Here is a 57492-nt window from a genome sequence, read left to right as displayed (position 1 = left end):
AGGACGCACCAGCGGCGATTGCCTTGGCGAAATCGCCGGAAAACTTGATGCCCCCATCCGCGATAATCGGAATATCGCCAGCGGCGGCAGCGCAATCCATGATCGCGGTCAACTGCGGCACGCCGACGCCGGCCACCATCCGCGTGGTGCAAATACTGCCCGGCCCAATGCCCACCTTGACCGCATCGGCGCCCGCATCAATAAGCGCACGCACCGCATCGCCCGTCGCCACATTGCCGGCAACGATCTGCGCATCACCCGCAATCTTGCGGGCGCGCTGCACGGCCTCCGCAACGCCGGCCGAATGGCCGTGCGCGGTGTCGATCACCACCATGTCACAGCCCGCGTCGATCAGCGCCTCTGTCCGCTCGAAGCCGGCATCGCCGGTGGTCGATGCCGCCGCGACGCGCAAGCGTCCCATCTGATCCTTGCAGGCCGACGGGTTCAGCACGGCCTGTTCGGTGTCTTTCAGCGTCAGCAAACCGGTCAGCTTGCCCTGCCCGTCCGTTATCAGCAGTTTTTCGATCCGGCGCGCCTTCATCAGCGACTTGGCCTCTTCCAGATCGGCAGGCTCGTGCAAGATCGCCAGATCGTCGGACGTCATCATCACGCTGACCGGCGTATTTGCATCCTGGGCAAAGCGCATGTCGCGGTTGGTGACGATTCCGACAACCTTGCCAGTGGTGTCGACCACGGGAAATCCGGTGACGTTATATTGCTCCTGCAACGCCTTGGCGTCTGCCAGCGTCTGATCGGGCGTCAGGGTGATCGCATTATAGACAATGCCCGAGACGAACCGCTTGACCTGCCGCACCTCGGCTGCCTGCTGGTCGATATCGAAATTACGGTGAATCACGCCCATTCCACCCGATTGCGCCATGCAGATCGCCATGCGCGCCTCGGTCACCGTATCCATGGCCGAACTCAGCAGCGGAATTGTCAGCGATATGGATTTCGTGACCCGTGTGCGCACGTCCGCGGTGCTGGGCAGCACGGTTGACGCAGCAGGAACCAAAAGCACATCATCGAAGGTCAAAGCCTCACGAATCTTCATCACGTTTCTCCATGAACAGATCGTTTGGCCACTCCCTAAAGCGTTTCAGGATAGAGTTGAACCACAACTTGACACAGTGCGCCCCCAAATGCGCGCCGAAGGCCGCACGCCCGCTTCGCCGTTTCGTCACAGACAGGTGATATTCGCGCGGCGTCAACTTTCATCCTCTCAAAATTACGCGTTTCCGGGTCAGCCACCATAGAAAAACATCAAACTTGACGCATGTGGCGCAACAATCGCAAAGATTTTCACAACCCTGCGACACTTTATCCGGCGGATCGGCTTGACCCTGCGCACGGGCCCTCATAATGTCTGCCTCGCACGCAATAAGGAATGGCCCCTTGGGACATGTGGTAGTAGTACACCGGAAAATGCGCATGGGCCGCTAGGCGGACACCCTAAAGGTACCCCATGCGCCCCCGCCCAGACGGGGGTTTTTTTATGCGCGCAAGCGGAATGATGTCATGAACGGAGCAAAGCAATGACACGTCAGATGACCGGAGCGAAAATGGTGGTTCAGGCCCTCAAGGATCAGGGCGTGGACGTCGTCTTTGGGTATCCCGGCGGCGCTGTCCTGCCGATCTATGACGAGGTTTTCCAGCAAAACGACATCCAGCACATTCTGGTGCGCCATGAACAGGGCGCCGTCCACGCTGCCGAAGGCTACGCCCGCTCGACCGGCAAACCGGGCGTGGTGCTGGTGACGTCCGGCCCCGGCGCGACCAACGCGGTCACCGGCCTGACCGATGCGCTGCTGGACAGCATTCCCATCGTCGTTCTGACCGGCCAGGTGCCGACCTTCATGATCGGGTCCGATGCCTTTCAGGAGGCGGATACGGTCGGCATCACCCGCCCCTGCACCAAACATAACTGGCTGGTCAAGGACACGGCCAAACTGTCTGCGGTCATCCACGAGGCCTTTCACGTTGCCACGGCCGGACGCCCCGGCCCGGTGCTGATCGATATCCCAAAGGACGTGCAATTCGCCAGCGCCGCCTACACGCCGCCGCAAAAGGTGCGCACCAGCCACTACCAGCCGCAGATCAAAGGCGACCCCGACGCCATCACCGAACTGGTCGCCGCGATGGAGACAGCCAAGCGTCCGGTTTTCTACACCGGCGGCGGCGTGATCAACTCCGGCCCCGAGGCCAGCCGCCTGCTGCGCGAGCTGGTCGATGCGACCGGCATCCCGATCACCTCCACCCTCATGGGCCTTGGCGCCTATCCGGCCAGCGGAAAGGGCTGGCTGGGGATGCTGGGCATGCACGGCCTTTACGAGGCGAACATGGCGATGCACGATTGCGATCTGATGATCAATATCGGCGCGCGCTTTGACGACCGGATCACCGGGCGGCTGGACGCGTTCAGCCCCGGCTCGAAAAAGGCGCATATCGACATCGATCCCTCTTCGATCAACAAGGTGATCAAGGCCGACATTCCCATCGTCGGGGACATTGCCAACGTGCTGGAGGATCTGCTGAAGATCTGGACGTCGCGCGGCCGCAAGGTCAACAGCGAAGCCATCGCCAAATGGACTGCCCGCATCGATGAGTGGCGCAAGGTCGATTGCCTCAGTTTCAAACAGGATGGTCCGACGATCAAGCCGCAGCATGCACTTGCACGGCTGGAGGCGCTGACCAAGGGCCATGATCGCTACATCACCACCGAAGTCGGCCAGCATCAGATGTGGGCGGCGCAATATCTGGGTTTCGAGGATCCGAACCGCTGGATGACCTCGGGCGGCCTTGGCACCATGGGCTACGGCTTTCCGGCATCCATCGGCGTGCAGATGGCCCACCGCGATGCGCTGGTCATCAACGTCGCGGGCGAGGCAAGCTGGCTGATGAACATGCAGGAAATGGGCACCGCGATCCAGTTCCGCCTGCCGGTCAAGCAGTTCATCCTGAACAACGAACGCCTCGGCATGGTGCGCCAGTGGCAGGAGCTTCTGCACGGCGAGCGCTACTCGCACTCATGGTCCGAGGCCCTGCCCGATTTTGTCAAACTGGCCGAAGCCTTCGGCGCCAAGGGCATCCGCTGCTCGGACCCCGCCGATCTGGACGATGCGATCATGGAAATGATCAATTATGACGGCCCGGTGATCTTTGATTGTCTGGTGGAAAAGCATGAAAACTGCTTCCCCATGATCCCGTCGGGCGAGCCGCATAACAAAATGCTGCTGGGCGAGGCATCGACCAAGGGCGCCATCGGCTCCAAAGGCGCGGTGATGGTTTAAGAACGGCGCGCAACATCCGCCAAACCCAAGATTTTTCGCAGAAAAATCGCGCCCCCGCGGCGCTGCTGCAAAGGAGACAGGCCATGTCTGCACTGAACATCAAAAAAGGCTCGAACAAACATTCGGCCTATAACCTGCGCACCACCTTTTCGGATATCGAGGAGTGTCACACGCTCGCCGTCATCGTCGATAACGAGGCCGGCGTGCTGGCCCGCGTCATCGGCCTGTTTTCCGGTCGCGGATACAATATCGACAGCCTGACCGTGGCCGAAATCGACCACGAAGGACATACCAGCCGCATCACAATCGTGACCACCGGCACCCCGCAGGTCATTGAACAGATCAAGGCGCAACTGGGCCGCATTGTGCCGGTTCACCGGGTCAACGACCTGACGGTCGAAGGCCCGACCGTCGAACGCGAGCTTGCACTGCTCAAAGTGGTCGGCGAAGGCGACAAACGCGTCGAGGCGCTGCGCCTTGCCGATATCTTCCGGGCCAATGTCGTCGACAGCACGCTGGACAGCTTCACCTTCGAAATCACCGGCACGTCCGAAAAAATCGGCGCTTTCGCTGATCTGATGCGCCCGCTTGGCCTGTCCGATCTGGCGCGCACCGGCATCGCCGCCTTGCCGCGCGGCGTTTGATCGCCGCGCGTGCGGGCGCGCTGAAACCTCAATTAACACAAAAAAAGCGGGCCGTTTAAACGGCCCGCTTTTCTAAAACTTGCAAAGCTTCGCCGCCCTGAAATCAGGCGTATGCGGCCTGCGGCGCCCGGCTGAACGGAATGACGTTCGCGGCCCGGTCGCCTTGCGACTGGGTATATTTGGCGTCGGAGCTGTGATTGAATTTTGGCATTTCGCCGCCAAAGGCATCGCTGATGCGGCCGGTCCGCGCCCCCGCCCGCTTCAGCTCGGCGGCCAGTGCGGGATGACTGCGGCGCGTCACCAGTCGCGGCAGATCCGCAAGGCGCATGTCGCCTTTGTCGCTCACTTCGAACTCGATCAGATCACCCGCCGCCATTGCAGAATCGCCGCCTGCCGCACCATGATAGAATGCCAGATCTCCATGATCCTCGCACCATATCACGGCCTTGTTTTCGCGTTGATCAGTCCAAAGAACGACTCCGTACATGCATAATCCCCCAAAATTTCAAAATTCCATAGCGCCCTGAAATGCAGCGCCAGCCGATTGTCCTGATCCGCGCGGTGCGTCATCACCGTCTCACTCAGGGTCATCCCGTTAATCAAAATGTCGTGTTATCAGGCAGTCGACCATGTTTGTATTCGCGTCTGCTGCTTGGTATTTGTGTCATATTGTGCAAAAACTGACGCCAACCAGCGTCACATCTCGTGACACCCTGTCCAATCCACGACGGACTGGATATGACAGAGACAAAGCAAGAGTTTAACGGGAGTTCGCCATGACACGGTCGACCGCAAACCGAACCTGCGTGACGCCTCTGCGCGCCGCCGCAGCATGCCCGATCCGTACAGGTCTGTGCAGGGCGCTGCCCCAGTGGCCGGGTCCATGACAGTTTCATCCGATCGCCAGATGGACCCCGCCCGACTGCGGGCGATCTTTGGCGAAAACCTTCAGGCGCTCAGCGCCGATTATCCGTCAGTTGCCGGGCTGTGCCGCGATCTGGGCATTAACCGCACCCAGTTCAATCGCTACCTCAGTGGCGAAAGCTTCCCGCGTCCGGACGTGCTGCACCGGATCTGCCAGTTCTTTGATACCGATGCCCGCATCCTGCTGGAGCCGGTCGATGATCTGCGCAGTTCGTCATTCGATTTGCTGGGCCACCCCGTTGTTGCCGGATTCTTCGGCGCCGAGCCGATCGCGGTGCCCGAGGATCTGTTTCCCAATGGTATCTACCGATTCGTGCGGCGCAGCTTCATTGACGAGGCGCAGTTTGTGATGGGACTGGTGCTGATCCACCGCGAGGATGGCTATACGTTTTTGCGCGGCTACGAGCCGCGTGAGGCGATGCGCGCGCAAGGTCTGTCCACATCGCCGCGCGACCGCGAATATCGCGGCATCGTCATGCGGCAGGAAGAGGGGATCATGATCATCGTGACCCACCGCAATTCGATGGCCTGCTCGTTCAACTTTCTGGCGCCGGAAACGTCGTTCCAGCGCAACCTGTGGGAGGGCTACGTGACCCGGACCGTCCGCGAAAAGATCAGCGGCATCCGCGCCGCGCGCATGGTGTACGAACATCTGGGCAGCAATACCGGCGCCATATTGTCGGCCGCGCGCACCGCGGGCCTGATCGGGCTGCACGATGTGCCGCCGTTTCATGCCCGCCTGTTGCGGCTGGACCAGCCATTTCGCTGATCAAAGCCGGGGGCAGATTAGGCCGCCTCACAAAGCAGACGGTACAGATGCCATGTCGCATGCCCCAGAAGCGGCAGCACCAGAAACAGCCCCAGGAAACCGGGTAGCAGCGCCAGAAACGTCGCCCCGGCGATAAACAGCGCCCATGCCAGCATCGGCACCGGATCGGCCGTGACCACACCAAAACTGGTGATCATGGCGGTGACAAAATCCACCTCCCGGTCCAGAAGCAGCGGCAGCGCGATCACGGTGATCATGTAAATCAAAAGCGCGAACAATCCGCCCACGATGGTGCCCACGGTCAGCATCCCGATCCCCTCGGATGTCAGGTATATCGCAAAGGATGTCGACACATTTGTCATCGTGGAAAAACCCAGGAACAGCGCGAAAATCATATGTGCCAGGAAGAACCAGAACAGGAAGATCATCACGATGATCACGCAGATCGACGGTAATTGACGCTGTCCTTGGCTGCGGATCACACCAAACACAGCGCCCGGTTGCAGGGGAAATCCCTGCTCCAGACGGTTGCTGACCTCGTACAGACCAACCGCCGCAAATGGCCCGATCAGCGGAAAACTGACCGCCGCAAATGTCAGCCAATAGGTGTGTCCCGTGGCGGCAGTCACCCAGACCATCAGCCAGCCAATCGCGACATAGACCCCCGCGAAAATCAGCGCATAGCCCGGCGCGCGGCGCATGTCGCGCCACCCACGGCGCAGGGCCTCTGCCAGCATGGCAAATGTCGGCGTGCCCATTTCCGGCACGCCCAGCTCTGGCCCCGCCTGCGATATCCCGGCGCCCGCCAGCTTTGTGTCTTGCATCCCTGCCCTCCCCGTGAGGCGCCTGCGCAACCAATCCTGCGCGGCGCGGTTATCAAGCCGTAAGCATAGCGAAAGGACCCTACCCATGTCATCGTCCAAATCCCGTGACGACATCTGGCGCGAATGGCGCGATCTGGTCAATATGGCCCCGCAAGAGCTGGAGGAGTGGCTGCAAACAGACGACTCCAAATCAGTCGGCGACAGCGATTCCGGCGAATCCACCGGCCACGCCTCCGGGCGCCGTATCATCGACATCAAGCGCACGAACAAGGATCAGCTGACGGACAGCCAGTGGGATCACATGGCCAAGGTCGTGGGCTACATCAACCGTCACACCGCCCAGGGCGGCCCGGACGAGGACAAGCAGCACTCTGACTGGCGATACTCCCTGATGAATTGGGGGCATGACCCGTTAAAGTGACGCAGGCCGCAGGCGTACTTTCATCCTGCTGAAAATACGCATTCTGCGGCGCAGGTCATCACGTGTCCGCAGATGGTTCAGTCGCCCTGCGCTTCTGCCCGGCTCTTGCCGCTGACATTCATCGCCAATGTGGCCGCCATGAACGGGTCCAGATCGCCGTCCAGCACGCCCTTGGTATCGGACGTCTCGTGCAGGGTACGCAGGTCTTTGACCATCTGGTAGGGCTGCAAGACGTAGCTGCGGATCTGGTTGCCCCAGCCCGCATCGCCCTTGGCGTCATGCGCCTGGTTGATGGCTGCATTCCGGCGGTCCAGCTCCAGTTGGTAGAGCCGTGATTTCAGGGCCTTCATGGCGATATCGCGGTTCTGGTGCTGCGATTTTTCCGAACTCGTCACGACGATTCCGGTGGGATGGTGCGTGATGCGAACGGCGGAATCGGTCGTGTTCACGTGCTGCCCGCCCGCGCCGGAACTGCGATAGGTGTCGATACGGATGTCCGACGGGTTCACCTCGATATCAATATTATCGTCAACCACCGGGTAAACCCAGACCGAGCAGAAGGACGTGTGCCGCTTGGCCGCCGAATCGAACGGGCTGATCCGTACAAGGCGATGCACCCCGGATTCCGACTTCAGCCAGCCATAGGCGTTGTGCCCGCTGATCTTGTACGCCGCCGATTTGATGCCCGCCTCGTCGCCCGACTGTTCGGATTGCAATTCGACAGAATAGCCGCGCTTTTCAGCCCATCGCACATACATGCGCGCCAGAATGCTGGCCCAATCGCAGGATTCGGTCCCGCCCGCGCCTGCGTTGATTTCCAGGAACGTGTCGTTTGCGTCGGCCTCGCCGTCCAGAAGCGCCTCCAGCTCCTTGGCGGCGGCGCGTTTTTTCAGCGCCTTCAGGGCGGCTTCAGCCTCGGCCACGACGTCGGTGTCGCCTTCGGCCTCGCCCATGTCGATCAGCTCCAGATTGTCCGACAGATCGGCTTGAATGCTGTCATGCGTCTCCAGCGCGTCGACCAGCGCCTGCCGGTCGCGCATCACCTTTTGCGCATTGGCCGGGTCATCCCACAGCGTCGGATCCTCAACGCGCGCGTTGAATTCCTCCAGCCGGTGCTGGGCCGTCTCCCAGCCCAGCCGCTGGCGCAGCAGCTCCAGCGATGTCTGAATCTCGTTGGTGATGGTCTGAATTTCAGCGCGCATGTATGCTTTCCCGGTGGTTCGTTCGCGTGATAGCGCAGCATGGCTTGCCCGGCAAGCGCGCAGCGCGCGCCGAGGACGTCAGTACAATCCGCCCGACGACATCGAGCCGAACGTCGCCTTCTTGCCCACCTGGCCGGTCTGGCCGCTGGAGGTGGTGACGTTGCGCACCTGCTCGTCCTCGCCCTCGCGGAACAGCTCCAGATCGTTGCCCATGGCAAAACCGCCATCATACATCAGGCCAAACATCGGATCCTCGCCGTCGCGGAAATACTCGGCCACGACCGTCGCGCCCGAGGCGTCATCGGGCAGGCGGGCACCGGTGCGGCGGTCGATCTTGATAAAATGGCCACCGGGCGGCACGGCAAATTCGCCGCCGCCATATTTGGCCGTCGCCTTGCGCATGAACTGGGTGAAAACCGGCCCGCACATGCCCGCGCCATAGGCGCTGCGCCCCAGACTGCGCGGCTGGTCATAGCCGATATAGCATCCCGCGACGATATTGCTGGTAAAGCCGATAAACCAGACATCGCGCGCGTCGTTGGTCGTCCCCGTCTTGCCCGCGACGGGGACCGGCAGGTTGACGTTGCCCGCAGCCGTGCCGCGCTCGACCACGCCGCGCATCATCGAGGTCAGCTGATAGGCGGTGATCGCGTCGATCACCCGCTCGCGGTTTGACACGATGCGCGGACTGCGCCCCGGCGCGATGGTCGGATCGTCGCAATCGGTGCAGATGCGCTCATCATGGCGGTACACGGTGCGCCCGTAGCGGTCCTGCACCCGGTCCACCAGCGTCGGCTCTACCCGCTCGCCGCCATTGGCGAACATCGCGTAGGCGGCCACCATCTTGTAAACGGTCGATTCCTCGGACCCCAACGCGTTCGCCAGATAGGGCCCCATGTTGTCATAAACGCCAAAGCGTTCGGCGTAGGCGGCGACGGTATCCATGCCCACCTCCTGCGCAAGGCGAACGGTCATCAGGTTGCGCGACTGCTCGATCCCGGTGCGCAGCGGCGTCGGGCCATAATAGCGGTTGGAAGAGTTGCGCGGACGCCACAGGCCCTGCGGCGTGTTCACCTCGATCGGGGCGTCAACCACGATGGTGGCGGGGCTATAGCCGCTGTCCAGCGCGGCCGCATAAACGAACGGCTTGAAACTGGAGCCGGGCTGACGCTTGGCCTGCGTGGCGCGGTTGAACACCGAATTCTGGTAGGAAAAACCGCCCTGCATGGCCAGAACGCGGCCCGTGTTGACGTCCATCGCCATGAACCCGCCCTGCACTTGCGGCACCTGTCGCAGGGTCCAGCGGACAAAGGCGCCGTCCTTGGTCATGCGGCGCACATGCACCACCTGCCCCACCTTGAACGTGTCCTGAAAATTCTTCGGCAGCCAGCTGATATCCTCGCGCGGGATCACCTGCGGCTCTGCCTCGGATTCCTTGATACCCTCAACGCCGATGCGCATCCGCTGATCGCCGATTTCAAGGATCACCGCAGGAAACCAATGGCTGTCCAGATTGATGTCGCGCGCGACGCTGACCTCGGACAGGGCGGCGCGCCAGGCTTCTTCGCTCTCCAGCGCCTCGGGTGGCAGCGATTTGCCGGTGCCGCGCCAGCGGCCCAGATTGCGGTCATACTGCTCCAGCTTGCCTTGCAATGCCACGGCTGCCTCGGCCTGCATTTCAGGATCAATCGTCGCGCGTACCGTGAACCCGCCCGAGAAAAACTCCCCTTCGCCGAAATCACGGCTGAGCTGGCGGCGGATTTCATCAGTGAAATAGTCGCGGGGCGGCAGCGCGGCGGAAAACGGCTCAAAATCGCCGTTCTGGACACTTTGCAGCGGTTGGGCGACCTCCTGCTCGAAAACGGCCTGAGTGAGATAGCCGTTCTGTTTCATTTCCCGCAGCACGAAATTACGCCGGGCCAGCAGCGCATCCTTGGCGCGCACCGGATGGAAATCGCTGGGCGCCTTGGGCATGGAGGCCAGAAACGCCGCCTCGTGCGGGGCCAGATCGCGCAAGGATTTGTTGAAATAGGTCTGCGCAGCCGCAGCCACGCCATAGCTGTTCTGACCCAGAAAGATTTCATTCAGGTATAGCTCAAGGATCTTTTCCTTGGTCAGCGCCTCTTCGATGCGGGTGGCAAGGATGATTTCCTTGATCTTGCGCTCGATCTTGCGGTCGCCGGACAGAAGGAAGTTTTTCACAACCTGCTGCGGAATGGTCGAGGCGCCGCGCACGGTGCGCCCGCGTGTCTGCACCGCCTCGATCACCGCCGCCGCGATACCGCGCGCATCATAGCCGCCGTGAGAATAGAAATTCTTGTCCTCGGCGGAAATGAACGCTTCTTTCACCAGCTGGGGGATATCCTCGGCGGGAGTGAACAGGCGCCGCTCGCGGCTGAATTCGTCAATGATCCGCCCCTCGCCCGAGAAAATCCGGCTGATGGTCGGCGGGGTGTAGTTGGCAAGGCTCTGGTGACTGGGCAAGTCGCGGCCATAGATATAGAAAATCGCGCCGATGCTGAGCGCGACAACCATGATACCCATGGTGATCAGGCTGAAAATCGACCCGAAAAACGTCAATATGAATCTAAGCACGCACGCCCACCTTTATGGTCCCAAGGGTCATATATGCACCCGCGCTGCCGCCGTCAAAACACAAGCGCGCCAATATCCGCCCAATCGCGCACAGATTACTGGCGCACCAGCCGCGAATTGGCCGCGTCCGCAATCATCCACGCCTTGATTGCATCGGTGATCGCCTGCGCCATATTTCCGCGCCATGCGGGGTCCGTCAAATTGCCCAGATCGCGGCCATTTGACAAAAATCCCAGTTCCAGCAGGATCGACGGGATGTCCGGCGATTTCAGCACCGAAAAACTGGCGCTGCGCAGGGGCCGCGAATTGACCGGCAGGCCGGCATCCTTCAGCCCGACCACCAGCGCGCGCGCCATCAGATCGGCGCGCGGCTGCGTCTCCATCCGGGCCAGATCCATCAGCATGTCGGCCACCACGTCATCGGTGCCCGACAGGTCGATCCCGGCCAGCATATCGGCGCGGTTGTGCCGTTCGGCCAGCGCGGCACTGGCGGCATCGCTGGCATCGGCGCTGAGTTTGTAGATGGTCGCGCCCCTTGCTGACCCCTCGCCCAGCGAATCCGCGTGAAGCGACAGGAACAGATCCGCGCGCGCGCTGTGCGCTATGCTGACCCGCCGCTCCAGCGAGACAAAGCTGTCGTCATCGCGCGTCAGCACCACGTCGATGTCGCCCGCGCGCAGCAGCGCCTCCCGCAATTCGCGGGCGAAACCCAGCATCAGATCTTTCTCCAGCGTGCCGCCCGCATCGGCGCCGGGGTCGATCCCGCCATGGCCGGGGTCCAGCACCACGACCAGCGGCGCACCCGGTGCGCGGGCGGGCGCCGCGCCCACATCGGCAGGCGGCGGCAGATCCCAGCCGGGCTGCGGATCCGGCACGCCGGCGCCTTCGGCGAATGCCTCGGGCGAGGTATGGGCCAGCGTCAGGACCAGATCGGCGCTGCCATCGGCGGCGCCGGTATTCAGCACCGCATGGACCAGCGCGAAGGGGCCGGCCAGCTCCAGCACCATGCGCGACCAGCCGGGTCGAAACCCGCCCACACGCGCGGCGCGCACCAGATCGGTCTGCACCAGTTCCGGCCCCAGCGTGCCGGCCCAGTCCACCTCGCGGAAGTCGATGACAAAGCGCGCAGGCGCGTCCAGCGTGAAGATGCGGAACGGCACGCCCTGGCTTAGCGCCAGCTGAATGCGCAGCTCGCCGCGCTTTGCGGTGATCGCGCTGGCCTCGGCGTTCAGCCGCGCCAACCCGCCAAAGCCTTCCTGCGCGGCCGATGGCGCTGCGCCGCTGATGAAAACAGCCGCAAGGGCAAGGCAAAATCTGATCATGGTCTGTTCGGCTCCGGCGGTTTTTCGGCGCACCTTAACAGCGGCTTTGCCCACTGTCCCGCCCGGATCGCTACGCGCAACGCCGCGGCGATCACAATCGCGCAGGCCCCCGCCGCGCCGGGTTGAAGTGCAGTGTCCCTACCCTCTAAGCTTTGCGCTGCCTGATCCGGAGATTGCCCATGCGACACCGCCGCACCTACACGTTCCCGCCCCTGCTGGCACGTCTTGCGCTGGCGCTGGCGCTGCTGGGGGCGACGGTGGCGCAGCCCGCCCGCGCGCTGTCCCTGCTGCGCGATCCGGATATTGAATACGCATTGATGCAGCTGGCCCAGCCCATTTTGCAACAGGCCGGCCTGAACGCAAATCGCATGAATGTGCTGGTGATAGATGACCGGCGCCTGAACGCCTTTGTCGTGGACCGCGACACGATATTCGTCCATTCGGGCCTGCTTCTGAAGATGGAGACGCCTCAGATGCTGCAATCGGTCATTGCGCATGAGGCGGCTCATATCGCCAACGGCCATCTGGTGCGCCGCCCGCTGAACATGCGCAACGCGCGCACCGCTGCCGGGCTGGGCCTTGCGCTGGCTGCGGCCGCGGGGGCCGCCTCGGGCAATGCGCAGGCGGCGGCGGGTATCGCGCTGGGTGCGCAGGGCAGCGCGCAACGCCTGTTTTTTGCCCATACCCGCGCCGAGGAAAGCAGCGCCGACAGCGCCGGCGTGGCCTATATGGTGCGCGCGCGCCGCGATCCGGGCGGCGCGGTGGCCGTGATGGACATCTTTCGCGGACAAGAGGCGCTGCCGGACACGCGGCAGGATCCTTATGCGCGCACCCACCCGCTGTCAGCGGATCGTGTGCGTGTGCTCAGACGCCAGACGGCGGAATATGCAGGACGGTTTCCACCGGGCAACGAAGACCTCTATTGGTTTGCCCGCGCCAAGGGCAAGCTGTCGGCGTTCACGCGCGGCCCCAAATGGACGCTGGGCCACGCAGGCAGTTCCGGCTTTGCCGATGTGGGACATATGCGCGCGGCCATCGCGTGGCATCGCCAGTCGAACCTGCAAAACGCTCTGGCGGAGATGAACCGCGCCATAGCCCTGCGCCCCGGTGATGCGTTCTATCACGAGCTGCGCGGCCAGATCCTGATGGAAAACCGGCAGTTTGCCGCCGCCACGGCGGCCTATGCGCGCGCGGTCAACGCCGCGCCCGATCATGCGCTGGTGCTGGGATCATACGGGCGCGCGCTGGTCGCGCAGGGGCAGTACAATCAGGCGATGCCGGTCCTGCAAAAGGCGGTGGCGCGCGACGGGCGCGATGCCCGCGTGATGCGCGATCTGGCCGTCACCTACGCAAAAACCGGTCAGAACGGCATGGCATCGCTGGTCACTGCCGAACGCTATGCAATGATCGGCAAGCTGGAGGATGCCGAAATTCACGCCAGCCGCGCCCTGGGCCTGCTGCCAAACGGGTCCGGTGGTTGGCAACGGGCGCAGGATGTGCTTTCTGCCGCCAAAGCCGCCCGGAAATAACCCGGCACCCCCCGAACAACCGGCCATCCCATAACGGAGTACTCCAAATGAACCGAACCGCTATTCTGACCGGGGCCGGCATTATCGCCGTCGGCGCCGCGTTTACCGCGCTTGTGTCTGACAAAACCCCGCCCGCCTTTGCGGCCTCGGCCCAGACACAGCAGGGCGACACCCGCGAGATCGGCCAGCTGAGCGATGCCGAATTCGGCGCGCGCGTGCGCGCCTATCTGCTGGAAAATCCCGAAGTCATCTTCGAGGCCGCGGCCATCATGGAGCAGCGCCAGCAGGAATTGCAAAGCGCCAATGACGGCGATCTGATTGCGTCCAATTCCGAGGCGATCTTTGACGATGGCCATTCATGGGTTGGCGGCAATCCGGACGGCGACATCACCATCGTCGAGTTCATGGATTACCGCTGCGGCTATTGCCGCCGCGCCTTCCCCGAGGTCGAAGAGCTGATCGCAAGCGATGGCAACATCCGCGTCATCATCAAGGAATTCCCCATTCTGGGCGAAGAATCCATCACGGCCGCCCGTTTTGCCATTGCCGCGCAGCAGGTTCTGGGCGACGCGCCCTACAAAATGCTGCACGACGCGATGATGACCTACAAGGGCGACATGTCCGAAAGCGGGCTGACCAGCCTTGCGCAAACGCTGGATCTGGACGCGGATAAAATCACCGCGCACATGAACAGCGACGAGGTCAGCCGCGTCATTGCGAAAAACCGCGCGCTGGGTCAGCGGTTGCAGATCTCCGGCACGCCGTCTTTCATCATGCAGGACCAGATCCTGCGCGGCTACGTCCCGCTGGACGGCATGCGCGAGATTGTGTCGGACCTGCGCGGCTGAACTCTGGCGCCGTCCCGTATCGGGGCGGCGCTATTCGGCGGCGTCCAGCGCGGCCTGCGCATCAATCTGCGCGGCACGCTTTTCGACCTGCTCGACGATATGGTCGATCATCTGGTCATTGCTCAGCTTATGGCTCTGCTTGCCCGCCAGATACACCATGCCCGACCCGGCGCCGCCGCCGGTGAAGCCCACATCCGTCATCAGCGCCTCGCCCGGCCCGTTCACGACGCAGCCGATGATGCTCAGGCTCATCGGGGTCTTGATATGCTCCAGCCGCTGCTCCAGCGCCTCGACCGTCTTGATCACGTCAAAGCCTTGGCGGGCGCAGCTGGGGCAGCTGATGATGTTGACACCCCTATGCCGCAGGCCCAGCGATTTGAGGATCTCGAACCCCATCTTGACCTCTTCCACCGGGTCGGCCGACAGGCTGACGCGGATCGTGTCGCCAATCCCGGCCCAGAGCAGATTGCCCATGCCGATGGCCGATTTGATGGTGCCGCTGATCAGCCCGCCCGCCTCGGTGATGCCCAGATGGATGGGCGCGTCCGTCGCCTCGGCCAGTTGCTGATACGCGGCGGCGGCCATGAACACGTCGGACGCTTTCACGCTGATCTTGAATTCATGGAAATCATTGTCTTGCAGGATGCGAATATGCTCCAGCCCCGACTCGACCATCGCATCGGGGCACGGCTCGCCGTATTTATCCAGCAGATGCTTTTCCAGCGATCCGGCATTGACACCGATCCGGATCGAGCAACCATGATCGCGCGCCGCGGCGATCACATCGCGCACCCGCTCGGGGCTGCCGATATTGCCGGGGTTGATGCGCAGACAGGCGGCGCCCGCCTCGGCGGCCTCGATCCCGCGTTTGTAATGAAAATGGATATCGGCGACGATGGGCACCGGGCTTTCGCGCACGATGTCCTTCAGCGCCTTGGCCGAAGCCTCGTCCGGGACAGAAACGCGCACGATATCAGCGCCCGCATCCGCCGCCGACTGGATCTGTGCCACGGTCCCGGCCACATCCGTCGTGGCGGTATTGGTCATGGTTTGCACGGAAATCGGCGCGCCGCCGCCGACGGGGACGTTGCCCACATGGATCTGGCGGCTTTGGCGGCGTTCGATGTTGCGCCACGGGCGAATGGGATTGATCGACATTAGCGGTCCTTCCTCCGGCGGGCGGGCGCGCCGGTAATCATGTCAGCTTGTCAGATAGGACGAACCGGCGCCGGCTTCAATCGCGGTGAGGCCGCGCCGGATCACATTACTCGGCGGCGGGCTGTTCGCCCGGCAAACGCTCGGCCAGATTGCCCAGCTCGGCAACATAGCGTTCCAGATCGGAATCCTGCGTCAGGTCGGCCACGGTCAGCTGTCCGGTCAGCCCCTCGGGCGCCAGCGCCAGGCTGGAGGTGACAGAGCCGCGCGGGCCGGCGGGGCCGTAATGCTGGCCCGCCACCTTGAAATAAATCGCACCGGATTCGCCAACGCGCAGTGTCGGCGGCACTTCGGTTTGCGGCACATCATAGGTGTCGCCGGCGTTCATGATACCCTCATAGATCACGCTGCCGTCGGCGGCACGGACGCGCACCCATGCCGGGCGCACGGCGACCATCTGCACGCCCTCGGCGGGCTGCTGGACAACCTGCGGGCTGACGATGGACGCAATGACCGCATCGATCGCATTCGGCTGGGCGCTGCTGGGCGCCTCGGCAATCGCGCGCGAGGTGTCGGGCATAATCGCGCCGGGCAGCGTGCCGCCCTCCATCGGGTCCAATGTGGAAATCGGGCCGTCGCGCGCAATCAGCACCGGCACATCCAGCGCCTCGGGCCGGTAAAGCCGGTCCAGCGTATCACCTTCGGGCGATGTCATGCCGGCACCGGCAATCACGTCCGCGCCGTCGCCCGGCCCTGCCCGGCTGCCGCCGCGCGCATCGGCGAGCGGGTCCAGATCGGCCAGTACGTCGGGCGTATTTTCGACGGGCGACACCTGAACGCGCTGCACCTCGTTCAGCACGCTCCACCCGCCATAGCCGATGGCCGAAATCAGCGCGATCAGCACCGCAACCGATCCGATTGCACCCGGCTCGATCCGTGACAGAATGCTTTCGCTGGCGGGAACAAACGGCATGCTGGGCGAAGTCAGACGCGCATCGCCCCGCCCCGCCGCGCGCGGCACGGGCGCATCGCTGCGCCGGACCGAGGATGCGGCGGCAGACATGCCATGCGCCGTGGAAAACCCGCTTTCGTTGCAGAACGTGATAAAGGCGCGGTCGGGGTCCATGCCCAGGTAACGCGCATAGGACCGCACGTAACCGGGGATGAAGCCGGGCGTATCAAAGGCATCGGGATTGGCATTTTCGATCGCGGCCACATAGCTGGCCTTGATCCGCAATTCGCGTTCGACATCCAGCAGCGATTTGCCCATGGTTGCCCGTTCGCCGCGCATCAGATCGCCAAGGCGCAGATCGAAAGAGTCAAAACCGCGCGGCTCCGCCTCCGTGGTTGCGGTGCCTCGCGAAAACCGACGCAAAATCATGCAAGCTGCCCCTCAATGTCGATAAGCCTTGGCCGATAGATCTCGATTCGACCGTGCCCTTTGTTTTCAGGCAAACTAGCATACCGCAAGCGCATTTGCACCAATCTTGGCGTCACGCACTCATCTCGGCGCGATTCAGCGCACAGTGGCTCCACAGGTCATCCATGGCGCGTACCAGCTGATCAATCTCGCCGGGTCCGTGTACCGGCGACGGGGTAAAGCGCAGGCGTTCGGTGCCGCGCGGCACGGTGGGGAAGTTGATCGGCTGCACGTAAATACCATGCCGTTCCAACAACATATCGCTCAGCTTCTTGGTGTGTTTGGGATCGCCCACGATGACCGGCACGATGTGGCTGCCATGGTCAATCAGCGGCAGGCCCAGCCCCTTGAGCCGCAGCTTCAGGATCTTTGCCTGGGTCTGATGTTGCGCGCGCAGGGTCTGATCCTGTTTCAGAAACGCAACACTCGCCGCCGCCCCGGCGGCGATGGCAGGGGCCAGCGACGTGGTAAAAATGAACCCCGGCGCGTAGCTGCGCACCGCATCGCACATCCGTTCGGATGCGGCGATATAGCCGCCCATCACGCCATATGCCTTGGCCAGCGTGCCGTTGATGATATCAATCCGGTGCGCCAGATTGTCCCGCTCGGTGACGCCGCCGCCGCGGGGGCCGTACATGCCGACGGCGTGGACCTCGTCGATATAGGTCAGCGCGCCGAATTCATCGGCGGCATCGCAAATCGCCTCGATCGGGCCGAAATCGCCATCCATCGAATAGACCGATTCGAACGCGACCAGCTTGGGCGCTGCCGGGTCGTCTGCTGCCATCAATTCGCGCAGATGCTGCACATCGTTGTGACGAAAGATGCGCTTGGCCCCGCCATTGCGGCGCACGCCCTCGATCATCGAGGCATGGTTCAGCGCGTCGGAATAGATGATCAGCCCCGGAAACAGCTTGGGCAGGGTCGACAGCGTGGCGTCATTGGCGATGTAGGCGCTGGTGAACAGCAGCGCCGACTCCTTGCCATGCAGATCGGCCAGCTCGGCTTCCAGCCGCTTGTGGTAGATTGTGGTGCCGGAAATGTTGCGCGTGCCGCCCGATCCGGCGCCTGTGGCGTCGATCGCCTCGTGCATGGCGGCCAGAACCTCGGGGTGTTGGCCCATGCCCAGATAATCATTGCCGCACCAGACGGTGATCGCCTTTTCGGTGCCGTCGGGGCAATTCCATACGGCATGCGGAAACTGGCCGCGGCGCCGCTCGATATCAATGAAGGTGCGATAACGGCCTTCGCCGTGCAGACGATCCAGCGCTTCGCTCAGCTTCGCCGTGTAATCAATGGGCTGATTCAACGGGTTTCCTTTCCTTGGTCGTGGCCGGCAGGAAACGCGGGCCTCGCGGTATGGGTCACCGCCTGATCTACATGTATTCTAATATAGCCGGAGGCATTTTCTTGCAACAGGCTACAGATTGCCGCGCCCCGCATTGATATGCATCAATCGAAACGGTCCTTTTCCGCGCGTCACCCGGCACGCATCTGGACAGGGCGGCGCGGCCTGTTAGGGTGCGGGAAAATCCAAAATCGAGGTGCCCCATGTCCCTGACCGCCGTTCTGGACCGTATTGACGCGCAGATGCCGGAGGCCACCGCGCGCCTGCTGGAGTTTCTGCGCATTCCGTCGATTTCGACCGATCCGGCCTATGCAAAGGACTGCCAGGACGCCGCCGACTGGCTGGTGGCGGATCTGCAAAGCATTGGCATCACTGCCGAAAAACGCGCCACGCCGAAACACCCCATGGTGGTTGGCCATGCCGGACAGGATGCACCCGAATACGCGCCGCATCTGCTGTTTTATGGCCATTACGACGTGCAGCCGGTCGATCCGCTGGCGCTGTGGGCGCGCGATCCGTTCGATCCGGCGGTCGAGCAGACGCCCAAGGGCGAGGTGATCCGCGGCCGCGGCACCAGTGACGACAAGGGCCAGCTGATGACCTTTGTCGAGGCGTGCCGCGCCTGGCGCGACGTCAACGGCACCCTGCCCTGCCGCATCACATTTTTCTTCGAGGGAGAGGAGGAATCAGGCTCGCCCTCGTTGGTGCCGTTCATGCAGGAAAACGCGGACGAGCTGCGCGCCGATATCGCGCTGATCTGCGACACCGGTCTGTTTCAGTCCAAAACGCCCGCCATCGTCACCATGCTGCGCGGCATGACCGGCGAGGAGGTCACGATTACCGGCCCGGACAAGGATCTGCATTCTGGGTTTTTCGGCGGGATCGCAGCCAATCCGATCCGCGTTCTGTCCAAGGTGCTGGCAGGTCTGCACGATGATGCGGGCCGCGTCACGCTTCCCGGCTTTTACGACAATATCCCTGACCTTGCGCCCGAAGTGCGCGCCCAGTGGGAGGGGCTGGGATTCGATCACGCAACGTTTCTGGGCGATGTCGGCCTCAGCCAGCCCGCGGGCGAGGATGGGCGCCTGCCGCTGGAGATGATCTGGTCGCGCCCCACCGCCGAGGTGAACGGGATCTGGGGCGGCTATACCGGCGACGGGTTCAAGACGGTGCTGCCCAGCCAGGCCAGCGCCAAGATCAGTTTCCGTCTGGTTGAAGGGCAGGACCCGATTGCCATCCGCGACGCGTTTCGCGCCTATGTCACGGCGTCCCTGCCGGTGGATTGCACCGCCACATTCACCGGCCACGGCGCCAGCAGCGCGGGCATCATGGATATCTCGGACCCCGCATTCGAGGCCGCGCGCGCCGCGCTGTCGGATGAATGGCCCGAAGAGGCCGCCTATGTCGGCTGCGGCGGATCCATCCCCATCGCGGGGCATTTCGGCGAAATTCTGGGCATGACGGCCATGCTGATCGGGTTTGGCAAGGATGACGACGCGATCCATTCCCCCAACGAAAAATACGATATGGAAAGCTTTCACAAAGGCACGCGCAGCTGGGCGCGCATTCTGGACGCGCTGACCGCGGCCCGCTAACGCGCCCTACCCGCCAAAGCCCGAGCGACCGCCGCCGGCCTTGCCAAACCCGCCGCGCGACGCGGCGGCGGCGCGGCTCATCGGGGCCTTGCCGGCGGTTGTGGCGGGGCGGGTGAATTGCGAGGTATTCAGTTTTGCCGCGCCCTTGTTGCTGGAAAAGGTGCTGGAGCCTGCCGCATTTGTGAAACGCCCGCCAGCCGTTTTGTAAAGCGGCTGCGCCGCCGCCATGCCGGACCGTCCGCCCAGCATGTTGCCGATCAGATACCCGGCCAGAAGCGGCATGAAAATGCCGCTGGACCCGCCCTGCGCGACCTCCTGCTCGGACCCGCAGGCGCCAACGCCGTGCTGTTCCTCGCAGACCTCGAAACTGTCATAGCGGGGGGCCGCTTCGACATGCAGCGCCTGCGCCTCGGCAAAGGCTGTTTCGCAATCCTGAACGGTGAACAGCCCGCCATTCATCGCCTCATCCGTGCAGCTTTGCACGTCCGGATAGGCGGCGGCATCCACCTGTTCCTCCCGGCACCCGGCAAGGGTAAAGGCCGCGGCGCCAAGGATCATAATGGCAACATGTTTCGAGCGTTTGGTCATGGCGTTCATACCTTTCAGGCAAGTGGCGAAAACGGGGGTGTTTCACCCGGTAATATAATGCGGCTTGAACCGCGACAAATCCTGCGTGATGCGCGAGCGATCCTCGCGGATGCCGATACCGGCGCATTCCTCGCCCACGATCCATGCCCCAATGACGGGGCGAAAGCCATCAAACTCGGGCAGGGGCGCATAGGCCTGAACGATGCGGGGGTGCTGGGAATACTCGGTGTTCTGGGCCTGCTCCACGATCTCGCCCGCCTCAATGATAGTCACCGACGCCCCTTCGCGCGACAGGATCGGCTTGGACACATGGCCCGCAATCAGCTGCGCCGAGGCGCGATCAAAGGCCTCTGCCACAGGCGCCGCTGCCGGCCCCTGCCCCGCGATCGCCTGAGCTACGTCCTGCTCGAAAAACGCAGGCAGCAGGTTTGGATGCCCCTCGAACATCTGCCACAGCACCGGCAACAGCCCCTTGTTGGACAGCAGCGCCTTCCATGCCGGTTCCAGAAACAGGCAGCCCGACGCGGTGATGTGATCCGCGTAATCGTCGCGCAGCAGATCCTCCCACGGGTATAGCTTGAACAAAACGCCCATCACGCGGTCTTCGTCATCCAGAAACTGGCCCTCGTCGCTGAGCGCGATCTTGTCCAGATCGCAATAATGCGCGCCCAGCCCGGCCTCGCGCGCGGCCCAGCCCATCGCCTCGACCGTGCCGTAATCTTCGGGGTTTCCGGCAACGGCTGTGAAATGCAGATCACTGCCCGGCTCGAACACCGCGCCGAACCGCGCGACCAGCGCCTCGTGAATGCCGTTGAACTGATCCGCCCCCTCGGGCAGGACGCCGGCGGCCAGCTGATCCTCCAGCCATTGCCACTGAAACGCGGCGCTTTCATACAGCGATGTTGGCGTATCTGCGTTATATTCCAGCAGCTTGGCCGGGCCTGTGCCGTCATAGGCAAAATCAAAGCGTCCGTAGATTTCCGGATCGCCCCGGCGCCAGCTTTCGGCGATCAGATCGCGGTGCTTTTCGGGAATGGCAAGGCGATCCATCAGCCCCTCGTCCGCGACGATATGCGCCGCCGCCTCCCGGCACATCGCGTGCAATTCGGTCGCAGGATCCTCCAGATCCGCCTCGATCTGCTCCAGCGAAAAGGCGTAGGCCGACGTCTCGTCCCAGTACGGCTCGCCATGCATGTCGGCAAAGGTAAAGCCGACCTCGCGGGCATGGTCGCGCCAATCTGGCCGTTCGGGAAGGGTGATTTTCTGCATGCTGTTCCTCTGGCTTCTGTCAGGCGACGGGTTGCGACGGGCCGCCGCCGCTCATCCGCGGCCCTGCGCAATCATGTCAGCGGCCTTCTCTGCGATCATCACGACCGGCGAGGCGGTGTTGCCCGATACAATTTTCGGCATGATCGAGGCATCGACAATGCGCAGCCCATCGAGACCATGCACCCGCAGGTCCGCGCCGACAACGGCGCGGTCGTCGGTCCCCATCTTGCAGGTGCCGACCGGATGGAAAATGGTCGTCGCAATATCGCCGATGGCGCGCACGATATCGGCATCCTCGCGGCAGGCGGGACCGGGCAAAATTTCTTCCGGCTGGTAGGGCTTGAGGGCGTTGGCGGTCATGATCCTGCGGGCCTGCTTGACCGATTCGACCGCGACGCGCCGGTCCTTGTCTGCCGACAGGTAATTCAGCGCTATGTCTGGCTGAACGTCGCTGCCGGGCGCCGCAATATGGCACGAGCCCACGCTTTCGGGCCGCAGGTTGCAGACCGACACCGTGATCGCCGGAAACGCATGCAACGGATCGCCCAGCCTGTCAGTGGACAGGGGCTGCACATGATATTCCAGATCGGGCGTGTCCAGCGATGGGTCAGATTTGGTGAACATGCCGAATTGACTGGGCGCCATCGACATCGGCCCCGATTGCGTTGCGGCGTATTGCAACGCGATTTTGGCCTTGCCAAGCAGACTGTTCGTCATCGTGTTCAAGGTCTTGGCGTTCTGAACCTTGAAGACCGTCCGAATTTGCAGGTGATCTTGCAAATTCTCGCCGACACCCGCGCTTTCGTGCTGCGTCTCAATGCCCTGCGCCTGCAGCACCTCGGGTCGGCCAATGCCCGACAGCTCAAGGATCTTGGGCGAATTGATGGCACCCGCCGCCAGCACAACCTCGGCCTTGGCCACTGCGTCAAAGGACTGCCCCTTGCGCCGGAACCGCACGCCGCGAACGGTGCGGCCATCCAGGATCAGATGATCGGTATGCGCCTGGGTGATCACCCGCAGATTGGGCCGCTTCATTGCCGGGTGCAAAAATCCGTTCGCCGTGCTCCAGCGGCGGCCCTTGTTCTGATTGACCTCGAAAAATCCGGACCCCTCGTTATCGCCGTCATTGAAATCGGCGCGCGGCATGATGCCGAATTCCTGCGCGCCCGCCTGCACAGCCTTCAGGATGTCCCAGTGCAGCCGCTGCCTGGTCACCTTCCACGCGCCGCCCGCGCGGTGCATGTCACTGTCGCCGCCATGATGATCCTCGGATTTCAGAAAATACGGCAGCACGTCATCCCAGCCCCAGCCGGTATTGCCCAACTGCCGCCAGTGGTCGTAATCGGCCGCCTGCCCGCGCATGTAGATCATGCCGTTGACCGACGAACAGCCGCCCAGCACCTTGCCCCGTGGATACACAAGGCTGCGCCCGTTCAGCCCCGGCTCGGACGCGGTTTTCATCATCCAGTCCGTACGCGGATTGCCGATGCAGTACAGATACCCGACCGGGATGCGCACCCAGTGGTAATTGTCCGATTTGCCCGCCTCCAGCAGCAGCACGCGCGTCTTGGGGTTCTCCGACAAACGATTGGCAAGCACGCATCCAGCCGTACCGGCCCCCACTATGATATAGTCATACTCGCCATCGAGCTGCGCGTGATCTGCCATTCTTGCCTCTTCTGGATCCGGCCCGCTGCAACGCGGTATCCCCCAAGTGAATGTCTTCTACGACCGGTGATTGTCGGGTTGCCCGTGTCTGTCACGTTTGGCGACAAGAGCAAACAGGCATTAACAGCGCCGCCGCTGCCCTGACCGCCTCCGGCAATGCGCAGCCGGGCATCAATGCCGGTCACACCAGATGCGTCGATCATTGATGCGGATCAAAGCGCGCCGCAGGCGGCCAAGGTAAGCAGCGGCAACTGACCTTAGCATGAGAAACATTATGGCCTGGAAAACTAAGCTGGACGAAACGCGCAATGGGCTTCGCAACCTGAATGGCGTGATCCCCGACACGATGCGCGCCTTCAACGCGATGGGCAAGACCGTCAAGGAAGGCGGCACGCTGGATTTCAAAGCCAAGGAGTTCGTGGCGCTTGGCATTTCTGTCGCCATCCGCTGCGAGCCGTGCATCAGCCTGCACGTGGAAGCGCTGGTCAAAGCGGGCGCCACGCGCGAGGAAATCGGCGACGTTCTGGCAATGTCCATCCAGATGGGCGGTGGCCCGGCCATGATGTACGCGGCCAAGGCGATGGAATGCTACGACGAGCTGACGGCCTGAGCCGAAAGAGAAACGGCTCGCTCCTGGCAACCAGCCGCCACACCATATCACGCTGGATATGTGGCCTCTCCACAGGTTCGACCGTAGGGAGGCTTCGGGCATGTCCAGCGGTGCCGCCGGTCGATCGCAGGCGAACACATGCGAGGAATCGTGCTGCATGCGACGGTTTGATTCTGCAAACCGTCGCATGCAGCACGGCGCGCCCTTCCCCTTGCATGTCATGCAGGTCAAGGTTTGCACGATCAGCGCATTTCAAGCGGTCTTTGGGCACCGAGTGGAGAAATATCCAACCACTCCTGCTGTGTCCGGTCTTTCTGAAGTTCCTAGCGCCGGAAATCTGCAAGCTCCAAAAGCAGGCAGCCACCCTCACGCTTGAAGATGCCGGTATCCGGATAACCTGCTCCTGCCACAATTCACGCGACATGCGCGGGCCAAGGTGGAACGCGCGGGCGCGACCCATTCCCGACCAGATCTGAGCAGACGGAACATCCCGGCGGGCCTGTATTTAATATAAATTGAATAAAGCTATCGGCCCGATCGCGCAGTGCGACAAGCGCCGTGATCACGTCTTTCCCGTCGAGGACAGTTTCGATGGACGCTCTGCCGCTACACATTTTGCCCCGATGTCGGCGCCCGCAGTTGCAGTGATGCAGCCAGTCATCCAGATCTTTGGATTGCTGAATTCCGCCGACTTTCCATGAGATTATCGTGTTTCAGGCGGATCAGCGCCAAATGAAAAACGGGTCAACTCGACCCAAGGATCAACACCCCAGCGCATGCCGCATGGCTGGCGGTCGGCAAAGTTTCGGTTGGTATTTACGGGTGGACATGCTAAATGGTAACTCAAATACTTATTCAGGTTTAAGGGTCGAAATGCGCCTTACTTCGTTCACAGACTATGGTCTTCGGATGCTGATGCGGATGGCCAGCGCGCCCGAACGTGGGTTTTCCACTTCCGAGCTTGCCTATGAATTCGGCCTTTCGCGCCATCACCTGGCCAAGATCGTGCAGCGCCTGTCCGGGGCCGGAATTGTCGTGACGCGCCGCGGTGGCGGTGGGGGCGCGATGCTGGCACGCGGCGCGGATGAGATCAGTCTGGGCCAGATCGTGCGGGTTTTAGAAAAGGGTCAGGCGCTGGTGGAATGCTTTGCCGCAGATGGCGGCGCATGCTCGATCAGTGGCCGCTGCAAGCTCAAGTCACGGCTGCGTTCGGCCGAGGCGGCGTTTCTGGCCGATCTGGACCGCACCAGCCTGTCCGAGGTGGCGCTTGCCCCCATGGCCGACCTTGAAGGAGCCGCGTGATGACACCTGCCGGAACACTCAGCCGGAATGAGCGCCAGATCGCCTTTGGCCTGTCTGTCGCGCTGGCGGTTCTGGGGTTTGGAATGGCAGCCTTCGCCGGCAAGGGCGTAATGGCAGTGCATGGCGCGATGGCATTGATATTGGGTCTGTTTTTGGTCTTCCGCGTTGGTGGCGGGCTCTATGACAGCGCGCCGGGCGTAGAACGGCATGACCGCTATTTCGACGGCCCGACACGCTTTGGCGTAATGATGACACTGGTCTGGGCAATCTTTGCGATGGGCATCGGCGTGTGGGTCTCTGCGCTACTCTATTGGCCCGAAGGCACGCCTGCCCTGCCCTGGACCAGTTTCGGGCGCCTGCGGCCCGTCCATACCACCGGCATCATCTTTGGCTTTGGTGGCAATGCGCTGATCGCAACGTCGTTTTATGTGCTGCAACGCACCGCCCGGACCCGGCTGGCCGATGCGATCAGTCCATGGTTCGTGCTGATCGGGTTCAACCTGTTTTGCCTCTGGGCGGTCAGCGGCTATCTGATGGGCAGCACCCAGTCCAAGGAATACGCCGAGGCGGAATGGTATGCCGATATCTGGCTGGTGATCGTCTGGGTGGTCTATTTCACCGTCTACATCCGCACACTGGCACGTCGGCACGAGCCGCATATCTACGTGGCGAACTGGTATTACATGGCCTTCATTCTGGTGGTCGCCATGCTGCATATCGTCAACAATCTGGCAATCCCGGTGCGCTGGAACGGCGCTGACAGCTTTACCATCTGGGCGGGCGTGCAGGATGCGATGATCCAGTGGTGGTATGGGCATAACGCCGTCGCGTTCTTCCTGACGTCGGGCTTTCTGGGGATGCTGTACTATTATCTGCCGGTGCGCTCGGGGCGCCCGATCTGGTCTTATCGCCTGTCAATCATCAGCTTCTGGGGGATCGTGTTCTTCTACATCTGGGTCGGCTCGCACCATCTGCATTATACCGCCCTGCCCTATTGGGTTCAGACGCTTGGCATGACCTTTTCGGTAATGCTTCTGGTGCCCAGCTGGGCGTCGGCGGGAAACGCCATCGCGACGCTGAATGGCGCGTGGCACAAGGTGCGCGATGACGCGACCCTGCGGTTCATGTTTGTCGCCGCCGTGTTCTACGGGCTGTCCACATTCGAGGGATCGTTCCTGGCGATCCGGCCCGTCAACTCGCTGAGCCATTATACCGACTGGACGGTTGGCCATGTCCATTCCGGCACGCTGGGCTGGGTGGCGATGATCATCTTCGGCGCGATCTACACCATGGTGCCGCAGCTGTCGGGGCGCGAGACGATGGCATGGCCGCGCGCGATCGAGTGGCACTTCTGGCTCGCCGTCGGCGGAACGCTGGTCTACGTGGTCTCGATGTGGAACGCGGGCATCACCCAAGGGCTGATGTGGCGCGCCTATGACCTGAACGGCGCGCTGTCCTACAGCTTTGTCGAATCCGTGCAGGCAATGGCACCCTATTACCTGATCCGCACCATCGGTGGGGGCATGTTCCTGACCGGCGCGATTGTCTGTGCGCTGAATTGCTATGCGACCTTCCGCAGCGCACCCTACATGACCGAACCGCGCGACGTACCCCTCAGACCGACACCGGCGGAGTAGGATATGCTCAGACTTCATTACAATCTGGAAAAGCTGTCGATGGGTCTGGTGGTGGGCATAATCGTTGCCGCCTCCATCGGCGGTATCGTCGAGATCGCGCCACTCTTCACCATTGACGAGACGGTCGAGATTCCCGACGACATGCGCCCCCATACCCCTCTGGAACTGGCCGGGCGCGAGATCTATATTCGCGAGGGCTGCTATGCCTGCCACAGCCAGATGGTACGCAGCCTTGCCGACGAACTGGACCGCTACGGCCCCTATTCGCTGGCCGCCGAGAGCGCCTATGATCACCCCATGCTCTGGGGCTCCAAACGCACCGGCCCCGATCTGGCGCGCCTGGGCGAGAAGTATTCCGACGACTGGCACAGTCAGCACCTGATCGACCCGCGCAGCGTGGTGCCTGCGTCGATCATGCCGGCCTATCCCTGGCTGGCCCGGCCGCTGGACACCGAAATCCTGAGCGATCAACTGGCGACACTGGCCAGACTGGGTGTGCCCTATGACGCCGAAATGATTGAGGCGGCCATCACCGATGCCATGGGACAAAGCCAGCCCGAGACGGAGGCGGGCGACGCCGTGCGCGAACGCTATGGCGCGGATGTCGCCGTGCGCGCGTTTGACGGCGATCCGGCGCGGCTGACGGAAATGGATGCGGTTGTGGCCTATCTGCAATCGCTCGGAACCCTGACCAATGCGCCATACGAGCTGTTTGCGGAGGGCGCGCAATGAGCCACGACACCCTCGTTTATCTGGCCAAGACGCTGGGACCGATCTGGATGATGGGGTTTTTCATCATCGTCGCGATCCGCGCCTACAACCCCAAGCGCCGCGCCGAGCAGGAAAGGATCGCCCGCTCGATCCTGCCCGACCAGTCCGGGGAGGATCCGCGATGAGCGACGATCCCCGCCTGAATCCCGACCCTGACCACGAGATCGACGCGCATACCGGCCATCGCGAGGTCGACCCCGTTACCGGATACGACACCACCGGACATGACTGGAACGGCATCCGCGAGCTTAACACGCCCTTTCCCAAAGTGGCGCTCTGGGCAATGATCCTGACGTTCGCGTATTCCGTGATCGCCTGGATTCTGCTGCCGGCCTGGCCTTATGGCAAGGATTTCACGCGCGGCCTGCTGGGCCTTGATCAGACGGAAATGGCGGTTGAAGGCTACCGCGCCCTCACGGCGGATCGCAGCGACTGGATGGCGAAGTTCGAGGCAGCGAATTTCCCCGCGTTGCAGGCAGATGACATGTTGATGTTGCCCGCAATGGCGGCGGCGGACCGTCTGTTTCAGGACAACTGCGCCGCCTGCCATGGCGCCGATGGCGGTGGCGGCCCAGGCTTTCCGGTGCTGAACGATGACTATTGGCTGTGGGGCGGCGATCCCGAAACGATTGCCGAAACTCTGCATGTCGGGATCAATGCCACCGGCGCCGACACACGGTTTGGCCAGATGCCCGCCTTTGACTGGATGGAGCGCGGCGAGCTGGGCGCGCTGGCCGACTACGTCACGGCGCTGCCGCAGGGCAATGCGGATGCAGACAGCGAGGGCGGCGTGCTGTTTGCCGAAAATTGCAGCGCGTGCCACGCCGAGGGCGGCATCGGCGGAATGGAAAACGGCGCGCCTGCGCTGACGGACCGGGCGGTCATTTACGGTCAGGATCGCGCCAGCGTGCTGGAGACGCTGCGCCGCGGGCGGCAGGGCGTGATGCCGGCATGGTCAGATCGCCTGACCGAAGCCGAGATAAACCTTCTCGCTCTCTATGTCGCGAACCTGACCCAGGACGATGTGGAGGGCCAGCAATGACCGTTTTCACCCAGCGCAGACTGGCCATCACCGGCGCGTTGTTGGCCGCGGGCGTCTTCGTCGCCGCAAATGCGCATCTGATTACGGTCGCCATCAATTCGCAGCCCGATTGCACCTTGTCCGCGCAGGCCGCCGCGGCCAAGCCTGCCTGCTGAAAGGTCTGATATGCTCGAACCTCTCCCAACGCTTCGCGCTCCTGACAGGCCGGCACCGGCGCTTGCGCGATCCTTGCCTGCGCGCGCGGCGATGGACTGGCTTTCATCTGGCTGGGCCGATTTTCGCGCCAACCCGCTGCCCAGCCTTGCCTACGGAATTTTCATCGCCCTGCTGTCCTACGCTATCCTTGGGGCGCTCTATTGGGCGGGCCTGCTCTATCTCACACTTCCGATGATATCGGGGTTTCTGATCGTGGGACCGTTCTTTGCAATCGGCCTTTATGAGAAAAGCCGTGCGCGCGAAGAGGGTGAGAGGATCGGCCTCGGCCGGATGCTGCTGGTGCGGGGCGTTCCGCTGGGGCAACTGGCCTTTGCCGGGCTCATGCTGGGGATGCTGGTGCTGTTCTGGATCCGGGTCGCGGATCTGCTTTACGCGCTGTTTTTTGGCCTGACGCCGTTTCCGGGGGCCGAAGATGCCTTTGTCAACGTGCTGACCACGCCGCGCGGCTGGACGTTGATCCTGACCGGCACCGCCATAGGCGGCCTGTTTGCTGCTTTCGGATTTGCGCTCAGCCTGTTTTCGATCCCCATGATACTGGCGGAACGGCGCGATGCGCTGACGGCGCTTGGCCTCAGCTTTGCCATGACGACCCAGAACCTGGCCCCGGCGCTCGCATGGGGCGCGATTGTCGCAATCGGACTGACCCTTAGCGTATTGACCGGCCTGCTTGGGCTGGCATTGGTGTTTCCGGTTCTCGGCCACGGCACATGGCATGCCTACACGGCGATACGCCGGTTCGACACATGAGTTTGCTCGTCCTCATCCCGCTATCGATCGGCATGGGTCTGATCGGGCTCGCCGCCTTTGCCTGGGCGCTGCGTCATGATCAGTTTGACGATCCACAAGGCAATGCAGAGCGGGTATTGATTCCTGAACACCCTCAAGAATAACTTCGGCACGTCGTTAGCTGCCCGTCGTCAGGGATTGCGAGGCCAATAACCGCTTAATTTCGGAGAGAGTCTGGCGCGTCTGGTTCGGTTGATGACGCCGTGCGCTCGCTGTCTTGCGCGCGGCGCGTTTCGAGCGGCTTTCGTCCGATCTTTTCCCTTTTTTGTGGAATGGCTTTTCCAGCCCGAAATAGGCGCCGGCGGGTGCAACGTTCCGCAGGCTCTCGTGGAAGCGTGCGTTCTTGCAGTGATCACCGGGAACGGATCGCACCGTCAAACCGTGGTATCAAACACATTGGCCAGACGCGGAACGACAGGATCGCCAGCGCGCCGTTCACTCTCTTTCAAGATGCTGGGTCAAGATCGTGTGGATATTTGTGATCTCCTGAGTGTCGTCTTGTTGAACGCGACACTCTTGCGAAACAGCGCCACCTGCTAAGGTCATCGGCACGCTCCGCAGCTTTCAATTAACTGCGCCTCCCCCCGGTGAGGGGACGGCACAGGTCGCCCTGATCCCAAGCGTCCCAAAAGTCAGAAGCGACGCCACGCCGAGATAGGAAAAAATGGCGATGACCACATTCAGCCGGATATTTTTGACATTTGCCGTGTCATTGGCCGCGGCTCATGCCGTTGGAGCGGCCCAGAAAAGGTGATGGCACAATTCACCACCTATCCTGGCCACGCGGCCCCACAGGTGAGCGATCGCCGGGGACGTTTCGGACGCGCGGGATGTGATCGCAAGGCTGCCGCCTACACGAACCACCAGCGCTCGGCCCAGCGGGAGCCGTCGAGACCCAGGTTCGATCCCATGACGTCGGGTTTGCCCACCTTTTTGGAGGTGCCGAATACATAGCTGGCGAACATCGGAATAATCGCGCCGCCCTGATCGTGGACGATTTCCTGGAGCTCGAAATACATCTCGCGGCGCTTGGCCTCGTCCAGTTCGCCGCGTGCCTCGACCAGCAGCTTCTCGAACCGCTCGTGGCACCAGAAGGTGTCGTTCCACGAGGCGCCGCAGGTGTAGGCGCTGGCAAACATCTTGTCCATCACGGGGCGCCCGTCCCAGTAGACGGCCGAGAACGGTTTCTTCATCCAGACGCTGGACCAGTAGCCGTCATTGGGCTCGCGCACCGGCTTGATGGTGATGCCCGCCTTGCTGGCCGTGTTCTGGAACAGCTGCGCGGCGTCCACGGCCCCGGTGAAGGCGGCATCGGCGGCGTGGAGGCTGACCGTCAGACTGTCCAGGCCCGCCTGCCTCAGATGCCAGCGCGCCTTGTCCGGATCATAGACCCGCTGCTCCAACTCGGTGTTGTAGTATTTCTGGTTCGGGCCAACCGGAATGTCATTGCCGACCGAGCCATAGCCGAACAGGATCTTGTCCACCAGTTCCTGCCGGTCGACGGCATGTTTCAGCGCCAGCCGAACGTTGTTGTCGTCAAACGGGGTCTGGTTGGTGGACATCGCGAATGTGTAATGCTGCGTGCCTGCCACTTCGGAAATGTCGATTGCCGGGCTGCGCGCAAGCAGGTTCAGCGTCTTGCGATCGAGCCGGTCGGCGGCATCGATATCGCCCGACACCAGCGCAGAGGTGCGCGCGTTCTGGTCCACCAGCGCCAACATCTCGATGCTGTCGAACCAGGCGACATCATCGCGCCAGTGATCGGGGTTGCGTTCAAGCAGGGCCGAAACGCCAAACTCGATATCCTTCAGAATGTAACTGCCGCAGCCATCCCCGGACTGCCAGTCAAGCGCGCCGTCGCGAAGGGGCAGGATCACCAGATGATAGTCGGTCAGGGTAAAGGGGAAATCGGCATTTCCGCCCGCCAGCTCGAAAATGATCGTGTCATCGCCTTCGATGGTGATGGTCTCGATCTCGCTGACCAGGGGGGCGGCGGCGGATGTGGAGTTTTCATCCCGGTGATATCTGATCGATGCGACGACATCGCCTGCCGTGACAGGCTTGCCCGAGTGGAACGTCACGCCCTTGCGCAGTTTGAAGCGCCAGGTTGCCGCATCGGCCGACGCCTCCCAGCTTTCGGCCAGTTCGGGTACGAAATCGCCGTCCGGCGCGACCTCGACCAGCCGGCCATGAACCGCAAAGGACAGCCCGACGATGAAATCATTGTCCAGTGTCGCGGGGTCGAGCGTGTCGGTCGTCTGGCCGTGGCCGAAGCCGATACGCAGATGGCCGCCGCGTTTGGGCGCGGCGATGGCGCCGCCTGCGGCGAATGACGTGGCGATGGCCGTGGCCGCCGTTGCCTTGAGAAATCCGCGTCGGTTGAGTCTGCTGGCGGTCAAAAGGGACATTTTTTTCCTCCGTCCTGGATTGCGCTCTTGTGTGCGCTGCCCGGTGCTTCGGCCTCGGGCAGCGCGCGGCGCTTATTTGATTTCGACGCCCTGACGGGTCAGATCGTCGGTTGTCTTGCGAATGCCATCCTCAAGGATGTCGAACATCTGGTGGATCTGGTCTTCGCTGATGATCAGCGGCGGCGAGAATACGCACATGCCGATAATCGGGCGCAGGATGAGGCCGTTTTCCTGGCAATGCGCGTCGATCATCGCGCCGATGGATTTCTCCACGTCCAGCGTATTGTCCGCCGACGCATCCGCGACGCATTCGACGCATCCGACCAGGCCCTGCCCGCGCGTGTCATCGACCAGCGGCAGATCGCCGAGCGATTTCAGGCGTGCCTCGAACACCGGTGCGACCTTGCGCACATGCTCAAGGATGCCCTCGCGCTCGATGATCTCCATGTTCTTCAGCGCGGCGGCCGCGCTGACCGGATGGCCCGAATAGGTGAACCCGTTCGAGAAAACGGCGTCCTGCGAATGCGCGCCCGACACGCTGTCGATCAGCCGGTCGGAGATGATGCAGGCCCCCATCGGCGCATAGCCCGAAGTCATGCCCTTGGCGCAGGTGATGATATCGGGAACGATGTCGAACACCTCCTCGGAGGCGAACCAATGCCCGAGGCGGCCAAAGCCGGTCACGACCTCGTCCGAGATATACAGCACGTCATGCTTGTGGCAGATCTCAAGGCAGCGCTTGTGATAGCCCTTGGGCGGCACGATCACCCCGCCCGAGCACAGGATCGGCTCGGCGATGAAGGCCGCGACCTTGTCCGCGCCCAGTGTGAGGATCGCGTTTTCCAGATCGGCGATTTTCTCCTCAAGGAAGTCATCGACGCTCTGGCCGGCGCTGCGCACATACGGGTTCACGTTGGGCAGGAAATGCGTCAGATGCGTGGCCTGATCCATCCAGCCCTTGTCACGCTCCTTGCCCGACACCGACGCGGCCAGATAGGTCGAGCCGTGATAGGCCTTCTGGCGCGAGATGACCATTTTCTTCTCGGGGCGCCCCAGCACGTTGTTGCGGAACTGGACAAAGCGCAGCGCGGTATCGACCGCGGTCGAGCCGCCGGTCGTGAAAAAGACGCGATTCAGATCGCCGGGCGTGCGCCGCGCAATTTCCCTGCCCAGCTTCGCAGGCGTCGAGTTGGTGTTGTTGAAAGGCGAGAAATACGCCATTTCCTTGGCCTGCTTGGCCATTGCGTCGGCGATCTCGGTATTGCCGTAACCGACCTGGACGCACCACATTCCGGCGGGGCCGTCGATCAGACGCTCGCCCTTTTCGGTGGTGACGTAGATCCCCTCGCCCCCTTCGGTAAAGGTTCGCTCATTCGCGCCGATATCGCTCATACCCTCCCAAGGGTGAACGAAGTGCTGATTGTCCCAATCGCGCAGCGCGTCAAAGTTGGAATTGAGCAGTGTCATCGTCTCATCTCCCTTGATGTAACATTTGTCACAAAATGAACGGACGTTCATTCATTGTCAATGGCTCTGTTGCACGATATTGTGCCTGCGTGGAAAACCCGGAAAATACAGCAGGATGGCAGGCCCCTTGACCCAGGATGAAAACAAACCGGCGCCCAAAACAGCGCGGGAGGCGGCGAAATCGCGGAATCGGCGCCACCTGCTCGATTCGGCAGCAAACGTGATTTTCAAATCAGGTATTCGCGGCGCCACGATTGCCGCGATCCAGCAGGAATCGGGGCTGTCGCGCGGATTGATCAATCTGCATTTCCAGACCAAGGAGAACCTGCTGCTTGCCGTTGCCGCGGATCTGTCCAGACATTACCGCGCCCATTGGGAGCGCGCGGCGACATCCGCCGATTTGCCCGCCGCAGACAGGTTGCGGCGCATCTTTCAGGCCGATCTGTCACCGGCGGTCCTGAACGCGCGCGATGTCGCCATCTGGTTCGCGTTCCGTTCAGAGGTTAGCTCGAACCCCGAATACCATCAATTCATCGCATCCCGCGATGCCGGCTTCCGCCGCACGATCATCGAGATTTGCCAGACCCTGATCCGCGAAGGCGTGTACGAGGGCGCGGACGCGATCCTGGCCGCCAACAGCTTTGTCGCACTTCTCGAAGGGATATGGACCGATTTCCACCTGCACACGGACGATTTCGACCGTGATGACGCCGAACGCACCTGTCTCTACGTCGCCAAAAGCTTCTTCCCCAAGCATTTCTGAGTGGGGATCTGTCGCGGTTAGGTCGCTTGACAGGGCACCCAACCCACGTCGAAGACTCGACGTGGTTTTCCGATTGGGGCGAAGAAAACTACAGCGGCAGGTTCTGGAAGTATTCAAAGCGGTTCAAAGAACTGACCTCAGAAGGGCCGTTCAAGGCCGAAGACCTGTTGATTATCGTGTCTAAACGACGTGTCGTTTACAAAGTGGGCTACTACTGGCCCGCTGCACGTATCGCCAACCTGACACCGAATTCAACGCCGTCAAACTTGCAGTAATTTGATTGGTAGGTTTCGCTACCTGCCAAATTTATCACTGAAATCAAGGACAAGTGGCGGAGAGACAGGGATTCGAACCCTGGGAAGGCTTGCACCCTCAACGGTTTTCGAGACCGCCCCGTTCGACCACTCCGGCACCTCTCCGCGGGGGTCTGGTGGGGGCCGTTTAGATCGAATTGGCGGCAGGGACAAGGTTGATTATACGAAATCTTGTCTTAAATTTGCCCTCGTAGCATCGACCGCCACGTCTGGCGGATGAGTGGCTTTTTGACCTGGTAAATCTCAACCCCAATATGACAGCGGGGCCGGTGGGCTAAAATAAATCGTGCTTCGCCCCTACACACCCCTTTAATCGCAGTTCAAAGCGCCCTATGTTCCACTTGTCCCCTCGGGGACTATGGACATAAACGCGCTCGTAATAAGCGGATCGGACCCGGGGGCGGTACCCGGCGACTCCACCAATCACCCTTCATTTGGGGGCGGATCGGGGTCGAAACAGGATCGACGAACGTCTAAAGGGGTTTTGCTTTGTCTCGGCGGGGTGCCACCGTATCGGCCCGAAAAGTACAATTGCAAATGACAATCGTGCTCCAGTAGCGATGGCCGCGTAAGCGGTCGGAGAGACTGAAACTTAAGTCCTTGCGCCTAGCCGCGTAAGGCGGGGTCCGCAGGCACCTGGCAACAGAAGCCTGCACTTTAATCTCCTCATAAAACACGCATCTACATGCCTTGCGAAGCGCATCACGGCGCTTTGGGGGGACGACATCTGCAGCGCTCACACCAGCAGCGGCGATCGCGGCGGCCGGACGCAATGCGGTGAGCCGGTGGCTTTCACGGGCGCGCCGATGCTGCGCCGCAGGGTCTTTTACTTTCCTCCGAATCCCCTATTGTGAGGGCGTGGAAAATGAGGGCGCGGGATGTCTGGCACAATCGACTACGGCAATCTGATGCACAGGGCCATGCGCGGCCTGATTCAGGAAGTGTTGGAGGGCGTTCAGGAAAACGGGCTGCCCGGCGCGCACCACTTTTTCATCACGTTCGACACCAATCACCCCGAGGCCGAGCTGGCCGATTGGCTGAAACAGCGTTATCCGAATGAGATGACCGTTGTCTTGCAGCACTGGTACGACAATCTGGACGTCACCGATCAGGGGTTCGGCATCACGCTCAATTTTGGCGACGCGCCCGAGACGCTTTTTGTGCCGTATGATGCGATGCGTACCTTTGTCGATCCATCCGTCGAATTCGGCCTGCGCTTTGAAAAGCAGGAGGTCGAGGACGAGGATGAAGCAGATGACGACGACGTGGATGATCTGCAGCCCGCCGCCGATATCGTCAGCCTCGACAGTTTTCGCAAGCCATAGGCCCGGCGGCGCGCACCGCACATTGAAATTCCTGCACCAAACGGTAAGACAGAGGGCAAACCTGACCTGAGGAGCCCCCGCATGAGCCGGACAGAAGTCACAACCCGCACAGAAACCGACAGCTTTGGCCCGCTGGAGGTGCCATCGGACAAGTATTGGGGCGCCCAGACCCAGCGCAGCATTCACAATTTCCCTATCGGCTGGGAACGCCAGCCCATCGCCATCGTCCGCGCCCTCGGCGTGATCAAGAAAGCCTGCGCGCAGGCCAATCTGGAGCTGGGCAAGCTGGATCAGGCCCGCGCCGATGCGATCATCGAGGCCGCGACCGAGGTGATCACCGGCCAGCTGGATGACAATTTCCCGCTGGTGGTCTGGCAGACCGGATCGGGTACGCAGTCCAACATGAACGCGAACGAGGTCATCGCCAACCGCGCGATCGAAATCATGGGCGGCGAGATCGGATCGAAAGATCCGGTGCATCCCAACGATCACGTCAACATGGGCCAATCCTCGAACGACACCTTCCCCACCGCCATGCATCTGGCGGCCGCCATGTCTGCCCATGGCGTCACCCTGCCCGGCCTTGAGAAACTTCATGACGCGCTGGAGAAGAAATCCCAGGAATGGGACCACATCATTAAAATCGGCCGCACCCACACGCAGGACGCCACCCCGCTGACGCTGGGGCAGGAATTTTCCGGCTACACGCATCAGGTCGCCATGGGAATCGAGCGGATCAAGGACGCGCTGGGCCGCATTTACGAGCTGGCACAGGGCGGCACCGCCGTCGGCACCGGCCTGAACACCACACGCGGCTGGGACGAAATGGTCGCTGCCAACATGGCCGAAATCACCGGGCTGCCCTTCGTCACCGCTCCCAACAAGTTTGAGGCGCTGGCCGCCCATGACGCGATGGTCGAAATCTCGGGCGCGCTGCGCGTTGTTGCCGGCAGCCTCTTCAAGATCGCCAACGACATCCGGTTTCTGGGCAGCGGCCCGCGCTGCGGTCTGGGCGAGCTGATCCTGCCGGAGAATGAGCCGGGCAGCAGCATCATGCCGGGCAAGGTCAACCCGACGCAATGCGAGGCGCTGACGCAGGTCTGCGCCCATGTCATGGGCAATGATGCCGCCGTCGGTTTCGCAGGTAGCCAAGGCCATTTCGAACTGAACGTCTACAAGCCGATGATGGCCTATAACGTGCTGCAATCCATGCAGCTTTTGGGCGACGCGGCCAGCGCCTTCACCGATAATCTGGTTGACGGGCTGGAGGCGGACGAGACGCGCATTGACAAGCTGATGCGCGAATCGCTGATGCTGGTCACTGCACTGGCGCCCGAAATCGGCTATGATAACGCGACCAAGGTTGCCAAAACCGCGCATAAAAACGGTACGACACTGAAAGAAGAGGCGATTGCGCTCGGCTTTGTGGATGCCGAAACATTTGACCGCGTCGTGCGCCCCGAAAACATGGTCGGGCCCAAGTGACGGACGCCCCGATCAATCTGAACCGCGCGCGCAAACAGCGCGCGCGGGATGACGCGAAAAAGCTGTCGGACGAAAACGCCGTCCGTTTCGGGCGGACCAAGGCGCAGAAACAGCTGGAGAAAGCCCGCTCAGACAAGGCCGCAAAGGCTGTCGACAGTCATAAGCGCGAACCGTGAGTCCCGCGTGACAAACCGCCCGGCCAAACACTCGCTTACCTTGCGCGGGCATCGCACGTCGGTGTCGCTGGAGCCGGAATTCTGGCAGGCATTCCGCGCCATCGCGGACAGCAGCGGCATGCCGATCAACGCACTGGCCGCGCAGATAGACGCGGCGCGCCCCACGGATCTGGGCCTTGCCTCGGCCATTCGCCTGCACGTGCTGCGCCACTACCGCACAGCGGCAGAAAAAACATCGCCCTAGCCTGCCTGCATGGACAAGCCCGCCGCGCGGGGCCATGTTTGCGGTACTGCGACGCCCCCGAATGAAAGGCTCCTGCCCCTCGTGACCGCCCTGACCCTCGCCAAGCCCGGCGACCTTGATACGATCCTGCCGCTGATCGCCGCCTTCCACAGTGAGGCCGGCGTGATGCAGGACGATGACGCGCTTCGCGCCGCTGTGGCCCCCCTGCTGGACGGATCGCCGCATGGCGCGATCTATATGGCCGGGCCGGTGCGCGCGCCCATCGGTTACGCGGTCATCAGCTTTGGTTGGTCACTGCAATTTGGCGGACTGGAGGGCAAGCTGGCGGAAATCTACATTCGCCCCGGCGTGCGCGGGCGCGGCATCGCATCGGACATCCTGTCGACCCTGCCCCGCGCCCTGGCCGGTGCCGGCCTGCGCGTTCTGCATCTGGAAACAGCGCGCGACGATGCCCGCCCCCGCGCATTTTACGAGCGTATGCATTTCACAGCGCGCGAAGATATCATTGTGATGTCGCGCAAACTGTAGGCAGTGCAAAGCTATCGAAGCATCCCGCCCCATACCTGAGACAGGGTAAATGCGGGACGCGGCGCACCTTGTAGGGTTTCGCGCGGAACGCTTTGAGCTTCGGTCCGGAGCAAAAGCGATCAACCCGAAGTTTCTGCGGAAAACCTGAAATTTGCCCTTGTAGCCAGCGCGCGAAAATTGCACATCAGCACCATCGGTGCGGGCGTAGCTCAGGGGTAGAGCATAACCTTGCCAAGGTTAGGGTCGGGCGTTCGAATCGCCTCGCCCGCTCCAGTAAAGCCCTGCAACCCCAGCAGGATATCAAAGGCCGCCTTCGGGCGGTCTTTTGCTTTGGCGGGGCTGATCTATCCGGGTGGTGAAACCGCCCCTTGCAGCGCAGCGCATACCCGATGCGGGCATCACCCCAGTGCGATGATCGAAAATCACGCGCAGACGCATTCTTCTTTGTGAATTTAACCTGCGTCAAAGTCAGGCTTGCCTTGGCGCAAATAAAATCTTCGTGACTGTCACGGTCTCGCTCAGACGCGCCGCGACTTAGGGCAGCCGATTTTGACCCAAGCGGAGAGAGTACAGCATGACTTATAATCTTGTTCCATTTTCTGATGTTTCCCTGATCAGCGCCGATCGCCTCGACGCGCAGTACCGATCGAACATAACGTCGCTGTCTGACGGCGGCGCGGTCGTTGTCTACACGCAATCCTGGCGGCCCGATCCTGATGTCTATGCGTTCAACTATGAAATACGGGCACAGCGTTATGATGCAGACGGCGCGCCCATGGGTGCGCATGTCGTGATCGAAACGAAAGAAGCCGTGCGCAGCAGTGATGGCGGAAGCCACCAAGCCGTTGTGGATGGGCTGGCCGATGGCGGGTACGCTGTGGCATGGCGCGATCATGACACCTATAACATGCGCGTGCGCAGCTACGACGCGGACGGCACCGCACGCGGCGAAACCATGATCGACCTGCCAAACCGCTACCCCGAAGGCCGGGACATCGACGTTTCCGCCGGCAGCGGCACCTACACGATCACCGCGCTGGATACAGGGGGATTTTCCCTGACATGGGGCGCGTATTACAGTGGCATTCTGGCGCAATATGTCGGAGCCGCTACGATCTATTCGCAGACCTTTACCGCCAACGCTGCGGCCAACGGATCACCCAGCCAGGTCACGCCCTGGGTCGGAACCGGATCATATTCGTGGGATTACGCGAATGTCATCTACGATTCCGCCGCGCTTGCGGATGGGAACTACATCGTCATCACTCGCGGCGGCAAGGACGCGCCCGGAAATACCAGTGAACACACCTCGATCCTGGGCCGCATCTACGATCAGACCGGCACGGCGCAGACGCCCAGCTTTATGATCAACGAGGACGTGAGCGGCTGGAAGGACAACGCCGCCGTGGCCGCCCTGCCCGATGGCGGCTATGTTGTGACATGGCGCAGCGGCGGCGCATCGCAGTGGCGCCGGTTCGACGCGGACGGCAATCCGGTCACCACCGATCAAGCGCTGGATTATCAGTATCGGGATACAAATGTCTTCGCGATGGAAGATGGCGGTTTTCTGATCTCGGCCAGATACGTCTCCGGCGGGTCCGTCGGATACAGCACATACGGCCAGCGGTTCGATGACAACAACAACGCGGTGGGCGATATGTTTGTCATCACGTCACGCAGCGCCCCCGACAGTGAAATCAATTTTTATCATAAATCGCCTGATTTCGTCAGACTTGGCAACGGCAATGTCATGGCCCTGATCGAAGGGCGTGCGTTTTCGAACGAGATTGTCGACGACGTGCTGGTGCAGCTTTACCTGCCGGATCTGCTGGGCACGGCGGGCGACGACCATCTGGCCGCGGCCGATGGCGGCACCGCCATTTTCGGACGCGATGGCGATGACATGCTGCTGGGCAGCGACGCGGCCGATTACCTGGATGGCGAAAATGGCGATGACACGATGATCGCCGGCCAGGGCAACGATACATTGGTTGCAGGCGCAGGCTGCGACATGATGGACGGAGGCGACGGCGACGATGTCGTCATCGAAGGTCCTGGGAACGATACGATGATCGGCGGCGCGGGGAGCGATACCGCCGTCTTCGGCGCCCGTATTGCCGATGTGACCGTCAGGGGGCCGGAAGATGCGCTGATTATCTCATATGACGGCAACAGCAATATCGTTCAGGGCTTCGAGAATTTTGAATTCAAGGACGCCAACTTTACCGACACGCGCAGCTTTGCCGAGATGCTTCCGCTTCGAAACATGGTTTTGTACGGCACAAACGAGGCCGACCTCATGCGCGGCGATTACGGCAATGACAGGCTTAGCGGCGCCGGCGGAGATGACACCCTTTACGGCGAAGCAGGCAACGACACCCTTGATGGCGGCTACGACGACGATCTGCTGGAGGGGGGCGACGGTGATGATATCTTGATTGGCAACAGGGGCAACGATATCCTGAACGGCGGCGACGGCGATGACGTCCTGCAAGGTGGATACAACAACGACACGCTGGACGGCGGCAACGGCAATGACAGGGCGGTAATCTCCGGCTTCAGCCCCGCGTCGGTTGTCGTGACCGGTCCTGACGATGCGCTGACCATTACCTACAGCAGTTACTACCACACCGAAAGCAATCTGGTCCGCAACATCGAGGAATTTGAATTCCGGCCGCACGGCACTCCGGTCGAAGTCCTGACGCTTGCCGAAATTCTGGAGATCCGTAACCGTGAATTCATCGGCACCGACGGCGCTGATCTGCTGATCGGCGATTACGGTAACGACACCCTGCGTGGCGGGGCCGGCGATGACACCCTCAGGGGAGAAGGCGGCGATGACCTGTTGATCGGCGGCGCGGACAACGATGTGCTGCACGGCGGCGCGGGCCGTGACACCGCAGCGTTCGGCGCATCCAGCACGGCCATCAAGGGCCGCGATTTGGATGGCCGGATCGAAATCACCACCACAGACGGCACCGATATTGTCCATGATGATGTCGAGCTGTTTCAATTCGCCGATAAAACCATGACCTATGCCGAAGTTGCGTTTGCCGTCGAGGATCACAACGATGCGCCCACCGGCAGCCTGAAAATCATGGGATTCACGGACGAAGGCGCCAGATTGGGTGTAGCATCGACGCTTGCGGATGCAGATGGCATGGGGCCGCTCAGCTACCAGTGGCTGCGCGACGGGACTGAAATCACCGGGGCGACCGCTGCGTCATACATGCCTTCGAGCAGCGACGTCGGCGCGCGAATTTCTGTAAAAGCGTCCTACACAGACGCGCGCGGCACGGTCGAAACAGTAACGTCAGCCAAGACCACCGCGATCAAGGGACGTAGCGATCTTACAGGCACTCCGCAGGCGGATTTTCTGGTCGGCACTGCGAATCCGGAGCGAATTGACGGTCTGGCAGGCAATGACACGGTGGTCGGCGGGGGTAGCAGCGACGTGATATATGGCCGGGGCGGCAACGACTGGATCTTTGGCGATGGCGCGGCGGCGGTGTATTACGGTGCGGGCGTGGCCAATCAGGTCTACCGGCTGTATCAGGCGACGCTGGGCCGGATGCCCGATGTGGCCGGTCATGCGGCCTGGTCAGGGCGGATCGCCAGCGGCGAGAAGACGTTGATGGAAGTCACCCAGGGCTTTGTCGGCTCGCCCGAATTCCAGAACACCTACAAGGATCTGAGCGACAGCGAATTTGTCACGCTGCTCTATGACAACGTGCTGGACAGCACGCCCGATGCGCAGGGCCTGGCCCGCTGGACCGGCGATCTGGCAAATGGTGTCAGCCGCGCGCAGGTGGTGGTCGGCTTTGCCGAAAGCCCGCAATTCGTTGCCGAAACCACCGCCGCCGCCAACGGGTTTGCCGCGCGCAGCCTGTCCACCACCTGGAGCGACGAGGTGTTCCGGCTCTATCAGGCGTCGTTCGACAATGCGCCCGATGTGATGGGCCAGACCAACTGGGCCGGGCGCCTGGCCCGCGGCGAGAAGACGCTGCTGGAGGTGGCCGAGGGCTTTGTCGGGTCGCCGCAATTCCAGAACACCTACAAGAATCTGAGCGACAGCGAGTTTGTCACGCTGCTCTATGACAACGTGCTGGACAGCACGCCCGATGCCAACGGCCTGGCCCGCTGGACCGGCGAGCTGGCGGCAGGCAAAAGCCGGGCCGAGGTGCTGCTGGGCTTCTCCGAGAGCCCGCAATTCAATACCGAAACCCGAGGCCCGCTGAAGGACTGGATGCGCGCGCAGGGCATTCAGGATGACATCACGCCGGGCGCAGGCAACAACGTGGTCGCAGGCGGGCAGTTCGCGGACATCTTCATCTTCAATGCCCTGGACGACGGCGCAACCGTGGTGCGCGATCTGGAAGCGTGGGATTTCATCGAGCTGCAGAACTTTGGCTACAGCGACGCAGGTCAGGCCCGCGCCGAGATGAGCCAGGCCGGCAACAGCGTCGTCTTTGACGATCAAGGCGTGCAGATCACGTTTGAGAATACGCTGCTGGCGCAGATCACGGATGACATGATTTTGGTGTGAGGTCCGCCGTTAACCATCTTCCGCAAAAAAAGCGCCCGCTTTTTTTCTGAGCGACTTGCGGTTTCCGACACGCCCCCCGGACTGTTTGATACTATCGGTGCCTGGATTTTGATCCAGTCACCGATACGCGTCTTGAGCGCCCCGCACAGCATTGGCAATTCCGAGCGGCATGCTTACATTTGGCACATGAGCATGATTTTCCCATTCGATAATTCCTATGCGCGCCTTGGCACCGGTTTTTCTGCCGCCCAGGCGCCCGTAAAGGTCAGCGCCCCGCAACTGATCGCGGTCAACCGCCCCCTTGCGGCCGAGTTGAACATCACGCTGGGCGATGATGATCAGATGGCGCAGGTCTTTGCCGGCAACGCCGTGCCGGACGGCGCGCAACCGATTGCTCAGGCCTATGCGGGGCACCAGTTCGGAGGCTTTTCGCCGCAGCTGGGCGACGGCCGGGCGGTTCTTTTGGGCGAGGTTGTCGATACACACGGCCAGCGCCGCGATATTCAGCTCAAGGGATCAGGCCCGACGCCGTTTTCGCGCAATGGCGACGGGCGCGCATGGCTGGGGCCGGTTCTGCGCGAATATGTGCTGAGCGAGGCGATGCACGCGATGGGTGTTCCGACCACGCGCGCCCTCGCCGCGGCCAGCACCGGCGATCCTGTCCACCGGCAGGAGGGCAAACTGCCGGGCGCTGTCCTGACGCGCGTTGCCGCCAGCCATTTGCGTGTTGGCACCTTCCAGTTTTTCGCAGCGCGCCAAGACGTTGCGGCACTTCGCCAGATCTACGATTACACCCGTGCGCGCCATTACCCCGAGGCGCAAACGCCGGGCGATCTGCTGCGCGCGGTCATCGGGCGGCAAGCCGCGCTGGTGGCGCAGTGGCTGGGTATCGGGTTTATCCACGGCGTGATGAACACCGACAACACGTCCTTGTCGGGCGAGACAATCGATTACGGTCCTTGCGCCTTTTTGGATGTGTGGCACCCGCAAACCGTCTTCAGCTCGATCGACCGCAACGGGCGCTATGCCTACGACAATCAGTCGGCCGTCATCGTGTGGAACATGGCGCAGTTTGCCAGCGCGCTGATCCCGCTGATGGATAATCAGGACCGCGCCATCGCCGAATTTACCGAAGCCGTCAACGCCATGCCCGCCCTGATCGAGGCTGAATGGCTGCGCATCTTTGGCGCCAAGATCGGGCTGGCCGATCCATCGCAGGAGGACCGCCCGTTGATCGACGATCTGCTGGGATTGATGCAGGCGGCAGAGGTTGATTTCACCAATACGTTCCGCGCGCTGGCCCGCACCGATGCAAGCGATACGTTTGAACAAATCGACGGTTTTGATGCGTGGCATGCCCGCTGGCAGGCGCGGCTGACCCGCGAGGGCGATTGGCGGGCGCGTATGAACGCGGCAAATCCGGCCATCATCCCGCGCAATCACCGGATCGAGGAAATGATTGCCGCCGCCGTCGCGGGCGATTTCACCCCGTTTCATCGATTGCTGGACGTGCTGTCGCGCCCCTATACGGATCAGCCGGATGCAGCCGATCTGACCCAGCCACCCGCACCCCATGAGGTGGTCCGCGCCACGTTTTGCGGCACCTGAAAATTCATCGAGCGAGGACAAGGCCATCTTTCGGATCGCCACATACAACCTGCAAAAATGCGTCGGACTGGACTTGCGCCGCCGGCCCGAGCGCATCATGGCCATCATTGACGGGCTGGACGCCGATCTGGTCATCTTGCAGGAGGCGGACAAGCGCCTTGCGCCGCGTCCTGCCGCATTGCCTGCGGATATGGTGCGGGACGCAGGCTGGCAGGTGATCCCCTTTGGCAGTGACGCGGATGGCGGCGTATCGCTGGGCTGGCACGGCAATGCGATGCTGATGCGGGGCGATGTTGAGTTGCTGGACACCGCACGTATTGATCTGCCGGGGCTGGAGCCACGCGGCGCGATCCGCGCCGATCTGATGACCCCGATCGGCCCGTTGCGCGCGATTGGCGTGCATCTGGGCCTGATCCGCCGCTACCGGCAGGCGCAGCTGGCCCATATCCGCGAAGAGCTGAACCGACTGCCCGACGCCCCCGCCGTGCTGGCGGGCGACTTCAACGAATGGGGCGCCTTTGGCACCGCGATGAGCGGCGGATCGCCCGGCCTCACACTGGCGTCCACGCCGCTCAGCTACCCTTCGCCGCGCCCTGTCGCGCGGCTGGACCGGATCCTGCACAGCCCGGACCTGCATGTTGCAGCCACGGGTGGCGGCGCCGCGCCCGGCGCCGCGCGGATCGCCTCGGACCATCTGCCGATCTGGGCCGACTTTGTGGCCGCGGGCCGCTAAATCCTTGCCATGTGGGTGATATTTGCCCAATGCTACACCCTTGCGCGCGGCAGAATGGGGCAGCCATGACATTTTTGCAAATCACATCCCTGCTGATTGTCTTGGCGGGTGTCTTTGGCGCGATCAACTACCTCGTTCTGAAACTGCCCTCCTCCATCGGCATCATGGTCGTGGCGCTGGCGGCATCGCTGGCGCTGATGGGGCTGGATGTGCTGATGCCGACGCTTGGCATCGCGGACCAGACCCGGCACATCGTCACCGGCATAGATTTCTCCGATGCGCTGCTGGAGGGGATGCTGGGCCTGCTGCTGTTCGCCGGCGCGCTGCATGTCAAACTGTCGGACCTGCGCGCGCAGTGGCTGCCGGTGGTGTTGATGGCAACAATCGGAGTTGGTCTCAGCACGCTGGTCGTGGGCGGTGCATTCAGCTGGCTGACAGGTATGCCGCTGATGATTGCGCTGGTGTTCGGCGCGCTGATCTCGCCCACTGATCCGGTTGCCGTTCTGGGCGTTCTGCGACAAGCCAACCTGCCCCAGTCGCTGGAGACCAAGATCGCGGGCGAATCGCTGTTCAATGACGGCGTCGGCTATGTCGTCTTCCTCGTGCTGGTCGGGCTGGCCTTTCCCGGCGGTGCGGCCCATTCCGACAACGGCGTGCTGGACGCGGGGCTTTTGTTTCTGCGCGAGGCGGGCGGCGGCGCCTTGCTGGGCGTGGTGCTGGGCTGGCTGGTCTTCCGCGTCATGCGTCTGATTGACGATTATTCGCTGGAGGTTTTGCTGACGCTGGGGCTCGCCTTTGGCGGATACGAGCTGGCCGTGTATCTGCATATATCGGCCCCGATCATGGCGGTCTGTGCCGGGCTTCTGATCGGCGATGTGGGCGCCAAACACGGGATGAGCGATGAGACGCGCCGCTATGTCGATGCCTTCTGGAAGCTGATTGACGAGATCCTGAACGCCGTTCTTTTCCTGATGATCGGGTTCGAGGTGTTCGCAGTCGCCTTCAGCGCAGATTATCTGATGGTCGGCGCGGCATCGATCGCAATTGCACTGATCGGGCGGCTGACGGCGGTTGCGGTGCCGGTGGCCATTCTGCGCCCGTTCCGAAATTTCAATCCTGGTGTGGTGCGGATCATGACATGGGGCGGGCTGAAAGGCGGGATTTCGGTCGCGCTGGCGCTCAGCCTGCCCGCCAGTGAATGGAGCCCCGTCATCCTGACAGCCACATATATGATCGTTGTATTTTCAATTATCGTGCAGGGGCTGACAGTGGCGCCGCTGGCGCGCCGGGTCAGCCAGCAGCCGGATCTTTTGTGATCGAAAGATGAAACCCCGCCGCCTGATTGGGCGACGGGGTTAAAAGCATCGTGAATTGTGACGCAATAGCGGTCCTAAGCCGCCTGGCTGCTCCGGCCACCGCCACCGCTGCGCCGGCGCCGCGGCGCCTTTGACGGTGCGCCGCCACCACCCGGCCCACCTTGGCCGCCACCGGATCGGCCTGCGCCGCCCCGGCCCCGGCCGCGACCACCGCCACCGCCGGATTTCGCCTTGGGATCGGGCAGCTCTTCCCAAGCGCGGCCTGAGGCGACAGGGATCGAAATGCCCATTACCTTCTGGATGTCCTTCAGTTCTCCCATCTCGTCAGGGGCGCAGAATGCGATGGCGGCGCCATCCTTGCCCGCCCGCGCCGTCCGGCCGATGCGGTGAATGTAGTTCTCCGGCACATTCGGCAGATCGAAGTTATAGACGTGTTTCACATCCGGAATATCCAGACCGCGCGCGGCCACATCCGTTGCCACAAGCACCTTGACCTGGCCGTCACGGAACGCCTTCAGCGCCCGCTCGCGCTGGCCCTGGCTTTTGTTGCCGTGAATCGCGGCCACCTTGAAGCCGGCGCTTTCCAGCTTGCGCGCCAGCTTGTCCGAGCCGTGTTTGGTGCGGCCAAAGACCAGCGCCAACTCGCCCTTGTGATCGCCCAAAAGCTCGATCAGCAGGTTCGGCTTTTCCGCCTTGGCGATGAAATGCACCGCCTGCGTGACCTTGTCGGCGGCCTTGCCCGGAGGGCTGACCTGCACCCGCTTGGGGTTGACCAGATAGCTGCTGGCGATCTCTTCCATCTGTTTGGGCATCGTTGCCGAAAACAGCATTGTCTGGCGCTCCTTGGCCAGCAGCGCCGCGATCTTGCGCAGGGCGTGGATGAATCCCATGTCCAGCATCTGGTCCGCCTCGTCCAGCACCAGAAACCGCGTCGCATCCAGACGGATCGCGCGGCGGTCAATCAGGTCCAGCAGACGGCCCGGTGTCGCCACCAGGATATGCGTACCCTTCTCAAGTCGCTTGATTTGCGGGCCGATCGACGATCCACCAACCACGACATTGATCTTCATCGGCGTATCCATGACCAGCGGCAGCAGCGTATCGCGGATCTGGTTGGCCAGTTCGCGCGTCGGCGCAAGGATCAGGCTGGTTGCGGTTTTGGGCAGCGGACGCTCGTCCACTTCCATCATCTGCGCCAGCAGCGGCAGGCCGAACGCCGCCGTCTTGCCGGTGCCGGTCTGCGCCAGGCCCATCACGTCATGGCCATTCAGCGCGTGCGGGATCGCATGGCTCTGGATCGGTGTCGGCTCGGTAATGCCCATGTTCCCCAGCTTGCGCACGAGAACCGACGGCAGACCCATTTCTTCAAACATATTCAAATTTATATCCTTTCGGACACGGGAGGATCCCATGCCGCATGCGGGCCGCATCAGGGCCCGTTTCGTGGTTCCGCCAAAGCCCTGACGCACAGGCTGGATTGCCCGTCGCGCCGATCCGGCGGCTGGCCCCACGCGTGATTTTGGGATCAATAGACAACACTTCGGTATTCGATGGACTGCGCAGTGGCGGTCCGGCTGCTCACGCGGCAGGAAGTGTCGGTTAAGGGCGATATGACGGCTCTGCCCGGACAAGTCAACCTTTGCCGCCCAGATAGCCCTGTGATTTGCGTTTTCCTGCGCTAAGGTGGGCGCAACGCGACCCATCCGGAGGCTACCATGAGGAAACGCAATTTTCGGCGCACACATCTGGGCGATCACAAGCTGGATGCATCGACGCAAATGACCGCCTATGGATTTGATCCCGCGCTGAGCGAAGGTTCGGTCAAGCCGCCGGTTTTTCTGACCTCGACCTTTGCGTTCGAGACGGCCGAGCAGGGCGCCGAGTTTTTCGATGTGGTGGCCGGGCGCGCCCCTGCGCCTGCGGGGATGGGCGCCGGCGGTCTGGTCTACAGCCGGTTCAACAATCCCAACGTGGAAATCGTCGAGGATCGCCTGGCCCTCTATGACGGTGCCGAGGCGGCGCTGGTCACAGCGTCCGGCATGGCGGCGATCAGCGCCGTCGCGCTCAGCTATTTGCGGCCGGGGGACGCCTATGTTCATTACACACCGCTGTATGGCGGCACCGAAACCCTGTTCGCCAAGGTGCTGGCCGAATGGGACCTGCACCCATCACCCTTCACCGACGGGCTGTCGCCCGATGATCTGACCCAGGCGCTCAAGAAGGCGGCGGCACGCGGTCCGGTAAGGATGGTTTATATCGAAACGCCTGCAAACCCCACAAACGCGGTGATCGAGCTTGCCATGGTGCGCCGGGCGGTCGATGACTGGGCGGCGGCGCAAGGCGCGGATACGCCGATAATCGTCTGCGATAACACCATGCTTGGCCCGGTGTTTCAAAAACCGCTGACTCATGGCATCGACATTTGTGTCTATTCGCTGACCAAATATGTCGGTGGCCACTCTGATCTGGTGGCCGGCGGCATCACCGGATCGAAGGCCGCGCTGAAGCCTGTTCGCGCGACGCGGTCCGCCTTTGGGTTTCAGTTGGATCCGCATTCGGCCTGGATGATATCCCGCTCGATGGAAACACTGGGGCTGCGGATGGAGCGGGCGGCAAATTCCGGGCGCGACGTGGCCAAATGGCTGGCCGAAAATGACATCATCCCCTGCACCGTTCTGCACCCGGAGCATGGCACCGGCGCCGCCCGCGCCGTGCATGATGCGCAATGCACCGGGCCGGGATCGACCTTCAGCTTCGTTGTGGCAGATGACCGCGCGCTGGCCTTTCGCATATTGAATGCGCTGCCCATTTTCAAACTGGCCGTGTCCCTGGGCGGGACGGAATCGCTGGTTTGTCATCCTGCGTCGACCACCCATTCGGGCGTGCCGCCCGAGGCGCGGGCGCTGGCGGGCGTGACCGAGGGTCTGATCCGCCTGTCCGTCGGGCTGGAACATTCCGCTGATCTGATCGTCGCGCTGGAGCATGCCTTTCGCGTGGCGGCCAGATAGGCTACGCATCGGCGGTGGAATTTCGCCGCCACCCGCATTAAGCACATGACGATTGCCATCATGGACAGACCGATGCCCGACACCATCACCGACCGCTGCGAGGCGCGCGGATTGCGCATGACAGGCCAAAGGCGGGTCATTGCCGCGGTTCTGGAGGAATCCGACGACCATCCGGATGTGGACGAATTGTACGCCCGCGCATCCGCGCGCGATCCCAAAATCTCGATCGCGACAGTCTATCGCACGGTCAAGCTGTTCGAGGAAACCGGTATTCTCGACAAGGTCGACTTTGGCGATGGCCGCGCCCGCTATGAGGATGCCCAGCGCGATCATCACGATCACCTGATCGACCTCGACACCGGCGATGTGATCGAGTTTTTCGATCCCGAGATCGAACGCCTGCAAGAAAAGATCGCGGCACGTTTGGGCTATCGTCTGAAAGGTCACAAGATGGAGCTTTACGGCAAGCCCCTGAAGAAAAAGTAAACGTCAGAGCGTTTCGCCCGCCGTGACGTCATGGCCATAGATCCAGTCGAACTGGCGCATCATACGCTCGGGCGCCACAGCCCCGCCCAGCCGCAAAGCTGCATGAGCTGCAAAGCGCAAGGGCTTGGAACTGATGTGATATTTCCAGGCATTGCCGCTGGCCGCATCAACCACCCGCGTCGCCCTGCCGATCCGTCTGGCCTGATAGGCCGCCAGCGCGGCATCCAGATCCGGGGCCTCTGCGGTGGCGGCGGCCAGCACCCAAGCATCCTCCAGCGCCAGTGAGGCGCCTTGCGCCATGAAGGGCAGCGTCGGATGTGCCGCATCGCCCAGCAGGGCATAGCGCCCGTCGGCCCAGACCGGCGCAACCGGGTGGCGGAACAGACCCCATTTACCAACTTTGCGGATGCGCTTCAGCTTGCCCTGAACGGCCGCGCCAAAATCCGAAAAGCGCGCGCGCAGATCGTCGGGATCGCCCTCAGCGCTCCAGCTTTCTTCGGCCCAGGCGCTGCGTTCCTCGACCGCGACCAGATTCAAGAGTTCGCCGCCGCGCACCGGATAGCTGACCAGATGGCGGCGCGGCGCCATGTAAACGCGCGCCTCATCCGTGCGGGTGCCGTCATGCGGCACGAGGGCGCGCCACGCCACCTGCCGGGTGAAAAACGGCGCCAGCGTTCCGTTCAGCCGCGGCCGCAGCACCGAATGAAGCCCGTCCGCCCCAATCACCAGATCCGCGGTCAGCGCGCCCGGATCGGTAATCCTCGTATTTACCTCGATGGTGACGCCCGTATCATTGACGCCCCGATGCAGCAGATCGATCAGGTCGGCCCGATGCAAAAACCAGTAATCGCGGCTGTCCAGCCGTTTCAGATCCAGCCGCAGCACCGGCCCCTTGCGGTAGTCGTGCAAGGCCACCGTCCCTGCCCGGCCGCCGACCTTTTCAACCGCGCCGCCCAGACCCAGACCGCGCAGCACGGCAAAGCCGTTCGGGCTGATCTGCAAGCCGGCGCCCACCTCGGTGATTGCGGCGGCCTGTTCATGGACCGTGACCCGCGCCCCGCGCAGCGCAAAGGCGCACGCAGCCGCCAGCCCGCCGATTCCGGCCCCGATTACGGCAATATTCAGCGTCTTTATATCCATGCACCCTTGATCCTACGAAAAACGCCGGAGCGATAGCCCCGGCGATCTGTATTACAGCAGATGGATGCGCGCTTAATCGTCGCGGTGCACCTTCTCGCGGCGCTCGTGACGCTCCTGCGCCTCCAGCGTCATGGTGGCGATGGGGCGCGCGTCCAGCCGTTTCAGGCTGATCTGGTCGCCCGTCATCTGGCAATAGCCAAACTCGTCATCGTCGATCCGGCGCAGCGCCTGATCAATCTTGGCCACCAGCTTGCGCTGGCGGTCACGGGTGCGCAGTTCCAGCGAGCGGTCGGTTTCCTCGCTGGCGCGGTCGGCGACGTCTGGAATGGCGCGCGTGCCATCCTGAAGCGCCTCGATCGTGTCACGGCTACCGGCCAGAAGATCCTCGCGCCAGTCAATCAACTTGCGGCGGAAATATTCTTTCTGACGCTCGTTCATGAAGGGTTCGTCTTCGACGGGCTGGTAATCGTCGGGCAGAAAAATTTCGGATTTCAAGCGTTGATCCTCTTTTTCATCAAGGTCCAAGGCGTCAGGATGCTGTGTCATCTGGCTCCCCTTTCGGCAGCGTTTACTGCAATAGGTCCGCTTTGTCACGAACCAATTACACTGCATTGATGTGTCAGGCGGCGCGCATTATCATGCGTTAACTCCCGAATGAGCTTTGGCGGAAAAAGGACTGAAACTTCTATGAAATTTGAAGGCACCGACAGCTATGTCGCCCCGCGCGATCTGACCATCGCCGTGAACGCCGCGGTCACGCTGGAGCGCCCCCTTCTGGTCAAGGGCGAGCCGGGCACCGGCAAAACCGAGCTGGCCCGGCAGGTCGCCGCGGCGCTGGGTCTGCCGATGATCGAGTGGAACGTGAAATCCACCACGCGCGCGCAGCAGGGCCTCTATGAATATGACGCGGTGTCGCGCCTGCGCGACAGCCAGCTGGGCGATGCGCGCGTGCATGACATCGCCAACTACATCCGCCCCGGCAAGCTGTGGCAGGCCTTCGCAGCGCAGGAACGCGTGGTGCTGCTGATCGACGAAATCGACAAGGCCGACATCGAGTTTCCCAACGATCTGCTGCAAGAACTCGACCGCATGGAATTTCACGTCTACGAAACGGGCGAGACGATTCGCGCGGCCCAGCGCCCCATCGTCATCATCACCTCGAACAACGAAAAGGAACTGCCGGATGCGTTCCTGCGGCGCTGTTTCTTTCACTATATCCAGTTTCCCGACATGGACACGATGCGCCGCATCGTCGAGGTGCATCACCCCAACATCAAGGACGCGCTTCTGACCACCGCGCTGACACAATTCTACGAATTGCGCGGCCAGCAGGGCCTGAAGAAAAAGCCGTCAACCTCCGAGGTGCTTGACTGGCTGAAACTGCTTCTGGCCGAGGATCTGACCGCCGATGACCTTAAAAAAGACGGCGCAAACGCCCTGCCCCGGCTGCATGGCGCGCTGCTGAAAAACGAACAGGACGTGCATCTGTTCGAACGTCTGGCCTTCATGGCGCGGCGCGAGCGCTAGGCGGCGCGGGCGGCAACGCAGCGATGCCGCCCACCCGTCACAATCGGAAAAACTTGCCGCAATTTGACCCAGAACGCACCTTACGGTTGTCCATTTGCCAGCCGACCCTGACCAGGATCGCGCTTTGAGCAGCGCGATCTTGTGCCGGTGGTGATATACCCATCGGAGGACATGCACGTTTTATGAACGTCTTGGGGGTACTATGCGCAGATTGATCCTTCCTTTGGCCCTGACGCTGGGCGCCTGCATGCCCGGCACGTCGGGCGATGTGGCGACGCGTGCGGCCATGCCGGACCTGTCCACGATGCCCAGCATCAATACGTTCGCGGTCCCGCGCCCCCACGCGCCCAGCCGGGCCAACAGCGACATCGCCCGCGATTTTCTGGACCTGTCGATGAAGCTGGAATCGGGTCGCAACCTGCCCATCCTGACCCGGTTTGAAACACCGATCACCGTGCAGATCACCGGCGCGCCGCCACCGACGCTGCAATCGGACCTCAGCCGGCTGCTGCACCGCCTGCGCACCGAGGCAGGCATCGACATACGGCAGGTGAACGGCCCGGCCAATATCACCATTCAGGCAGTCAGCCGCGCCGAAATACGCCGCGAGTTGCCGCAGGCGGCCTGTTTCGTCGTCCCCAACATTTCGCAGCTCAGCGAATACCGCACGGCCAAGCGTAGCCGCGCCACCGCGTGGAGCGCGCTGGAAACCCGCACCCGCGCGGCCGTGTTTCTGCCCAACGACACCAGCCCGCAAGAGGTGCGCGATTGCCTGCACGAAGAACTGGCACAGGCGCTCGGACCGCTGAACGATCTCTACAGACTGCCCGATTCGGTCTTTAATGACGACAATGTGCATACGGTTCTGACCGGCTTCGACATGCTGATCCTGCGCGCTTATTATGCGCCCGAACTGCACTCCGGCATGTCGCGCAGCGCCGTTTCGGCCCGTTTGCCCGGCATTCTCGCCCGTCTGAACCCAGCCGGCCGGACCATCGCCCCACGGCCCGCCAGCGACACGCCGCGCGCATGGATCCGCGCGATACAGACCGCATTGGGACCGGGCGCCGCCGCTCAGCAGCGCCGCAGTGCCGCCGAAAAAGCGCTGTCCATCGCCGAATCCGTCGGTTGGACCGATCATCGCCGCGCCTTCAGCCACTACGCCATTGGCCGCATCATCCAAAGCAGCGATCCGGCGCGCGCCCAGAACCATTTTGCCGCCGCCGACGCGTATTACCGCCGCAATCCCGCAACCGAACTGCACCGCGCCCACGCGGTGGCGCAACTGGCGGCCTATGCCATCAGCCAGGCGCGCGGGAATGACGCGCTGGCGCTTCTTGGCCCGCAGATCGCGGTTGCAGACCGCTATGAAAATGCGGCCCTTCTGGCGCAGCTCATGATGATGCGCGCCGAAGCGTTGGAGCTGTCGAGCCGCGCGTCCGAGGCGCGGCAGGTGCGTATGGACAGCCTCGGCTGGGCGCGGTACGGATACGGCGCAGATTGGGCCGTGCGGGCAAAACTGCGCGAGATTTCACGCCTTAACCCGCTCAAGGGTAGAAACGGGTAGCACAATGACCATCCTCATCGCGGCGCTGATCGGCGCCACGCTTGGCGGCTTCATCGCCTACCGCCGCAAGGGCCGCCGCGCCGATATTGCGCAATATGCCGCCGTGTTCGCCATGATTTTCGCGATCATCTGGGTCTTTGTGCTGATCCTCGTCACACGCGCAGCTACCTGAGCCACCGATGTTCCTGCCCTTCTTTCACCACCTGCGCGATGCCGGCCTGCCCGTGTCCCTGCGCGAATACCTGACCTTTCTCGAAGCGGTCGGCGCAAATCTCGTCACCTATGACACCGAAGGCTTCTACTACCTCGCCCGCGCCGCCATGGTCAAAGACGAACGCCTGATCGACCGGTTCGACCGCGCCTTCAGCGCCGCCTTTGCCGGGATCGAAGCGATCACGCCCGCCGATGTGCTCAACGCCGTCGATCTGCCCGAAGACTGGCTGCGCAAGATGGCCGAAAAGCATCTGACCCCCGAAGAGCAGGCCGAAATCGCGTCCCTCGGCGGGTTCGAGCAGTTGATGGAGACGCTCAAACAGCGGCTCAAGGACCAGCAGGGTCGCCATCAGGGCGGCAACAAATGGATCGGCACGGGCGGTACCTCGCCTTTCGGCGCCTATGGCTACAACCCCGAAGGCGTGCGTATCGGCCAAGACAAATCGCGCCACCAACGCGCGGTCAAGGTCTGGGACAAACGCGAATTTGCCAATCTGGCGGGTGACGTCGAACTGGGCACGCGCAACATCAAGATGGCCTTGCGCCGCCTGCGCCAATGGGCCCGCGACGGCGGCACCGAACAGCTCGACCTGCCGGGCACGATCCGCAGCACGGCGCAAAAGGGCTATCTGGACGTCCGCACCCAGCCCGAGCGGCGCAACGGCGCCAAGGTGCTGCTGTTTCTGGATGTTGGCGGCTCGATGGACGCCCATATCCAGCTGGTCGAGGAACTCTTTTCCGCCGCCCGCGCCGAATTTCGCCATCTTGAACATTTCTATTTCCACAACTGTCTCTACGAGGGCGTCTGGCGCGACAACCGCCGCCGGTGGAGCGAAAAGACCCCCACCTGGGACATCCTCAATACCTACGGGCCGGATTACCGCTGCATCTTCGTCGGCGATGCGGCCATGTCCCCGTACGAGATCGCCTATGTCGGCGGCGCCAATGAACACTGGAACGAAGAAGCCGGCCAGACATGGCTGGAGCGCGCCCGCGCGCAATGGCCGCTGAACCTGTGGATCAACCCCGTTCCCGAAAAATACTGGCCCTACACGCAATCCACCCAGATGATCGGCCAGATTTTCGAGGGCCGCATGGTGCCGATGACACTCGACGGGCTCGACCGCGGCATGCGCAGCCTCAGCCGATAACGCGCCGCGCCCCCCCTCTTTCTTTTTGCCTTAAATATCCCCGCGCGGAGCGCTCCCGCACTTTCAATCCGCGCTGCCCTCGGTGACCACGCGCCACGCGCGCAACTCCTCTTCGACCAGCACGTAAATCTCCTCCGGCGGCGTTGCCAGCGCGGGCCGCATCAGGCGCAGATCAATTCCCATGTCGTCCAGAAACTCCATCACGTCGCCTTGGCCACTCTGGATGTCAGACACCGCCATGAACGCCGGCAGCACGGTGTTCTTGCCGAAATAATGCTGATGCACGCCCACCTGTGCGCCCTCTCCCACGGCGCGCAGCACGCCCCCGGCCAGAACATAGGGGCAGGCGGAAAAGCAGATGTCGCCCGCCGCAATGTGCGTGTTCAGGCCCGCTTCGCGCAACGCGCGCCCGATCGCCAGCGCATCGCGCACCGACCCGCCGGGGCTGTTGATGGCCGCGAGGGTCAGGCCGTCTTCATCCTCCAACCGCTGGGCAAACCGCGCATCATCGCCCGGTGCAATCTCGCCGGTCACATGCAAGGTGTCGCCGGTCCGCAAAAACTCCAGCCGCCTCGGCATGTCGCCACTGTTCTCATAGGGGCGCTCCGGCGCGCCGGGTGCGCGCGGCGGCAGCGGCGTGTCGCGCGGCGCGTAGCGGCGGGTCTGATCGCCGGGCGCCAGGGGCGCATCGAACCCCGGCGCGCTCGATGGCCACGCCAAACGCGGCAGCGCCCCCAGCACGTCGGACCCCGCCAGCAGCCCCGCCATGATCAGTTGCAATCCCAGAACCGCATAGAGAACGCGCCGCGCGTCCCAGCCTTTGAGCCTGTCGCTCATAGTTTTGTATCCGGGCCGCTTGGTGGATCCGCACTCTCCACCGGGACGGGGCGGCGCACCTCGTCCATCTCATGCAGCACCACCATTGCCGCGCGCAGCTCCGACAGCGTCAACGTCTGCTCGATGCCCACGCCCTCGCGCCCCGATCTGATGGCCGCTTGCGTCACCATCAGGATGAACACCAGCACGGCCGGCAGCAAGTCAATCGCAATGGCCCCCGCCCAAGAAGGGGCAAAATTTCCGGCATAGCGGATCACCGCATCGGCGGTGGAAATCGGCGTATAGGTCGTATCGCTCGGCGGCGGCATCGCCACCACCGCATCGGCCGCGCTGCGCAGCGTCGTGGCGCGCTGGCCCAGCACCTCCAGCACCGAGGTGATCGTGCTTTGCTGGTCGCCGCGCGCGGCATCCGAGCGCCCGTCCAGCTCCGGCAAAACCACCGCCGCGGCCAGATCCTGCGCCGCGCGCGACACCAGCGGCGCGACCGACAGCTGGCGCAGCTGCGCGATCAGCCCGGCCAGCCGCACCGCCTCTTCGGAGAACTGGACCGAGCGCGGCTCGACCGGCCCCGGCTCCACCGTCAGGGCGCGCATGCGCGACAGGGTCGCGTTGCCTTCGGCAAAGGCCGCATCGACCAGCGGCTGCTGCGTGGCGATCTGCGCCTCCAGCCCGCGCAGCTCGTCCGATTTCTGGCTCAGCACGCGAAACACCGCGCCGCGCCCGGCAAGGCCAGACAGATCGCCGCTGGCCTCCTGCGCGCCCAGATCCTCGAAGGATTGGCGCACGCGGGCCACGTCCCGCTCCAACCCCTGCGCCGATACGGCAATCAGATTGGCCTGCTCCAGCGAGGCTTGATACTCCTGCACCGTCTTGGC

51 protein-coding genes, 2 tRNA genes and 1 other RNA gene (2 of these 54 running past the window's edge) are annotated in these 57492 nt (G+C 62.5%); 34 read left to right on the top strand and 20 right to left on the bottom strand.

What is annotated here, in order from left to right:
* Positions 1-1054, bottom strand: partial view of an IMP dehydrogenase gene (gene guaB, locus DQ230_RS04670; protein WP_113911334.1) — the 5' portion only. 398 nt of this gene lie to the left of the window's left edge; 1054 of the gene's 1452 nt are visible here — the first part of the coding sequence; its start codon is at positions 1052-1054; its stop codon lies beyond the left edge, outside the window.
* Positions 1055-1535: 481 nt separating this feature from the next.
* Here guaB and DQ230_RS04665 point away from each other — a divergent pair, with 481 nt between their 5' ends.
* Entirely contained in the window at positions 1536-3290 is a 1755-nt protein-coding gene (locus tag DQ230_RS04665) for an acetolactate synthase 3 large subunit (protein ID WP_113911333.1), read from the top strand.
* 83 nt (positions 3291-3373) lie between these two features.
* Positions 3374-3934 (top strand): acetolactate synthase small subunit, encoded by a 561-nt coding sequence (gene ilvN, locus DQ230_RS04660; RefSeq protein ID WP_113911332.1) that lies wholly within the window; start codon positions 3374-3376, stop codon positions 3932-3934.
* A gap of 103 nt (positions 3935-4037) precedes the next feature.
* Here the strand turns inward: ilvN and DQ230_RS04655 are convergent, their stop codons facing one another.
* Complete coding sequence (locus DQ230_RS04655) at positions 4038-4421, bottom strand: hypothetical protein (RefSeq protein ID WP_162497358.1); 384 nt, start codon at positions 4419-4421, stop codon at positions 4038-4040.
* Positions 4422-4817: 396 nt separating this feature from the next.
* On the opposite strand from DQ230_RS04655, the gene DQ230_RS04650 reads away from it, so the two are divergent.
* The gene (locus DQ230_RS04650) at positions 4818-5627 is read left to right on the top strand and encodes a helix-turn-helix domain-containing protein (protein ID WP_113911330.1); all 810 of its coding nucleotides are present in this window, start codon (positions 4818-4820) and stop codon (positions 5625-5627) included.
* Positions 5628-5644: 17 nt separating this feature from the next.
* Here DQ230_RS04650 and DQ230_RS04645 read toward each other — a convergent pair whose 3' ends face one another.
* Positions 5645-6451 (bottom strand): DUF2189 domain-containing protein, encoded by an 807-nt coding sequence (locus DQ230_RS04645; RefSeq protein WP_113911329.1) that lies wholly within the window; start codon positions 6449-6451, stop codon positions 5645-5647.
* A gap of 85 nt (positions 6452-6536) precedes the next feature.
* Between DQ230_RS04645 and DQ230_RS04640 the strand changes: the two genes are divergently transcribed.
* Positions 6537-6872, top strand: coding sequence for a DUF3140 domain-containing protein (locus DQ230_RS04640; protein ID WP_113911328.1), 336 nt, complete (start codon positions 6537-6539; stop codon positions 6870-6872).
* 77 nt (positions 6873-6949) lie between these two features.
* Here DQ230_RS04640 and prfB read toward each other — a convergent pair whose 3' ends face one another.
* From prfB to DQ230_RS04625, 3 genes are all read right to left on the bottom strand, one after another.
* Positions 6950-8074, bottom strand: a complete 1125-nt coding sequence (gene prfB, locus DQ230_RS04635) for a peptide chain release factor 2 (protein ID WP_113911327.1) — start codon at positions 8072-8074, stop codon at positions 6950-6952.
* Positions 8075-8152: 78 nt separating this feature from the next.
* On the bottom strand, positions 8153-10669 hold the full coding sequence (locus DQ230_RS04630; RefSeq protein WP_113911326.1) for a penicillin-binding protein 1A: 2517 nt from the start codon (positions 10667-10669) through the stop codon (positions 8153-8155).
* 95 nt (positions 10670-10764) lie between these two features.
* Complete coding sequence (locus DQ230_RS04625) at positions 10765-11991, bottom strand: N-acetylmuramoyl-L-alanine amidase (RefSeq protein ID WP_113911325.1); 1227 nt, start codon at positions 11989-11991, stop codon at positions 10765-10767.
* A gap of 179 nt (positions 11992-12170) precedes the next feature.
* On the opposite strand from DQ230_RS04625, the gene DQ230_RS04620 reads away from it, so the two are divergent.
* Both DQ230_RS04620 and DQ230_RS04615 read left to right on the top strand, forming a co-directional pair.
* Positions 12171-13520, top strand: a complete 1350-nt coding sequence (locus DQ230_RS04620) for a M48 family metalloprotease (protein WP_113911324.1) — start codon at positions 12171-12173, stop codon at positions 13518-13520.
* Between the two features lie 47 nt (positions 13521-13567).
* Complete coding sequence (locus tag DQ230_RS04615) at positions 13568-14368, top strand: DsbA family protein (RefSeq protein ID WP_113911323.1); 801 nt, start codon at positions 13568-13570, stop codon at positions 14366-14368.
* A 30-nt stretch (positions 14369-14398) separates the two neighbouring features.
* Here the strand turns inward: DQ230_RS04615 and ispG are convergent, their stop codons facing one another.
* The 3 genes from ispG to hemA all read right to left on the bottom strand — a co-directional run bounded on the left by ispG (position 14399) and on the right by hemA (position 18240).
* The gene (gene ispG, locus DQ230_RS04610) at positions 14399-15526 is read right to left on the bottom strand and encodes a flavodoxin-dependent (E)-4-hydroxy-3-methylbut-2-enyl-diphosphate synthase (RefSeq protein WP_113911322.1); all 1128 of its coding nucleotides are present in this window, start codon (positions 15524-15526) and stop codon (positions 14399-14401) included.
* Between the two features lie 106 nt (positions 15527-15632).
* Positions 15633-16904, bottom strand: a complete 1272-nt coding sequence (locus tag DQ230_RS04605; protein WP_113911321.1) for a helix-turn-helix domain-containing protein — start codon at positions 16902-16904, stop codon at positions 15633-15635.
* A gap of 112 nt (positions 16905-17016) precedes the next feature.
* Positions 17017-18240, bottom strand: a complete 1224-nt coding sequence (gene hemA / locus DQ230_RS04600; RefSeq protein WP_113911358.1) for a 5-aminolevulinate synthase — start codon at positions 18238-18240, stop codon at positions 17017-17019.
* Positions 18241-18494: 254 nt separating this feature from the next.
* Here hemA and DQ230_RS04595 point away from each other — a divergent pair, with 254 nt between their 5' ends.
* Positions 18495-19886 (top strand): M20/M25/M40 family metallo-hydrolase, encoded by a 1392-nt coding sequence (locus tag DQ230_RS04595; protein ID WP_113911320.1) that lies wholly within the window; start codon positions 18495-18497, stop codon positions 19884-19886.
* Positions 19887-19892: 6 nt separating this feature from the next.
* Here the strand turns inward: DQ230_RS04595 and DQ230_RS04590 are convergent, their stop codons facing one another.
* From DQ230_RS04590 to DQ230_RS04580, 3 genes are read right to left on the bottom strand one after another with little or no spacing between them, the layout of a single operon-like run.
* Complete coding sequence (locus DQ230_RS04590; RefSeq protein WP_113911319.1) at positions 19893-20474, bottom strand: DUF1190 domain-containing protein; 582 nt, start codon at positions 20472-20474, stop codon at positions 19893-19895.
* Positions 20475-20516: 42 nt separating this feature from the next.
* The gene (locus tag DQ230_RS04585; RefSeq protein WP_113911318.1) at positions 20517-21743 is read right to left on the bottom strand and encodes a glutathionylspermidine synthase family protein; all 1227 of its coding nucleotides are present in this window, start codon (positions 21741-21743) and stop codon (positions 20517-20519) included.
* 51 nt (positions 21744-21794) lie between these two features.
* The gene (locus DQ230_RS04580; RefSeq protein ID WP_113911317.1) at positions 21795-23411 is read right to left on the bottom strand and encodes a GMC family oxidoreductase; all 1617 of its coding nucleotides are present in this window, start codon (positions 23409-23411) and stop codon (positions 21795-21797) included.
* Between the two features lie 274 nt (positions 23412-23685).
* Here DQ230_RS04580 and DQ230_RS04575 point away from each other — a divergent pair, with 274 nt between their 5' ends.
* From DQ230_RS04575 to ccoS, 9 genes are all read left to right on the top strand, one after another.
* The gene (locus tag DQ230_RS04575) at positions 23686-24021 is read left to right on the top strand and encodes a carboxymuconolactone decarboxylase family protein (RefSeq protein ID WP_113911316.1); all 336 of its coding nucleotides are present in this window, start codon (positions 23686-23688) and stop codon (positions 24019-24021) included.
* A gap of 873 nt (positions 24022-24894) precedes the next feature.
* Positions 24895-25323 carry an Rrf2 family transcriptional regulator gene (locus DQ230_RS04570; RefSeq protein ID WP_113911315.1) on the top strand — a complete coding sequence of 143 codons (429 nt, stop codon included), beginning with the start codon at positions 24895-24897 and terminating at the stop codon, positions 25321-25323.
* Entirely contained in the window at positions 25323-26960 is a 1638-nt protein-coding gene (ccoN, locus tag DQ230_RS04565) for a cytochrome-c oxidase, cbb3-type subunit I (RefSeq protein ID WP_113911314.1), read from the top strand. Before DQ230_RS04570 ends, ccoN begins: the two co-directional genes overlap by 1 nt.
* A 3-nt stretch (positions 26961-26963) precedes the next feature.
* Positions 26964-27692, top strand: coding sequence for a cytochrome-c oxidase, cbb3-type subunit II (gene ccoO / locus DQ230_RS04560; RefSeq protein ID WP_113911313.1), 729 nt, complete (start codon positions 26964-26966; stop codon positions 27690-27692).
* On the top strand, positions 27689-27856 hold the full coding sequence (locus DQ230_RS04555; RefSeq protein ID WP_113911312.1) for a cbb3-type cytochrome oxidase subunit 3: 168 nt from the start codon (positions 27689-27691) through the stop codon (positions 27854-27856). Before ccoO ends, DQ230_RS04555 begins: the two co-directional genes overlap by 4 nt.
* On the top strand, positions 27853-28773 hold the full coding sequence (gene ccoP / locus DQ230_RS04550) for a cytochrome-c oxidase, cbb3-type subunit III (protein ID WP_113911311.1): 921 nt from the start codon (positions 27853-27855) through the stop codon (positions 28771-28773). The genes DQ230_RS04555 and ccoP overlap by 4 nt, the downstream gene beginning before the upstream one ends.
* Positions 28770-28928 (top strand): hypothetical protein, encoded by a 159-nt coding sequence (locus tag DQ230_RS17030; RefSeq protein ID WP_162497357.1) that lies wholly within the window; start codon positions 28770-28772, stop codon positions 28926-28928. Before ccoP ends, DQ230_RS17030 begins: the two co-directional genes overlap by 4 nt.
* Positions 28929-29019: 91 nt before the next feature.
* Positions 29020-29736, top strand: a complete 717-nt coding sequence (locus DQ230_RS04545) for a DUF2189 domain-containing protein (RefSeq protein WP_238987422.1) — start codon at positions 29020-29022, stop codon at positions 29734-29736.
* The gene (gene ccoS, locus DQ230_RS04540; protein ID WP_113911309.1) at positions 29733-29879 is read left to right on the top strand and encodes a cbb3-type cytochrome oxidase assembly protein CcoS; all 147 of its coding nucleotides are present in this window, start codon (positions 29733-29735) and stop codon (positions 29877-29879) included. Before DQ230_RS04545 ends, ccoS begins: the two co-directional genes overlap by 4 nt.
* 747 nt (positions 29880-30626) lie before the next feature.
* On the opposite strand, the gene DQ230_RS04535 is transcribed toward ccoS, so the two are convergent.
* Together DQ230_RS04535 and DQ230_RS04530 are read right to left on the bottom strand one after the other, a co-directional pair.
* Positions 30627-32183 carry an ABC transporter substrate-binding protein gene (locus tag DQ230_RS04535; protein ID WP_113911308.1) on the bottom strand — a complete coding sequence of 519 codons (1557 nt, stop codon included), beginning with the start codon at positions 32181-32183 and terminating at the stop codon, positions 30627-30629.
* Between the two features lie 72 nt (positions 32184-32255).
* A complete protein-coding gene (locus DQ230_RS04530; RefSeq protein ID WP_113911307.1) occupies positions 32256-33650 on the bottom strand; it encodes an aminotransferase in 1395 nt (464 codons plus the stop codon).
* Between the two features lie 127 nt (positions 33651-33777).
* Between DQ230_RS04530 and DQ230_RS04525 the strand changes: the two genes are divergently transcribed.
* Positions 33778-34413, top strand: a complete 636-nt coding sequence (locus tag DQ230_RS04525; RefSeq protein ID WP_238987421.1) for a TetR/AcrR family transcriptional regulator — start codon at positions 33778-33780, stop codon at positions 34411-34413.
* 329 nt (positions 34414-34742) lie between these two features.
* Here the strand turns inward: DQ230_RS04525 and DQ230_RS04520 are convergent.
* Positions 34743-34832, bottom strand: a tRNA-Ser gene (locus tag DQ230_RS04520).
* Positions 34833-35031: 199 nt separating this feature from the next.
* On the opposite strand from DQ230_RS04520, the gene ssrA reads away from it, so the two are divergent.
* The 11 genes from ssrA (at position 35032) to DQ230_RS04465 (ending at position 46688) form a co-directional block, all read left to right on the top strand.
* Positions 35032-35384, top strand: a transfer-messenger RNA (tmRNA) gene (gene ssrA, locus DQ230_RS04515).
* Positions 35385-35605: 221 nt separating this feature from the next.
* The gene (locus DQ230_RS04510; RefSeq protein WP_113911305.1) at positions 35606-36052 is read left to right on the top strand and encodes an SspB family protein; all 447 of its coding nucleotides are present in this window, start codon (positions 35606-35608) and stop codon (positions 36050-36052) included.
* A gap of 81 nt (positions 36053-36133) precedes the next feature.
* Positions 36134-37537 (top strand): class II fumarate hydratase, encoded by a 1404-nt coding sequence (fumC, locus tag DQ230_RS04505; RefSeq protein WP_113911304.1) that lies wholly within the window; start codon positions 36134-36136, stop codon positions 37535-37537.
* Positions 37534-37713 carry a DUF4169 family protein gene (locus tag DQ230_RS04500; RefSeq protein WP_113911303.1) on the top strand — a complete coding sequence of 60 codons (180 nt, stop codon included), beginning with the start codon at positions 37534-37536 and terminating at the stop codon, positions 37711-37713. The genes fumC and DQ230_RS04500 overlap by 4 nt, the downstream gene beginning before the upstream one ends.
* Positions 37714-37720: 7 nt before the next feature.
* The gene (locus tag DQ230_RS04495; protein ID WP_113911302.1) at positions 37721-37957 is read left to right on the top strand and encodes a ribbon-helix-helix domain-containing protein; all 237 of its coding nucleotides are present in this window, start codon (positions 37721-37723) and stop codon (positions 37955-37957) included.
* Between the two features lie 81 nt (positions 37958-38038).
* A complete protein-coding gene (locus DQ230_RS04490; RefSeq protein ID WP_238987420.1) occupies positions 38039-38485 on the top strand; it encodes a GNAT family N-acetyltransferase in 447 nt (148 codons plus the stop codon).
* A 198-nt stretch (positions 38486-38683) separates the two neighbouring features.
* A tRNA-Gly gene (locus DQ230_RS04485) sits at positions 38684-38758 on the top strand.
* A 301-nt stretch (positions 38759-39059) separates the two neighbouring features.
* Positions 39060-43031, top strand: coding sequence for a DUF4214 domain-containing protein (locus tag DQ230_RS04480; RefSeq protein ID WP_113911300.1), 3972 nt, complete (start codon positions 39060-39062; stop codon positions 43029-43031).
* Between the two features lie 186 nt (positions 43032-43217).
* Positions 43218-44639: a protein adenylyltransferase SelO gene (locus DQ230_RS04475; protein WP_113911299.1), complete on the top strand. Its 1422-nt coding sequence runs from the start codon at positions 43218-43220 to the stop codon at positions 44637-44639.
* Complete coding sequence (locus DQ230_RS04470) at positions 44605-45372, top strand: endonuclease/exonuclease/phosphatase family protein (RefSeq protein ID WP_113911298.1); 768 nt, start codon at positions 44605-44607, stop codon at positions 45370-45372. Before DQ230_RS04475 ends, DQ230_RS04470 begins: the two co-directional genes overlap by 35 nt.
* Before the next feature lie 65 nt (positions 45373-45437).
* A complete protein-coding gene (locus DQ230_RS04465; protein WP_113911297.1) occupies positions 45438-46688 on the top strand; it encodes a cation:proton antiporter in 1251 nt (416 codons plus the stop codon).
* Between the two features lie 74 nt (positions 46689-46762).
* On the opposite strand, the gene DQ230_RS04460 is transcribed toward DQ230_RS04465, so the two are convergent.
* On the bottom strand, positions 46763-48067 hold the full coding sequence (locus DQ230_RS04460) for a DEAD/DEAH box helicase (RefSeq protein WP_238987419.1): 1305 nt from the start codon (positions 48065-48067) through the stop codon (positions 46763-46765).
* 336 nt (positions 48068-48403) lie between these two features.
* On the opposite strand from DQ230_RS04460, the gene DQ230_RS04455 reads away from it, so the two are divergent.
* Together DQ230_RS04455 and DQ230_RS04450 are read left to right on the top strand one after the other, a co-directional pair.
* Positions 48404-49696: a cystathionine gamma-synthase family protein gene (locus DQ230_RS04455; RefSeq protein WP_113911296.1), complete on the top strand. Its 1293-nt coding sequence runs from the start codon at positions 48404-48406 to the stop codon at positions 49694-49696.
* 72 nt (positions 49697-49768) lie between these two features.
* Positions 49769-50182, top strand: coding sequence for a Fur family transcriptional regulator (locus tag DQ230_RS04450; protein ID WP_113911356.1), 414 nt, complete (start codon positions 49769-49771; stop codon positions 50180-50182).
* A gap of 3 nt (positions 50183-50185) precedes the next feature.
* Here the strand turns inward: DQ230_RS04450 and DQ230_RS04445 are convergent, their stop codons facing one another.
* Complete coding sequence (locus DQ230_RS04445; RefSeq protein ID WP_113911295.1) at positions 50186-51322, bottom strand: FAD-dependent monooxygenase; 1137 nt, start codon at positions 51320-51322, stop codon at positions 50186-50188.
* A 72-nt stretch (positions 51323-51394) separates the two neighbouring features.
* Entirely contained in the window at positions 51395-51868 is a 474-nt protein-coding gene (gene dksA, locus DQ230_RS04440) for an RNA polymerase-binding protein DksA (protein WP_113911294.1), read from the bottom strand.
* 141 nt (positions 51869-52009) lie between these two features.
* On the opposite strand from dksA, the gene DQ230_RS04435 reads away from it, so the two are divergent.
* The 4 genes from DQ230_RS04435 (at position 52010) to DQ230_RS04420 (ending at position 55780) form a co-directional block, all read left to right on the top strand.
* Positions 52010-52849, top strand: a complete 840-nt coding sequence (locus DQ230_RS04435) for an AAA family ATPase (protein ID WP_113911293.1) — start codon at positions 52010-52012, stop codon at positions 52847-52849.
* A 202-nt stretch (positions 52850-53051) separates the two neighbouring features.
* Entirely contained in the window at positions 53052-54416 is a 1365-nt protein-coding gene (locus DQ230_RS04430) for a DUF2927 domain-containing protein (protein ID WP_113911292.1), read from the top strand.
* Between the two features lie 4 nt (positions 54417-54420).
* Positions 54421-54588: an apolipoprotein acyltransferase gene (locus DQ230_RS04425; RefSeq protein WP_113911291.1), complete on the top strand. Its 168-nt coding sequence runs from the start codon at positions 54421-54423 to the stop codon at positions 54586-54588.
* 7 nt (positions 54589-54595) lie between these two features.
* Positions 54596-55780 (top strand): vWA domain-containing protein, encoded by a 1185-nt coding sequence (locus DQ230_RS04420; protein ID WP_113911290.1) that lies wholly within the window; start codon positions 54596-54598, stop codon positions 55778-55780.
* A gap of 63 nt (positions 55781-55843) precedes the next feature.
* On the opposite strand, the gene DQ230_RS04415 is transcribed toward DQ230_RS04420, so the two are convergent.
* Both DQ230_RS04415 and DQ230_RS04410 read right to left on the bottom strand, forming a co-directional pair.
* Positions 55844-56617, bottom strand: coding sequence for a COG3904 family protein (locus DQ230_RS04415; protein ID WP_113911289.1), 774 nt, complete (start codon positions 56615-56617; stop codon positions 55844-55846).
* Positions 56614-57492, bottom strand: partial view of a hypothetical protein gene (locus tag DQ230_RS04410; protein WP_113911288.1) — the 3' portion only. 402 nt of this gene lie beyond the right edge of the window; only the last 879 of its 1281 coding nucleotides appear in the window; its start codon lies beyond the right edge, outside the window — the gene reads right to left on this strand; the stop codon is at positions 56614-56616. Before DQ230_RS04410 ends, DQ230_RS04415 begins: the two co-directional genes overlap by 4 nt.

It is taken from the genome of Roseovarius dicentrarchi (assembly GCF_003316635.1).
Lineage (GTDB): Bacteria > Pseudomonadota > Alphaproteobacteria > Rhodobacterales > Rhodobacteraceae > Roseovarius > Roseovarius dicentrarchi.
The sequence above is the reverse complement of the archived record's forward strand: the minus strand, read 5'-3'. Positions and strand labels throughout refer to the sequence as shown.

Coding starts and splice junctions, on each gene's coding strand:
- DQ230_RS04665 (WP_113911333.1), top strand. CDS start 1,536: ATGACACGTCAGATGACCGGAGCGAAAATGGTGGTTCAGGCCCTCAAG.
- ilvN (WP_113911332.1), top strand. CDS start 3,374: ATGTCTGCACTGAACATCAAAAAAGGCTCGAACAAACATTCGGCCTAT.
- DQ230_RS04655 (WP_162497358.1), bottom strand. CDS start 4,421: ATGTACGGAGTCGTTCTTTGGACTGATCAACGCGAAAACAAGGCCGTG.
- DQ230_RS04650 (WP_113911330.1), top strand. CDS start 4,818: ATGACAGTTTCATCCGATCGCCAGATGGACCCCGCCCGACTGCGGGCG.
- DQ230_RS04645 (WP_113911329.1), bottom strand. CDS start 6,451: ATGCAAGACACAAAGCTGGCGGGCGCCGGGATATCGCAGGCGGGGCCA.
- DQ230_RS04640 (WP_113911328.1), top strand. CDS start 6,537: ATGTCATCGTCCAAATCCCGTGACGACATCTGGCGCGAATGGCGCGAT.
- prfB (WP_113911327.1), bottom strand. CDS start 8,074: ATGCGCGCTGAAATTCAGACCATCACCAACGAGATTCAGACATCGCTG.
- DQ230_RS04625 (WP_113911325.1), bottom strand. CDS start 11,991: ATGATCAGATTTTGCCTTGCCCTTGCGGCTGTTTTCATCAGCGGCGCA.
- DQ230_RS04620 (WP_113911324.1), top strand. CDS start 12,171: ATGCGACACCGCCGCACCTACACGTTCCCGCCCCTGCTGGCACGTCTT.
- DQ230_RS04615 (WP_113911323.1), top strand. CDS start 13,568: ATGAACCGAACCGCTATTCTGACCGGGGCCGGCATTATCGCCGTCGGC.
- ispG (WP_113911322.1), bottom strand. CDS start 15,526: ATGTCGATCAATCCCATTCGCCCGTGGCGCAACATCGAACGCCGCCAA.
- DQ230_RS04605 (WP_113911321.1), bottom strand. CDS start 16,904: ATGATTTTGCGTCGGTTTTCGCGAGGCACCGCAACCACGGAGGCGGAG.
- DQ230_RS04595 (WP_113911320.1), top strand. CDS start 18,495: ATGTCCCTGACCGCCGTTCTGGACCGTATTGACGCGCAGATGCCGGAG.
- DQ230_RS04590 (WP_113911319.1), bottom strand. CDS start 20,474: ATGACCAAACGCTCGAAACATGTTGCCATTATGATCCTTGGCGCCGCG.
- DQ230_RS04585 (WP_113911318.1), bottom strand. CDS start 21,743: ATGCAGAAAATCACCCTTCCCGAACGGCCAGATTGGCGCGACCATGCC.
- DQ230_RS04580 (WP_113911317.1), bottom strand. CDS start 23,411: ATGGCAGATCACGCGCAGCTCGATGGCGAGTATGACTATATCATAGTG.
- DQ230_RS04575 (WP_113911316.1), top strand. CDS start 23,686: ATGGCCTGGAAAACTAAGCTGGACGAAACGCGCAATGGGCTTCGCAAC.
- DQ230_RS04570 (WP_113911315.1), top strand. CDS start 24,895: ATGCGCCTTACTTCGTTCACAGACTATGGTCTTCGGATGCTGATGCGG.
- ccoN (WP_113911314.1), top strand. CDS start 25,323: ATGACACCTGCCGGAACACTCAGCCGGAATGAGCGCCAGATCGCCTTT.
- ccoO (WP_113911313.1), top strand. CDS start 26,964: ATGCTCAGACTTCATTACAATCTGGAAAAGCTGTCGATGGGTCTGGTG.
- DQ230_RS04555 (WP_113911312.1), top strand. CDS start 27,689: ATGAGCCACGACACCCTCGTTTATCTGGCCAAGACGCTGGGACCGATC.
- ccoP (WP_113911311.1), top strand. CDS start 27,853: ATGAGCGACGATCCCCGCCTGAATCCCGACCCTGACCACGAGATCGAC.
- DQ230_RS17030 (WP_162497357.1), top strand. CDS start 28,770: ATGACCGTTTTCACCCAGCGCAGACTGGCCATCACCGGCGCGTTGTTG.
- DQ230_RS04545 (WP_238987422.1), top strand. CDS start 29,020: ATGGACTGGCTTTCATCTGGCTGGGCCGATTTTCGCGCCAACCCGCTG.
- ccoS (WP_113911309.1), top strand. CDS start 29,733: ATGAGTTTGCTCGTCCTCATCCCGCTATCGATCGGCATGGGTCTGATC.
- DQ230_RS04535 (WP_113911308.1), bottom strand. CDS start 32,183: ATGTCCCTTTTGACCGCCAGCAGACTCAACCGACGCGGATTTCTCAAG.
- DQ230_RS04530 (WP_113911307.1), bottom strand. CDS start 33,650: ATGACACTGCTCAATTCCAACTTTGACGCGCTGCGCGATTGGGACAAT.
- DQ230_RS04510 (WP_113911305.1), top strand. CDS start 35,606: ATGTCTGGCACAATCGACTACGGCAATCTGATGCACAGGGCCATGCGC.
- fumC (WP_113911304.1), top strand. CDS start 36,134: ATGAGCCGGACAGAAGTCACAACCCGCACAGAAACCGACAGCTTTGGC.
- DQ230_RS04480 (WP_113911300.1), top strand. CDS start 39,060: ATGACTTATAATCTTGTTCCATTTTCTGATGTTTCCCTGATCAGCGCC.
- DQ230_RS04475 (WP_113911299.1), top strand. CDS start 43,218: ATGAGCATGATTTTCCCATTCGATAATTCCTATGCGCGCCTTGGCACC.
- DQ230_RS04470 (WP_113911298.1), top strand. CDS start 44,605: ATGAGGTGGTCCGCGCCACGTTTTGCGGCACCTGAAAATTCATCGAGC.
- DQ230_RS04465 (WP_113911297.1), top strand. CDS start 45,438: ATGACATTTTTGCAAATCACATCCCTGCTGATTGTCTTGGCGGGTGTC.
- DQ230_RS04455 (WP_113911296.1), top strand. CDS start 48,404: ATGAGGAAACGCAATTTTCGGCGCACACATCTGGGCGATCACAAGCTG.
- DQ230_RS04450 (WP_113911356.1), top strand. CDS start 49,769: ATGCCCGACACCATCACCGACCGCTGCGAGGCGCGCGGATTGCGCATG.
- DQ230_RS04445 (WP_113911295.1), bottom strand. CDS start 51,322: ATGGATATAAAGACGCTGAATATTGCCGTAATCGGGGCCGGAATCGGC.
- dksA (WP_113911294.1), bottom strand. CDS start 51,868: ATGACACAGCATCCTGACGCCTTGGACCTTGATGAAAAAGAGGATCAA.
- DQ230_RS04435 (WP_113911293.1), top strand. CDS start 52,010: ATGAAATTTGAAGGCACCGACAGCTATGTCGCCCCGCGCGATCTGACC.
- DQ230_RS04430 (WP_113911292.1), top strand. CDS start 53,052: ATGCGCAGATTGATCCTTCCTTTGGCCCTGACGCTGGGCGCCTGCATG.
- DQ230_RS04425 (WP_113911291.1), top strand. CDS start 54,421: ATGACCATCCTCATCGCGGCGCTGATCGGCGCCACGCTTGGCGGCTTC.
- DQ230_RS04420 (WP_113911290.1), top strand. CDS start 54,596: ATGTTCCTGCCCTTCTTTCACCACCTGCGCGATGCCGGCCTGCCCGTG.
- DQ230_RS04415 (WP_113911289.1), bottom strand. CDS start 56,617: ATGAGCGACAGGCTCAAAGGCTGGGACGCGCGGCGCGTTCTCTATGCG.